This is a genomic window from Pseudoduganella sp. R-34 (assembly GCF_049904655.1).
Taxonomy (GTDB): Bacteria; Pseudomonadota; Gammaproteobacteria; order Burkholderiales; family Burkholderiaceae_D; genus Rugamonas.
The window spans coordinates 56307-108880 of the sequence record NZ_CP184573.1; the positions used below are offsets into that span (position 1 = coordinate 56307).

77 protein-coding genes and 1 pseudogene (2 of these 78 cut by a window edge) are annotated in these 52574 nt (G+C 56.4%); 22 read left to right on the forward strand and 56 right to left on the reverse strand.

The genetic code is table 11. From position 1 onward, the window contains the following. On the forward strand, window positions 1-1114 hold the 3' portion of the coding sequence (locus tag ACN9MW_RS31370) for a tyrosine-type recombinase/integrase (RefSeq protein WP_426172587.1). It extends 164 nt beyond the left edge of the window; only the last 1114 of its 1278 coding nucleotides appear in the window; its start codon lies beyond the left edge, outside the window; it ends in the stop codon at window positions 1112-1114. 239 nt (window positions 1115-1353) lie between these two features. Further along, window positions 1354-3048, forward strand: a complete 1695-nt coding sequence (locus ACN9MW_RS31375) for a hypothetical protein (protein WP_426172588.1) — start codon at window positions 1354-1356, stop codon at window positions 3046-3048. 90 nt (window positions 3049-3138) lie between these two features. Here ACN9MW_RS31375 and ACN9MW_RS31380 read toward each other — a convergent pair whose 3' ends face one another. The 9 genes from ACN9MW_RS31380 to ACN9MW_RS31420 all read right to left on the reverse strand — a co-directional run bounded on the left by ACN9MW_RS31380 (window position 3139) and on the right by ACN9MW_RS31420 (window position 9094). Further along, on the reverse strand, window positions 3139-4017 hold the full coding sequence (locus tag ACN9MW_RS31380; RefSeq protein ID WP_426172589.1) for a hypothetical protein: 879 nt from the start codon (window positions 4015-4017) through the stop codon (window positions 3139-3141). Continuing rightward, window positions 3996-5090, reverse strand: coding sequence for a type IV toxin-antitoxin system AbiEi family antitoxin (locus ACN9MW_RS31385; RefSeq protein ID WP_426172590.1), 1095 nt, complete (start codon window positions 5088-5090; stop codon window positions 3996-3998). Before ACN9MW_RS31385 ends, ACN9MW_RS31380 begins: the two co-directional genes overlap by 22 nt. A gap of 580 nt (window positions 5091-5670) precedes the next feature. Then, window positions 5671-6225, reverse strand: a complete 555-nt coding sequence (locus tag ACN9MW_RS31390; protein ID WP_426172591.1) for a hypothetical protein — start codon at window positions 6223-6225, stop codon at window positions 5671-5673. 5 nt (window positions 6226-6230) lie between these two features. Then, entirely contained in the window at window positions 6231-6473 is a 243-nt protein-coding gene (locus tag ACN9MW_RS31395; RefSeq protein WP_426172592.1) for a hypothetical protein, read from the reverse strand. Between the two features lie 106 nt (window positions 6474-6579). Further along, window positions 6580-7212 (reverse strand): uracil-DNA glycosylase, encoded by a 633-nt coding sequence (locus ACN9MW_RS31400; RefSeq protein WP_426172593.1) that lies wholly within the window; start codon window positions 7210-7212, stop codon window positions 6580-6582. Between the two features lie 3 nt (window positions 7213-7215). Further along, window positions 7216-7722: a GNAT family N-acetyltransferase gene (locus tag ACN9MW_RS31405; RefSeq protein WP_426172594.1), complete on the reverse strand. Its 507-nt coding sequence runs from the start codon at window positions 7720-7722 to the stop codon at window positions 7216-7218. Between the two features lie 51 nt (window positions 7723-7773). Next, window positions 7774-8349, reverse strand: coding sequence for a hypothetical protein (locus ACN9MW_RS31410; protein WP_426172595.1), 576 nt, complete (start codon window positions 8347-8349; stop codon window positions 7774-7776). 183 nt (window positions 8350-8532) lie between these two features. Then, on the reverse strand, window positions 8533-8778 hold the full coding sequence (locus ACN9MW_RS31415) for a hypothetical protein (protein ID WP_426172596.1): 246 nt from the start codon (window positions 8776-8778) through the stop codon (window positions 8533-8535). Window positions 8779-8785: 7 nt separating this feature from the next. Further along, window positions 8786-9094: a hypothetical protein gene (locus ACN9MW_RS31420; RefSeq protein ID WP_426172597.1), complete on the reverse strand. Its 309-nt coding sequence runs from the start codon at window positions 9092-9094 to the stop codon at window positions 8786-8788. 295 nt (window positions 9095-9389) lie between these two features. Here ACN9MW_RS31420 and ACN9MW_RS31425 point away from each other — a divergent pair, with 295 nt between their 5' ends. Then, window positions 9390-9674 (forward strand): hypothetical protein, encoded by a 285-nt coding sequence (locus tag ACN9MW_RS31425; protein WP_426172598.1) that lies wholly within the window; start codon window positions 9390-9392, stop codon window positions 9672-9674. 371 nt (window positions 9675-10045) lie between these two features. On the opposite strand, the gene ACN9MW_RS31430 is transcribed toward ACN9MW_RS31425, so the two are convergent. The 33 genes from ACN9MW_RS31430 to ACN9MW_RS31590 form a co-directional block, all read right to left on the reverse strand. Continuing rightward, a complete protein-coding gene (locus ACN9MW_RS31430) occupies window positions 10046-10288 on the reverse strand; it encodes a hypothetical protein (protein ID WP_426172599.1) in 243 nt (80 codons plus the stop codon). A gap of 17 nt (window positions 10289-10305) precedes the next feature. After that, window positions 10306-10734, reverse strand: a complete 429-nt coding sequence (locus ACN9MW_RS31435; protein WP_426172600.1) for a hypothetical protein — start codon at window positions 10732-10734, stop codon at window positions 10306-10308. Between the two features lie 15 nt (window positions 10735-10749). Next, window positions 10750-11193 (reverse strand): helix-turn-helix domain-containing protein, encoded by a 444-nt coding sequence (locus ACN9MW_RS31440; RefSeq protein WP_426172602.1) that lies wholly within the window; start codon window positions 11191-11193, stop codon window positions 10750-10752. 433 nt (window positions 11194-11626) lie between these two features. Next, on the reverse strand, window positions 11627-11983 hold the full coding sequence (locus ACN9MW_RS31445) for a hypothetical protein (RefSeq protein ID WP_426172603.1): 357 nt from the start codon (window positions 11981-11983) through the stop codon (window positions 11627-11629). A 63-nt stretch (window positions 11984-12046) separates the two neighbouring features. Next, window positions 12047-12451 carry a hypothetical protein gene (locus tag ACN9MW_RS31450; RefSeq protein WP_426172604.1) on the reverse strand — a complete coding sequence of 135 codons (405 nt, stop codon included), beginning with the start codon at window positions 12449-12451 and terminating at the stop codon, window positions 12047-12049. Window positions 12452-12579: 128 nt separating this feature from the next. Further along, window positions 12580-12915: a hypothetical protein gene (locus tag ACN9MW_RS31455; protein WP_426172605.1), complete on the reverse strand. Its 336-nt coding sequence runs from the start codon at window positions 12913-12915 to the stop codon at window positions 12580-12582. A gap of 17 nt (window positions 12916-12932) precedes the next feature. Continuing rightward, complete coding sequence (locus tag ACN9MW_RS31460; RefSeq protein ID WP_426172606.1) at window positions 12933-13172, reverse strand: hypothetical protein; 240 nt, start codon at window positions 13170-13172, stop codon at window positions 12933-12935. A 99-nt stretch (window positions 13173-13271) separates the two neighbouring features. Beyond that, the gene (locus ACN9MW_RS31465; RefSeq protein ID WP_426172607.1) at window positions 13272-13739 is read right to left on the reverse strand and encodes a hypothetical protein; all 468 of its coding nucleotides are present in this window, start codon (window positions 13737-13739) and stop codon (window positions 13272-13274) included. Window positions 13740-13807: 68 nt separating this feature from the next. Further along, window positions 13808-14446, reverse strand: a complete 639-nt coding sequence (locus ACN9MW_RS31470; RefSeq protein WP_426172608.1) for a hypothetical protein — start codon at window positions 14444-14446, stop codon at window positions 13808-13810. Window positions 14447-14655: 209 nt separating this feature from the next. After that, window positions 14656-15072, reverse strand: a complete 417-nt coding sequence (locus ACN9MW_RS31475) for a hypothetical protein (protein ID WP_426172609.1) — start codon at window positions 15070-15072, stop codon at window positions 14656-14658. Window positions 15073-15176: 104 nt separating this feature from the next. Then, window positions 15177-15419: a hypothetical protein gene (locus ACN9MW_RS31480; RefSeq protein WP_426172610.1), complete on the reverse strand. Its 243-nt coding sequence runs from the start codon at window positions 15417-15419 to the stop codon at window positions 15177-15179. Window positions 15420-15540: 121 nt separating this feature from the next. Continuing rightward, complete coding sequence (locus ACN9MW_RS31485; protein WP_426172611.1) at window positions 15541-15924, reverse strand: hypothetical protein; 384 nt, start codon at window positions 15922-15924, stop codon at window positions 15541-15543. Between the two features lie 498 nt (window positions 15925-16422). Continuing rightward, the gene (locus ACN9MW_RS31490; RefSeq protein WP_426172612.1) at window positions 16423-16617 is read right to left on the reverse strand and encodes a hypothetical protein; all 195 of its coding nucleotides are present in this window, start codon (window positions 16615-16617) and stop codon (window positions 16423-16425) included. Window positions 16618-16724: 107 nt separating this feature from the next. Continuing rightward, window positions 16725-17117, reverse strand: a complete 393-nt coding sequence (locus ACN9MW_RS31495) for a hypothetical protein (protein WP_426172613.1) — start codon at window positions 17115-17117, stop codon at window positions 16725-16727. 6 nt (window positions 17118-17123) lie between these two features. Continuing rightward, the gene (locus tag ACN9MW_RS31500) at window positions 17124-17399 is read right to left on the reverse strand and encodes a hypothetical protein (protein WP_426172614.1); all 276 of its coding nucleotides are present in this window, start codon (window positions 17397-17399) and stop codon (window positions 17124-17126) included. Between the two features lie 12 nt (window positions 17400-17411). After that, window positions 17412-17897 carry a hypothetical protein gene (locus tag ACN9MW_RS31505; RefSeq protein ID WP_426172615.1) on the reverse strand — a complete coding sequence of 162 codons (486 nt, stop codon included), beginning with the start codon at window positions 17895-17897 and terminating at the stop codon, window positions 17412-17414. 11 nt (window positions 17898-17908) lie between these two features. Further along, window positions 17909-18049 carry a hypothetical protein gene (locus ACN9MW_RS31510; RefSeq protein ID WP_426172616.1) on the reverse strand — a complete coding sequence of 47 codons (141 nt, stop codon included), beginning with the start codon at window positions 18047-18049 and terminating at the stop codon, window positions 17909-17911. A gap of 11 nt (window positions 18050-18060) precedes the next feature. Next, the gene (locus tag ACN9MW_RS31515; RefSeq protein ID WP_426172617.1) at window positions 18061-18240 is read right to left on the reverse strand and encodes a hypothetical protein; all 180 of its coding nucleotides are present in this window, start codon (window positions 18238-18240) and stop codon (window positions 18061-18063) included. A gap of 275 nt (window positions 18241-18515) precedes the next feature. Then, the gene (locus ACN9MW_RS31520; protein ID WP_426172618.1) at window positions 18516-18707 is read right to left on the reverse strand and encodes a hypothetical protein; all 192 of its coding nucleotides are present in this window, start codon (window positions 18705-18707) and stop codon (window positions 18516-18518) included. A 322-nt stretch (window positions 18708-19029) separates the two neighbouring features. Continuing rightward, the gene (locus ACN9MW_RS31525; protein WP_426172619.1) at window positions 19030-19362 is read right to left on the reverse strand and encodes a hypothetical protein; all 333 of its coding nucleotides are present in this window, start codon (window positions 19360-19362) and stop codon (window positions 19030-19032) included. A 22-nt stretch (window positions 19363-19384) separates the two neighbouring features. Beyond that, window positions 19385-19564, reverse strand: a complete 180-nt coding sequence (locus ACN9MW_RS31530; RefSeq protein WP_426172620.1) for a hypothetical protein — start codon at window positions 19562-19564, stop codon at window positions 19385-19387. A 14-nt stretch (window positions 19565-19578) separates the two neighbouring features. Beyond that, window positions 19579-19803, reverse strand: coding sequence for a hypothetical protein (locus tag ACN9MW_RS31535; RefSeq protein WP_426172621.1), 225 nt, complete (start codon window positions 19801-19803; stop codon window positions 19579-19581). A 209-nt stretch (window positions 19804-20012) separates the two neighbouring features. Next, on the reverse strand, window positions 20013-20216 hold the full coding sequence (locus ACN9MW_RS31540; RefSeq protein WP_426172622.1) for a hypothetical protein: 204 nt from the start codon (window positions 20214-20216) through the stop codon (window positions 20013-20015). 12 nt (window positions 20217-20228) lie between these two features. Then, window positions 20229-20540: a hypothetical protein gene (locus ACN9MW_RS31545; RefSeq protein WP_426172623.1), complete on the reverse strand. Its 312-nt coding sequence runs from the start codon at window positions 20538-20540 to the stop codon at window positions 20229-20231. A gap of 62 nt (window positions 20541-20602) precedes the next feature. Continuing rightward, on the reverse strand, window positions 20603-21121 hold the full coding sequence (locus ACN9MW_RS31550; RefSeq protein WP_426172624.1) for a hypothetical protein: 519 nt from the start codon (window positions 21119-21121) through the stop codon (window positions 20603-20605). Window positions 21122-21137: 16 nt separating this feature from the next. Beyond that, window positions 21138-21470 (reverse strand): hypothetical protein, encoded by a 333-nt coding sequence (locus ACN9MW_RS31555; RefSeq protein WP_426172625.1) that lies wholly within the window; start codon window positions 21468-21470, stop codon window positions 21138-21140. Window positions 21471-21484: 14 nt separating this feature from the next. Continuing rightward, window positions 21485-21673 carry a hypothetical protein gene (locus tag ACN9MW_RS31560; RefSeq protein ID WP_426172626.1) on the reverse strand — a complete coding sequence of 63 codons (189 nt, stop codon included), beginning with the start codon at window positions 21671-21673 and terminating at the stop codon, window positions 21485-21487. 16 nt (window positions 21674-21689) lie between these two features. Then, window positions 21690-21917, reverse strand: a complete 228-nt coding sequence (locus tag ACN9MW_RS31565) for a hypothetical protein (protein ID WP_426172627.1) — start codon at window positions 21915-21917, stop codon at window positions 21690-21692. An 11-nt stretch (window positions 21918-21928) separates the two neighbouring features. Further along, window positions 21929-22069: a hypothetical protein gene (locus ACN9MW_RS31570; protein ID WP_426172628.1), complete on the reverse strand. Its 141-nt coding sequence runs from the start codon at window positions 22067-22069 to the stop codon at window positions 21929-21931. 17 nt (window positions 22070-22086) lie between these two features. After that, the gene (locus ACN9MW_RS31575) at window positions 22087-22377 is read right to left on the reverse strand and encodes a hypothetical protein (RefSeq protein WP_426172629.1); all 291 of its coding nucleotides are present in this window, start codon (window positions 22375-22377) and stop codon (window positions 22087-22089) included. Window positions 22378-22392: 15 nt separating this feature from the next. Further along, the gene (locus ACN9MW_RS31580; protein WP_426172630.1) at window positions 22393-22581 is read right to left on the reverse strand and encodes a hypothetical protein; all 189 of its coding nucleotides are present in this window, start codon (window positions 22579-22581) and stop codon (window positions 22393-22395) included. A 70-nt stretch (window positions 22582-22651) separates the two neighbouring features. Then, window positions 22652-22906, reverse strand: coding sequence for a hypothetical protein (locus ACN9MW_RS31585; protein ID WP_426172631.1), 255 nt, complete (start codon window positions 22904-22906; stop codon window positions 22652-22654). Window positions 22907-22934: 28 nt separating this feature from the next. Beyond that, window positions 22935-23678, reverse strand: a complete 744-nt coding sequence (locus tag ACN9MW_RS31590; protein WP_426172632.1) for a tyrosine-type recombinase/integrase — start codon at window positions 23676-23678, stop codon at window positions 22935-22937. A 157-nt stretch (window positions 23679-23835) separates the two neighbouring features. On the opposite strand from ACN9MW_RS31590, the gene ACN9MW_RS31595 reads away from it, so the two are divergent. The 3 genes from ACN9MW_RS31595 to ACN9MW_RS31605 all read left to right on the forward strand — a co-directional run bounded on the left by ACN9MW_RS31595 (window position 23836) and on the right by ACN9MW_RS31605 (window position 25742). Next, a complete protein-coding gene (locus ACN9MW_RS31595) occupies window positions 23836-24732 on the forward strand; it encodes a TraB/GumN family protein (protein WP_426172633.1) in 897 nt (298 codons plus the stop codon). Window positions 24733-24887: 155 nt separating this feature from the next. Further along, window positions 24888-25073 carry a DUF3606 domain-containing protein gene (locus ACN9MW_RS31600; protein ID WP_426172634.1) on the forward strand — a complete coding sequence of 62 codons (186 nt, stop codon included), beginning with the start codon at window positions 24888-24890 and terminating at the stop codon, window positions 25071-25073. A gap of 18 nt (window positions 25074-25091) precedes the next feature. After that, window positions 25092-25742 carry a hypothetical protein gene (locus tag ACN9MW_RS31605; RefSeq protein ID WP_426172635.1) on the forward strand — a complete coding sequence of 217 codons (651 nt, stop codon included), beginning with the start codon at window positions 25092-25094 and terminating at the stop codon, window positions 25740-25742. Window positions 25743-26129: 387 nt separating this feature from the next. Here the strand turns inward: ACN9MW_RS31605 and ACN9MW_RS31610 are convergent, their stop codons facing one another. The 9 genes from ACN9MW_RS31610 to ACN9MW_RS31650 all read right to left on the reverse strand — a co-directional run bounded on the left by ACN9MW_RS31610 (window position 26130) and on the right by ACN9MW_RS31650 (window position 35345). Next, a complete protein-coding gene (locus ACN9MW_RS31610; RefSeq protein WP_426172636.1) occupies window positions 26130-26603 on the reverse strand; it encodes a hypothetical protein in 474 nt (157 codons plus the stop codon). Between the two features lie 195 nt (window positions 26604-26798). Next, the gene (locus tag ACN9MW_RS31615; RefSeq protein ID WP_426172637.1) at window positions 26799-28571 is read right to left on the reverse strand and encodes a DUF4942 domain-containing protein; all 1773 of its coding nucleotides are present in this window, start codon (window positions 28569-28571) and stop codon (window positions 26799-26801) included. A gap of 148 nt (window positions 28572-28719) precedes the next feature. Further along, window positions 28720-29646: a DUF7221 family queuine tRNA-ribosyltransferase-like protein gene (locus ACN9MW_RS31620; protein ID WP_426172373.1), complete on the reverse strand. Its 927-nt coding sequence runs from the start codon at window positions 29644-29646 to the stop codon at window positions 28720-28722. 149 nt (window positions 29647-29795) lie between these two features. Then, window positions 29796-30002, reverse strand: coding sequence for a hypothetical protein (locus ACN9MW_RS31625; RefSeq protein ID WP_426172375.1), 207 nt, complete (start codon window positions 30000-30002; stop codon window positions 29796-29798). Between the two features lie 506 nt (window positions 30003-30508). After that, window positions 30509-32380: a phosphoadenosine phosphosulfate reductase family protein gene (locus ACN9MW_RS31630; RefSeq protein WP_426172377.1), complete on the reverse strand. Its 1872-nt coding sequence runs from the start codon at window positions 32378-32380 to the stop codon at window positions 30509-30511. Window positions 32381-32586: 206 nt separating this feature from the next. Beyond that, on the reverse strand, window positions 32587-32808 hold the full coding sequence (locus tag ACN9MW_RS31635) for a hypothetical protein (protein WP_426172379.1): 222 nt from the start codon (window positions 32806-32808) through the stop codon (window positions 32587-32589). A gap of 45 nt (window positions 32809-32853) precedes the next feature. Beyond that, entirely contained in the window at window positions 32854-33576 is a 723-nt protein-coding gene (locus tag ACN9MW_RS31640) for a hypothetical protein (protein WP_426172380.1), read from the reverse strand. Window positions 33577-34036: 460 nt separating this feature from the next. Beyond that, the gene (locus tag ACN9MW_RS31645; protein ID WP_426172382.1) at window positions 34037-34486 is read right to left on the reverse strand and encodes a hypothetical protein; all 450 of its coding nucleotides are present in this window, start codon (window positions 34484-34486) and stop codon (window positions 34037-34039) included. A 475-nt stretch (window positions 34487-34961) separates the two neighbouring features. Continuing rightward, entirely contained in the window at window positions 34962-35345 is a 384-nt protein-coding gene (locus tag ACN9MW_RS31650) for a hypothetical protein (protein WP_426172383.1), read from the reverse strand. A gap of 503 nt (window positions 35346-35848) precedes the next feature. On the opposite strand from ACN9MW_RS31650, the gene ACN9MW_RS31655 reads away from it, so the two are divergent. The 4 genes from ACN9MW_RS31655 to ACN9MW_RS31670 all read left to right on the forward strand — a co-directional run bounded on the left by ACN9MW_RS31655 (window position 35849) and on the right by ACN9MW_RS31670 (window position 37707). Continuing rightward, the gene (locus ACN9MW_RS31655) at window positions 35849-36385 is read left to right on the forward strand and encodes a DsbC family protein (protein WP_426172385.1); all 537 of its coding nucleotides are present in this window, start codon (window positions 35849-35851) and stop codon (window positions 36383-36385) included. A 110-nt stretch (window positions 36386-36495) separates the two neighbouring features. Then, on the forward strand, window positions 36496-36822 hold the full coding sequence (locus ACN9MW_RS31660; RefSeq protein WP_426172387.1) for a hypothetical protein: 327 nt from the start codon (window positions 36496-36498) through the stop codon (window positions 36820-36822). A 67-nt stretch (window positions 36823-36889) separates the two neighbouring features. Beyond that, the gene (locus tag ACN9MW_RS31665) at window positions 36890-37399 is read left to right on the forward strand and encodes a TraR/DksA family transcriptional regulator (protein WP_426172388.1); all 510 of its coding nucleotides are present in this window, start codon (window positions 36890-36892) and stop codon (window positions 37397-37399) included. A 20-nt stretch (window positions 37400-37419) separates the two neighbouring features. Then, window positions 37420-37707 (forward strand): helix-turn-helix domain-containing protein, encoded by a 288-nt coding sequence (locus tag ACN9MW_RS31670; protein ID WP_426172390.1) that lies wholly within the window; start codon window positions 37420-37422, stop codon window positions 37705-37707. A 70-nt stretch (window positions 37708-37777) separates the two neighbouring features. Here the strand turns inward: ACN9MW_RS31670 and ACN9MW_RS31675 are convergent, their stop codons facing one another. Both ACN9MW_RS31675 and ACN9MW_RS31680 read right to left on the reverse strand, forming a co-directional pair. Next, complete coding sequence (locus tag ACN9MW_RS31675; RefSeq protein WP_426172391.1) at window positions 37778-37999, reverse strand: hypothetical protein; 222 nt, start codon at window positions 37997-37999, stop codon at window positions 37778-37780. A 188-nt stretch (window positions 38000-38187) separates the two neighbouring features. Then, window positions 38188-38589, reverse strand: a complete 402-nt coding sequence (locus ACN9MW_RS31680) for a hypothetical protein (RefSeq protein WP_426172393.1) — start codon at window positions 38587-38589, stop codon at window positions 38188-38190. Window positions 38590-38817: 228 nt separating this feature from the next. Here ACN9MW_RS31680 and ACN9MW_RS31685 point away from each other — a divergent pair, with 228 nt between their 5' ends. Both ACN9MW_RS31685 and ACN9MW_RS31690 read left to right on the forward strand, forming a co-directional pair. Further along, window positions 38818-39516, forward strand: a complete 699-nt coding sequence (locus ACN9MW_RS31685; protein WP_426172394.1) for a hypothetical protein — start codon at window positions 38818-38820, stop codon at window positions 39514-39516. Between the two features lie 133 nt (window positions 39517-39649). Then, complete coding sequence (locus ACN9MW_RS31690) at window positions 39650-40180, forward strand: hypothetical protein (protein ID WP_426172395.1); 531 nt, start codon at window positions 39650-39652, stop codon at window positions 40178-40180. Between the two features lie 78 nt (window positions 40181-40258). Here the strand turns inward: ACN9MW_RS31690 and ACN9MW_RS31695 are convergent, their stop codons facing one another. Together ACN9MW_RS31695 and rnc are read right to left on the reverse strand one after the other, a co-directional pair. Next, entirely contained in the window at window positions 40259-40840 is a 582-nt protein-coding gene (locus ACN9MW_RS31695) for a YcbK family protein (RefSeq protein WP_426172397.1), read from the reverse strand. Beyond that, window positions 40825-41481, reverse strand: coding sequence for a ribonuclease III (gene rnc / locus ACN9MW_RS31700; protein ID WP_426172399.1), 657 nt, complete (start codon window positions 41479-41481; stop codon window positions 40825-40827). Before rnc ends, ACN9MW_RS31695 begins: the two co-directional genes overlap by 16 nt. A 187-nt stretch (window positions 41482-41668) precedes the next feature. Here rnc and ACN9MW_RS31705 point away from each other — a divergent pair, with 187 nt between their 5' ends. The 10 genes and pseudogenes from ACN9MW_RS31705 (at window position 41669) to ACN9MW_RS31750 (ending at window position 48962) form a co-directional block, all read left to right on the forward strand. Further along, the gene (locus ACN9MW_RS31705; protein WP_426172400.1) at window positions 41669-42355 is read left to right on the forward strand and encodes an EAL domain-containing protein; all 687 of its coding nucleotides are present in this window, start codon (window positions 41669-41671) and stop codon (window positions 42353-42355) included. Window positions 42356-42366: 11 nt separating this feature from the next. Next, window positions 42367-43608, forward strand: a complete 1242-nt coding sequence (locus ACN9MW_RS31710; RefSeq protein WP_426172402.1) for a DUF1173 family protein — start codon at window positions 42367-42369, stop codon at window positions 43606-43608. 95 nt (window positions 43609-43703) lie between these two features. Beyond that, window positions 43704-43844 carry a hypothetical protein gene (locus ACN9MW_RS31715; RefSeq protein WP_426172404.1) on the forward strand — a complete coding sequence of 47 codons (141 nt, stop codon included), beginning with the start codon at window positions 43704-43706 and terminating at the stop codon, window positions 43842-43844. Between the two features lie 3 nt (window positions 43845-43847). Next, on the forward strand, window positions 43848-44180 hold the full coding sequence (locus ACN9MW_RS31720) for a hypothetical protein (protein WP_426172406.1): 333 nt from the start codon (window positions 43848-43850) through the stop codon (window positions 44178-44180). Window positions 44181-44216: 36 nt separating this feature from the next. Further along, window positions 44217-45137: pseudogene (locus ACN9MW_RS31725) on the forward strand (recombination-associated protein RdgC); the annotation flags it as partial. Window positions 45138-45203: 66 nt separating this feature from the next. Beyond that, a complete protein-coding gene (locus ACN9MW_RS31730; RefSeq protein WP_426172639.1) occupies window positions 45204-45416 on the forward strand; it encodes a DNA translocase FtsK in 213 nt (70 codons plus the stop codon). Next, window positions 45413-46471, forward strand: coding sequence for a phage Gp37/Gp68 family protein (locus tag ACN9MW_RS31735; RefSeq protein ID WP_426172408.1), 1059 nt, complete (start codon window positions 45413-45415; stop codon window positions 46469-46471). The genes ACN9MW_RS31730 and ACN9MW_RS31735 overlap by 4 nt, the downstream gene beginning before the upstream one ends. Continuing rightward, window positions 46464-46754 carry a hypothetical protein gene (locus ACN9MW_RS31740; RefSeq protein ID WP_426172409.1) on the forward strand — a complete coding sequence of 97 codons (291 nt, stop codon included), beginning with the start codon at window positions 46464-46466 and terminating at the stop codon, window positions 46752-46754. Before ACN9MW_RS31735 ends, ACN9MW_RS31740 begins: the two co-directional genes overlap by 8 nt. 43 nt (window positions 46755-46797) lie before the next feature. Continuing rightward, complete coding sequence (locus ACN9MW_RS31745) at window positions 46798-47190, forward strand: hypothetical protein (RefSeq protein WP_426172411.1); 393 nt, start codon at window positions 46798-46800, stop codon at window positions 47188-47190. After that, window positions 47187-48962: an SNF2-related protein gene (locus ACN9MW_RS31750; protein ID WP_426172413.1), complete on the forward strand. Its 1776-nt coding sequence runs from the start codon at window positions 47187-47189 to the stop codon at window positions 48960-48962. Before ACN9MW_RS31745 ends, ACN9MW_RS31750 begins: the two co-directional genes overlap by 4 nt. 38 nt (window positions 48963-49000) lie before the next feature. Here the strand turns inward: ACN9MW_RS31750 and dsr1 are convergent, their stop codons facing one another. Then, window positions 49001-52574 carry the 3' portion of an anti-phage defense-associated sirtuin Dsr1 gene (dsr1, locus tag ACN9MW_RS31755; protein WP_426172415.1) on the reverse strand. The gene runs 257 nt beyond the window's last position, so the window shows 3574 of its 3831 coding nt (coding positions 258-3831); the start codon falls outside the window, past its right edge; its stop codon occupies window positions 49001-49003.

The window sequence follows — 52574 nt, forward strand, 5'->3', positions numbered from 1 at the left end:
AACCTATCGGTACCACCTGGCCAAGCTGCGCTGGTATTGCGACAACCAACTGGGCCGCACGCCGTCGACGTGGAGCGCGCAGGACGTGAAGGCATTCAAGACGTTTCTGGCCGAATTACCGCCGGCGGCCGTCACGACGCCCGGCGCGCAGTCAGGGGACGATGGATACACCCCGTTTCGCAAGCAACCCAGCGCCAGCAGCCAGGCCGACATTCTGCGTTTCCTGCACGCGCTATTTAAGGCGCTGCATGGGAGCGGCTACATCCGCCTGAACCCGATGGTGCTCATGAAAACCGGTAAGCCACGGCGCATCGACACCACGCGGGCCATCGACCTCGACCTGTATGAGTATGTGCTGGCGGTGCTGGACGCGGCGCCGCGAACGCGCCCGACGGAACGGCTGCGGCTCTTGCGTGACCGGTTTATCTTCATCTGCTTGCGCGAGACCGGCCTGCGCGCCTCCGAGCTGGTCGGTGCGACCATGCTGGCCATGCAGCCGTTGTCCGATCCCAAGGTGCGCCGTACCTACTGGGTGCTGAAAGTTGAGGCCGACACCGCCAAGGGCGGCAAAGAACGCACGATCCCCGTGTCGACCGTGCTGCTCGACGCGCTGATTGCCTATCGCCGCGCCTTCGGGCTGGCGCCACTACCGGACGACGCGGAACGGAGAAAAGCGGGACCGCCGTATGGACTGGTGCTGTCGGTCCGCACCCATCCGCTGGTCCTGAGCCATGGTGGCGAGATCAAATACGCGGCAGACCGGCGCTACTTTAAGGCCTGGCGCTCGGTGACTACCCGCATGGGACTGCACGAGATTATCAAGGAGCGCATCGCACAGGCGGTGGCGCAGCTGAAAGTGGACGGTGACCACGCCGTCGCCAGCCAGTTGTCGCGCGTGTCGGCGCACTGGATGCGCCATACCTTTGCCAAGGCCGCCCTGCTGGCTGGCCAGGACATGCGCATGGTCGCGACCGCATTGGGGCACGCCAGTGTGACCACCACCATGATCTATACCGAACAGGATGCGCTGGACCAGATCCGCAGCTGGGAGGCGGAACAACCGGGCAAGGTGGCACAAGTGGCCCAAGAGGTTCTCGAGGCACGTCAGGCGTAAGCATCAGTCGGACGCAGTTAGCAACATGCCGGGCGCGCCCCCCCCTGTTCGGAGGCATCGGCGCCCTGCTAGCAGGACACGCCATACCCGGGATCATGCGCACGTTGGCCGATGCCGGCGTGGCCTGGCTTTCGGTCCATCCCGTTCGACACAATCGAGCGCTTGGTTTCGGCCACCATGTATTGAGTGCAGTGGCGAAACCCGCCATACTGTGGCGACACTTCCTCCTGGAGCCGCGCATGTCCGACAGATCGTTCGAACAGATTGCCCGCGTTTTTGAGAACTGCCTTGCGCAGGATGACTTTGAGACCGGCGGCAGTGATCCTGCGGACAGTCTCTGCCCGTCAATGCTTGATTTCATTCGGACTATGGCCGCCGGCAATGCCGCCATGCGCAAGATCGGCCAGGACGACCTGGTCAAGTTCCCGGAACTGACCGATCTCGACCAAACTTTCGGCCATTTCCTCGGGATGACGATTCAAACGGAACGTGGCGAGATGCTCAGTTTGACCGAGATCATCGAGATGGAGTTTTGCGCGGCGCAGATTCCCGGACTAGCGCGCACCGTCGCCGGAGCGACGACCGATGCCACGACCAAACAAGAACTCTTGGACGAATTTGGTGCCCAGGATTGGCGAGAGTGGCTGAAAGCGCTGACAACTCCCGCTGCCAGCGACAAACTGTCGGCGCAGCTGATGGCGATGCTGGTCGATGCCTATGCTGATCGCACCTTGTTGTCGTTCTTTATCCAATCACGCGTACCCGGTGAATTTTCCTTATGGCATCCAGATTCCTACACGGGCATCGGCAAACAACTGGAAGTTGCGCAGATCGACAGTGACGGCCACCTGGTGACGGTGCATGTGTCGCGCTACACAGAAGTCGAAGACGTCGGTGTGACAGCCTACGAGTGGAATGCGCAGCTGGTGACCAAGGCAACTGGCAGCTTGGACGCCGCCGCCTGTGGCATGGCTTACGTATTTGAACGCACGGATGGAGTGCCTCACGCGGATCGCGTTGATTTGATTACCGTGGCCGACTCTGTCGCCGATAGCGATGTGTTGCAGGTGAAGTCGTTTCTCGATCAGCACGAGGATGCGCCGCGCATCCTGGCACAGAGTGACCTCTGTTTTGTGTGGTTATGGGAGCGACGTGAAGGTGCTCCCAATGGCGTAGGTGCGATCTGTATGCGCGCTGCGTTGGCGAACCTACAGCGGCGCTTCAAATGGCTCCGTACCGCGATTTTTGATGCCCGGCCCGCACAGTTTGTCAACTGGAGCGTTGCGAAGGATCCGCCCATGGTCGCTGTCGAAAAGCAGCAGGCCATCGATAGTCTTGTCTCCTATATTGAAGGTCTTGGCATCGAGCAGTTCGAGGTCAAGCACATCTTCAACTGTGCCCAGGACGATCCCTCCGAAGCGATGCGCGCGATCGGGCAGGAAGTGCTGGAGCATCTTTCCGAAGAAAGTTTTGACGACGATTCTACGAGCTTCCCCTCAACGAACTTCCTCGACGATCCCGCGCCATTAATCACGTTCTTCGATCAAGTTGGGATACCCGAACTGGCAGAGGCCTTGGAGGAAGAAGTCGCTTCGGAAGCTGATGTCCACGCAGCGTTGCACTACCAATTTCTGGAGCAGCGCATCCACTACCTGCCATGCCCATTATCGGTACTGTCTGCCTCGGAGTTCTTCTCTTACGATGCGCGGATGGATATTGATACCGCCATCGACAACTGTCCGGAATTTGAACAATTCATCGATGATCTTCCTGAAGGCATCCACGCGACCGCCGCGATGGAAATCGAGGATCAACACGGTGTACCGGGCTGGTACTGCGTTGTTGAATGCCCGACAGTGTTTGGCCTAGTCAGCGGATATTTCACACTTATACCAAAACCTCGCCCGACCAGTATCGCCGCGTTCCTGGTATAGCGTTGTTTCATTAGAATGGAGCGAAGCTTCCACGCACGGTCAGCAAGTCATTAGCGACACTCTTGATACGGACGCTTCGCGAAGGGGAAGCTATTCCCTCAATCCCAGTGCCCGCATGAGTGTATCGACCTGGCCGAAGGCATCTTGCTGCCACTGATCTTCCGTACGGTCATCCAAGATGCGGGATTCGCTCACGAAGTGCCTGACGCAAATAGGACCATGGGCGTTCAATTCGGAGAATTTTTCGTTGATCACCTTAAATCCTGCGATGCCGCTTTCCATCGCAAGGATGGGCATGCATGCTGCGGCCAAGTTGTCGATGCCACCTTCGTAACCTCGCACGCAAAAATAGATATCGTACGCATCCTTTTGCTTATACCTGCCTCCCATGGCGTGGCCCTTCATGGCAAGCAGCGCAGGGATCGAGCACACTGCAATCTCGACCTTGTTGATGGCGCCGTTGGGCATGGTCCCCTTGACAGCAATGAGCTCGGAAAACTGCAGTGCGAGGTCGGCGCCGTCGGCACGTTGCACGGCGAAGTCCGTCAGGAGCGGAGGGTCGTTCTTAATCACCTTCGCGTCGCGGGGCATCAGGAAGTCAATGACGACTTCGATTTCTCCCTCACCTTCTGCGGCGGGCACGCAGCGGCGCAGTTGAAATTTCCTGCCATGTTCGCTTTGCGAGTATCCGTGCCCCAATAGCGACTCGATAAGCGTGGCATACTCGCCGTCCCCCAGGGCTTCGGCGTGTAGGGCGACATCGAGGTCCATGGTACCGACGTGATACATGTCCTCGTTCTCGATGAGCAACCAGGGCACAGAACCGCCGACAATGGCGTACTTTCCCTTGTACGACCCCAAAATTTGACCCACTTCGACCAGCACACTTTTGACGGCGGCGGTCGTGCGGTCGTCATATTCGTCTGCGGTCTGCGGCTCGGTGTGTTTCACTTTGTCAATGGTTGCCATAAGTCGATCCGCTCTTTCAAAAATTCTGCCGCCTCTTTGCCGCGCTCGCCTGCAAGTAGCAGGTCGAGATAGGTTTGAATAGGACTGGTGCAGAAGACACCGGGTGCCAGCGCCACGGCATCGAAAAATACCCCGTGATCGCCAGGGATAGTGATTTCCACGTTGGCGCCGCTAGTGACCGGCCGAAGCTTCAGTGTTTCGATGACGTTTTCTAATCCCGTTGCGTCGGCGTAGAAATACGTGGTGTTGCTCCGGCCGTACGGCGCCAGCCAGTTTGCGGCCGAAAATGACGCAAGGACAACGTTGCCGTCGCTGCCCGATTGATACGCCAGCAAGGTATGTCGCAGCGCATCTTCGAGCGCTTTCCCGTGCAACGTGGTATGGAATGAGCGTACGACCCCGTCGACACCGCGATAGGCGTCAGCCCATGCTTCGATCAGCTTGTTGGGGTCGGAAAGGAACACCCCACCTTCCCCGCGCTCAGCAAACTCACGTTCATTGAGAGCTCGTATGACGTTGCTGATTTGGCCAAGGCTCACGGATGTTTCGGCTGCGAGGTCGGCAACCTTCCAGGGTTTCCCCACACTTCGCAGCAAGGCCCGTATCACCAGTGCCGCTTTGGGCGTGAACAATGATCTCAGTTCGCGCGCCGCAGCTTTCGGTACGTCCGCGCTCGCCAACTCGATGTAGATTTGTTCGAAGGCCAATCGTGCGTTGCCCACGAAGTCGAGGTAATTTCCTGCAAACGATTCGATGAACTCCCGTGACTTCGGGTGCAGGTAAGGCGCGATGAACACCGGCACTCTGGATTGGCCGGCTGCGGCCCACGTCATCAAATCGAAGTACGCTTCACGTGCGTACTTCGGCTGCCCATGTAATTTGACGACGCAACCGACTTCAATGACGCGCTTGGACGCCAAGCCATGTAGTTCAAAGACCAGGTCGACCGGTTCGACGTTTCGCAAGTCGACGTTGACCAGCTTTGCTTTCAGGCCAGGAATGCGACGGAGCAGGCGAGACATATGGTCCCCGGCTTCACGCTCGATTTTCACTGTATTTTCGGTTTTCAGCATGTGTTGAAAATAGCATTTTCAGTGAAATTTGCAAGAACAATTTCACTGAAATGGCCATTTTCAGCGTGCGCTGAAAAGCATGTAATTGGTGAAAAATTGCCTTTTGGCACTACTTGAAGAGCCAGGCGATGTCGACGGACGTAAAAAGAAGGGGAATACTCCCCTTCTTTCTTACTTCAACAATCGAATCACACAGAATATCGGACCGAAATAGACCGGAATGAGCCGCCCGTGGAGAAACCATGGATTCCAAGCAACTCAAGCAGTTGGCTGGGCGCGTGCGCGCCCTCCTGCAAGACATGTCAATCGACGTCACCCATAGCCAGGCGCTCGACCTGAGCTTGTCCCTGGTGGGTTGCCGCAATTGGCCGGAGGTCAATGCCTTTCCGCTGCAAGTTCAACGACACCTTCTGGACCTGTCGGCCACAGCGCGTTTGGCCAATCGCCTGAAACGCACCTATCGCGTGGAGCGCAGCGCAGCAGACCTGCTGCAGCTGCTGTTGCCGCCGGCTGAGGTGGACGGAGTGAGCGTACTTTGCGATTCCTGTCCAGGGCCAATAACGCGAAGTAGCGCAACTTTCTACTGGTCTTTCATGCCGATCCGGGATCGAGCACCCATGGTGACATCAATGCCGTCGGCCATGCGGTCGACGAACGTAGGTAGCGCATCTGCCGCAGACTTCAGTAATGCCGCCGGCGGGGTCGGTACGGTTAAGTCAACGAGCGGCCTGCCCGATGGCGCGCGCCGCGCTTCGTTCTCGATCGCAGTTCGCTCCTTCTCTTGAGCGTATCCTACGTGGGTTAGCGCGCTCTGCAGATCGTCGAATGCCTTCTGGGCCGCTTTTGCGTAAGTATCCTGTTTGCCTTGGTAGACGGCGTGAAGATAACGCGCCTCATCAAAGATTAGATCCCCAGCGTCAGTCTGCAGTAGTCCGCGTGCCCAATGCGCCTTGGCATTGCGCTGCGCGGCGGCAGCAATGGCGTCGATCACGCGTGTCCTGATCGGGCTATCTTGCGGCGCCATGTTGAAAATGTCGAGCAGGAATCGTACAGGGACTTCCGTTTTGACTTGGTCCAATGGCGAGTGTCCTTGCATCAGATTCGATAGAGCCTGGCCGTTATCGTCGGTCGCCATTGCTGCTATTCCTTGGCGAGTACGAAATTGGACAGATCGCTCCGCAAACTTTCCAGGCGCTCGAACTCTTCGTTAAGCAGGCGTCTGTCGTGCAATGCAGCAGTATGCTTGTGCCAGGCCTGAAGGACGTCTTTAGCTATGGCATCGCGCAGCAAGATCTCGTGCACGGGAATGGCTTCGCTATGGGCGTACAAGGCACGCAGTATGTCCTCGGTCGCCACGGTGACTTGAATGTAGGTCTGATTCACAAGATGTCAGTGTAAGTTTCGTTGAATTCCGGATTTTACGCCGCTAAGACGGAAGGCGGGCCATCTTGAAGAACCATTGTGACCATCCTAGTTGTTTGGCGACGGCTTACGGCGCCGCTGCGGCCTCGGCCCACTGGTGCGGTATGCGATTCCAAAGCGTTGGATTGGGGCCTTTGACCAATGGCCCTGGATGCGCCGAGCGGAAGATGCGCAAGTTGCGCTGCCGGAGGACTGCTTCGGCCCTTCGTGCCTTGTTCCCAACCAGAACCACCGTAGTGACGTGCGGCAGGAGGTTCAGCAGGTGCAGTAGTTCTTCAATGCCGGCGCGGACCTCGCCGGCGCCGATAGCGCGCTGGCCGTTCCAGCCGGGAATCGTGTTCCATAGCACCGTCCTTGTGCGCTCGATGCGTGCCTTCCGCATAAAGTGATACACGGCTTCTGCCGTGGGGTCATCATTGTCGCGCGAGATGAATCCCGATCCTTTTCGCTTATGTTGGGGCGATGTCATGGGGCCAGGTTTCTCGAGCAAGAACAGCAAGTCGGCCATCACGCCACCATCGAGCGGATCAAAGTCGGGAAATTCCCAGCCTGGGTATTGACCGCGCAATTGCGCGACATACGTGCTCAGGGGGGCAATATGCGACGCTTGCAGCAGTTCGCGTCGCGCCGCAACGTTATCGGCATCGCGGAGCGTTCGAGGAGCGTCCGCGGACGACAGCAATTGGTCAAGACTATCCAACAGTTATTCTCCTTCGGGTTCAGGGAACGGCACTACACGTTCGAATGCGAATGGACGGTGCGCATAGCGGATGAGCATGACATCGTGATTGGTCATGCCAAGCCGGATCGCGGATTCTTCTTCACTGGCGAGATGGGCCCAGAAGGCACAAGCGTCACGGGTTATGGATACCGGCACCTGGTGTTTGCATTGCGAGTGCTTCAGCGCTTGCGACAGCAGCTCGCGGGCAATGCCTTGGCGTTGATATCCTGCATCTACCGTGAGATCGAACACATAGCAACAGGAAAGGGGCAAAAATGTCTCTGCAACCACTCCTCCGACCTCAAAGCCTCGTTCCACGGAAATGGCCTTAATGATGAACCGGCCCTCGGTTCCTGGCAGTATTTTGTAACCTACCCTCGCCGCTTCCGGTCTGCCCCTTCTTTTACTGAAGCGCTTCGATAACGTCCACGATGGCGGAAATAGAGAAAACATCGGCAACTCGCCTCCAAGGGGATGAAGCTGGTGCACGGGGAGCTTCCGCGCGCCGGTGGTCCTCCAGATGTATTGTCCGGAGCGCTGTTAGGAAGATTTGTAGTAGTCAGCCAAGAATGCATCTGGATCCGCAGGCCAGGCAAACCCATCGCGCTCAAGCGCAGCGCGAAGGGTCACGTTGGGTCCCGCACCGCAAAGCTCGGCAACTTCCTTCCAGGAAGTCCAGGCCGCCACAGGCTCGATCGATGAACCGGCTTTCCGGTATACGGCGAAGGTGCCTCCAGGCAGCGCGTGTAAGTAGTAACCTCGTACTGCGGCAACCACCATGAGCGAGCGGACCATCGGATCTTGAATGCTTGACGGAGGTGTCGCAGCTGGGCGCTCCTCGGTAACCCCCGCGTGACTGACCGCCGTTTCGCCATTGTCCAACGGCTGCCGTTCGCTTCGCCACTGTTCCAGCATGTGCGCCATCCACACCGGGCCGATGCGATCGACTGCATAGGCAATCGAGTCGCCCGATGCCAGTTCCCGCATGCGGCCTGACGCCACGGCGACGTACAGGCGCTCACCAGTCGATAGCACGCCGACGCGAGCGTAGTTTCCGGCATGCGCCTCGCGGGCTATTTCGTCCAGATGTTGAAGGTGCTTGTTGTGGCTAGTCATCGCTTAGTCCTTTGCATTCCCGATTTTAGGGAATCAGTTACCAGCTTCAACGCCGCTAGCGCTTCCATGGGACTTGCTGACACCCCGTCTGAACGCATTACGACAACGGTATATTTTTCGGGAAAATTAACTCCCGTTGTGCGCACTTCTCCTGGCAGCTGCAGGTCAAATTTCATTAAAACCTCATTCTCGATTTCGATGGCGCCAAAGTACCAGTCCACGCAGCAGACCCATGGCTGTCGTGATAACGACAGCATTGACGAACGCGGCAAATACGGCAGTCCGAGGCATTGACTCACGGTCCAGGATGGCAAACGCGAGGCAGGCAATGAACGCGGCCTCGGCCCATTGCGATATCGCGGCCAGCACCTCGGCCAAGTGCGATTTCGGGGCCAGGACGATATTCATCCCTTTGCGCAAACTCAGCATTGCGCCTTCATTCCGTTGGTTTGCCCTGGCTGTCGCTGACGCGGAACTTCTGGCGGCGATCCCCCATCAGATAGCGAAGGTCCCGAATCGTCAGGCCCGATACTTCATGCATTCGTATGAGCATCGACGCACCCACGGGCAGGCGGCGGTGTCGAATTTTGCTGATCACTGGGGGCGCCACCTCCAGCGCGCGCGACAACGCAGCGTCATTCTTCAACCGCAATTGTTGAATCAATGCGTCAAGCAATCGATTTGGGTCGTACACCAACTCCTCGTTTGCTTGTTGGTGCTCGTTTGCGGAAACAGCGTCTAACATGACTTCCTTCTACTCGAATAGCGCGAACGCGCTGAAATGACTGCGCCCTCCGGCGTTTCGTTAATTTTATTGTATTTTGGACACAACGCTCAATGAATTCTCGCCTTCGAAGATCGACATCGAGCGCCGCGGCTCAGCGGCTATTCGCGCCTTTCAACCCAGTCATCAATACGATGCCCATTCCGATCGCAGCGGGTACCCACACCAACGCTGCTAATACGGCACCGGCCCACACTGGTAGAGAATGATGCACGGCGATTGTCGCAAGCAATGGTAGGCCGATAGCGAATACTCCGTGCGTGCATTCACTGAAAGCAGTGAACAGACCCAGAACGCCCAGACAGTAATTCTCCAAAAATGCTTCGATGGTTCGCAGCACCTGCTTCCCTTTCAAACGTTTGATCTCACAAAAATCGTGCGTGCGTCCTGCTCGACCTTCACGTCGGTGACAAAAGATTGCCTCGGTGTTGGCGACAATATCGCTGTCCAGGCAAAGCTTCGTGTTTGCAGCGGCGGTGCTTCTGCACCAGGATCTCCGCGCAACGGTTCACAGTTTCAAGATGGAGGAAACGGTACGTAACATAGTCCGACTTGGACTGCAGGTCCTTTTCAAAGACCGCCCGTGTGAAGCACTCCCAATTCGCGTTGGGGGGACGTTGGCCCTGCATGGCAAGCGTTCCGCCGTCTGCGCATCTCGCGAGCCATCCATCTTGTTCAATGGATAAGCGATCTCGGCAAAGCACGCCAGGAACGTTCAAAACCTTTTCTCCGCCTGGTGCCCCCACAAAGAGACACTCCGCTACACCTTGCATATAATTCCTCTGACGCTTTCTCTTCTATTTCTGACCCAGCATGCCCTGACCGCAGCGCCGGCACTTCGACAAGGGACATTCGAGCGACGGTAGACAAGCGGCTGAGCGCGCGGTCGACCTGGGGCTTCACAAAGGGTGATCACTCGAGGGTAAAGGTGGTTTGTGGTCCGTCGATTTTCACATACCGCCAGACTTTGAGGCCGAGCGCCTTCGCAACGCGCTTTGCCGTGTCCTTGTTTCCGAAACCTGGCACGATGCGTAAGTCCAGGTGGTCGATCAGTTCAAATTGCCCTTCCTGGAGGTCGAGGATGTCATCCGGATACTTCAATCGAACCACATACCACCGTACATGGAGATCCGTAGTCGCCAACAAATACGCCATCTCTTACTTCCGTCGAGTCACGATTGGCGCCAGAACGCGCGAAACTCCTGCCCTGCCACCTCCATGAAATGTTCCTGGTCACGGTACTTTGCACCGCGGTCCAGTCCGGGCAATACCTCTTGAAGAATGAATTCACTCGTCATTCCCATCACCTGCGCGTCACCGTCCCCCAAATCTGACTTAGCGGCATAGAACAGACGCTTTGCTTCGTCTGGTGTATCGGAGAGATCGTAAAAATCCTCTTCGCCGCCGTCGTCAAACAACTCACCGCCCTCATAGCTGACGTTGACGTAGTCGGGTTCGTCAACATCGACACTGATGATGTAGAGCCCAAGATGCCGATATGGCGCGGTGAAATGGATCCCGATGAGGTCGGTACCAGGAGTGCTACGTGCGGCAATGACGGCCTCATCGAAGGTGAAAAACTGGACTGCGCGGCTGTTCATGCTTTTCCTAAGAGGTTAGTTGGTAGACGATGCTTTCAGACGTTCGGCAATTGCACGGCGGCCGACACCGCGTAGCGCGAAGATCGCTTGCTGGAATTTTGCCCGCGGGACGGCCGTGCCGTCCTCCCACTTGCGCACTGACTGATCCGATGAACCAATCAGCATACCCATTTCTGCTCGGGAGAGGCCTAAGTGGGTCCGCATAGTGGCAAATCCTTTGGCGGTAAAGCGCATTCGCGCCGGCTTCGACGCCTCGGTCGCAGCCGGCGCGACACCACGTCGGGTCACCTTGTTAAGCGCTTTGAGCTCGCGTTTGAGCACGCCAACCTCATCACGCAGTGCGGCGACCTGGTTCTTCAACTGTGCGACTGATTTCCTGTGTGGCTCCAGTTGCACGCGCAGTTCCTTACGTGCGAGCCGCGTGATTTCGGATTTTAGGATGCTTGCGATATCGGTCATTTATTCCCCTCGTTTTTGAACATGCAATTTTCCGCAATTTCGACAATGCTTGGAGTGCATCCAACGTCGGCGGGAGCACGATGTATTCTTTCTCCCAGCTGCCATTGTTAGAAACAAGCAAGCAAGTGACGGGCGCCGCTTGGGCGCGAACTCATTTACTTTAATATTCCGTAGAGAATAGCCGCCGCGCCCGTTGCCGTACCGAGGAACCGTGCTAATCGCGCAGGAATGGTGTCGGTGAGGGGCCCTCCTCCACCTGGAGTCAGGCCGGCGTCGGCTACGCCCGCAGTGGCAACCCATTCCAGACGCGAAAGCGGTATGTGGACAGTCGTGAAAGCGGCTGGAGCAGCCGCAACTAATACCCCACCGATGATCGGGCTGAGCCAAAGGCGGTAGCGATCCATGTGGTCCGTCACTAACCTTTCCATCCAATCTACTTTTTGGCCCAGGCTGGCGCCGGCGCGCTAGTTTGCCACGGCTTTTCGGCTGCATAATCGTCGACATCGTCCATGTGGAGACCCGTGTAGTCAAACTCGTAGTTTGGGCAAATCGCGCGTACGTAGAGATACGCCAAGAAGCCCTCGTCCCGCCGATCACACAGCCAGTCGGCCCAATGGACTGCCAGAATGTGTGAGGAGTACTCCCCAAATGCTATGACCAAGGCGAGATCCGACCAGGCTACCAACTCCTGAAAGTTTGCGCGAAGACGGCGAACATCGGCGATATCCTGCGCACTGGCATAGTAGCCTTCTGCCGGCTCGAATCCATCTGGAACGAACTGAAACGTCATTGCTGCTTTCCCCTAATCAGTTGCCCGGATCGATGTCGGCTTGCGGACAGAATCATATTCGAATTAGCTTGTTACACGAGCACGTAGGTTAGCTTGGCGCTTGATCATCAGGTTGGCCAGATACGCGAGCGTGCCGAAATCGCCGCCCTCCTCGTACTTATTCAAAAGACACAAATCAATACCGCGCCCTGGATATTCGACGGAGTTTGAGTGCACTTGGTCAATCAGCGACCTGATAATGAGCGGCAGTCCGTGGTTCTGCATTTGCCGAAACTGTCGCTGGAACTCTATCATCTGTCGCGCCTGATATGCCGCGGTCCGATGATCACCGTTGGCCAGGTAACGCTCCAGCAAGTTGACGTCCATATTTCGTCCTCGATAGTCGATTGCATCACTGTCGACGCGGCGCACGAGGTGCTGCAGCTCCGCAGGCAAAGTACCGGTAAAGATTATGGGCGTGATATTCATTCTGAGCGTTTCCAAGCGATCGCGGCTGCACTTCATTACATTTAGCTTTTCAGTTATTGGGTTTCTAAGACTATCCTTATAAACCGTTTATACGGTATTTTCCTTAGTTCTGTGCACACTTTCTTTGATCAGTACGTGAGGTTGACATCACCAGAATCACTCGGCTTGCACACCTCATCAAGATTTGGTGAAACACCGCCTGCTGTGGCGGCCGTGTTGCGCACGAAATGCTCCACCAATCCGGCCTTCGCCTGCGAAGCTTCAATGCCATTGTTTATGATTTGTCCGGCGCGCGCCAGGTCCTCGGCACTTTCGGCGATCACCAACGCATAAACAGTTCCAGCACCGGTATCGGTAAAACCAACCTGCGCCCTGAACGCGATGGCTTGCATGTGCTTCCCTTCCGGGAGTGCGAGACAGAGGGCTCTCATCGCCTCTTCAAACTTCGAATCGTTCGTATCCATGGAATTTTTCGAGACCGTCAGGTCGCAGCCTTCGCTTTCCGTTTTCTGGCCACCACACGAACAACGATGGCCGCGACGAGGAAGGACCCCACCCACCAAAAAGTGCTATCCGCTATCGCCACACGCTGAGCTTCCAGACTTACAGGGTGCGGACCGATCACAGCTTGCCCCGTCGCCGTCGCATAGCTGATAAGCCCTGACACGAGACAGAAGATTGCAGCCAAAAGCAATCCGGTTGACGTCTTCATCAAAATCATAACCCGGTCCTAGTTCTAGTCTTCAGCGGCTTCCGGCCGATACGGGGCGCCGGTGGGCACCAGGTTGAGTTCCTTATAAACCGTTTATACGGTATTTTCCTAGATGTCGTTAAGCGTCAATGCTGGATGTTCGGCATCCACGCAATTTTCGTTCCAGTATACTTTTTCGAAACCAGACAGCATCTTAACGTCTACCGCCTTAGCCTTCTCGGCGCTATCCTCGATTTGGACGGCGCGGGTGTCGAACGTCTCTCCGTAGCTGCCATTTGTAGTGAAGCTCACTGAAACGAAGCGGGTCCCGCCAGTGTAGCCACCAAAGCCATTCTTCCCATTCACAATCCCGCATATCGCAATGTCTTCGCCGCCATTCGTGTTCGGTTTGCGAACAATGAACGAGGAGCGAATTATCATTGAATCGGGGTCTTTCATCATGCCCCTCAACGCCTTCTTCGCATTCTCCTCGGCCCAACCGACCGGTCCGACCGCCTTGTTCCTGATGTAGATGCCACCAACCAGCACTACTGGGATGGCAAAGAGCACGATGACAAGCCATTTCAGAATTTTCATTCGCCACTTCCTCCCTTCGCGCGTGGATCTTTGCCACTTGCGCGTATTCGCGCATATTTCTAGATGAACTAAGTTGCTGCATTCGTAGTGAATGGTCCATCGGCCACAGCACGTATCATTCTCGGCGGTGTACCGTCGCTAGGTGCGTCGACAATCCATACTCCATTAAACTCGGGCGCACGTATGATTGTCCGGTGCTTCTTCAAGAGAGCCCGAATTTTCATGATTGCGTCGGGAAGACCCTTCGCAAAATTGTCCCACCCTTTGTCATCGCCCCAGGGGTTGTCAGCATGAAGATATTTCCCTAACCGCTTGTATAGCGATTCAAAATTGTTCTGCTTCATGTACCCGTCCACAGGTCGATCGAAGTGCCAGCTATTAGGTCCTACTCTGGTTTCCGGAAGTAACGGGTCAGGGTAAAAATCTGGATTAACTTCTTTCAACGACAAAAAGATGGAATTCGCTTGCCAGTCGGCGCCGTAGTGTGCCGGCTTACTGGCACTCTTTCGGAACGCGGCGTACATTTGTTTGTTGGGCGCGATGGCCGCGAACGCAACCGCTTCCATTGCCTTTCGAAGCTGTAGCGCTGCGGACTCCAGTTCGCATCGATGTCCGAGCGCTGTGTATCCAGCAAGGTACTTCTCGCTAGCGGCAAGTCTTTCAAGCGACTCTTGCATCAAATCGAGATAGATCTTCGGTTCGTCCACGATTTTCCTTCAGTTGCGCCCGAGAGCGGTATCGAGCGCGTGTTGCGTTTCGCGCTGGGCATCAGCCAGCGGACCGATAACTAAGCATCCGTACCCTGCGCGCTCACTAAGCTCGCTGGCGCGCTGAATTGCCCTTAACGCGTCTTTGATCGCATCGTTTGCTGCCTGTTCGTACGGCGTAGGTTTTCCGTAAGACATTGCGTTCCCCTTTACGTACGCGGTGCCTCAGTCTGGTCGGTACGGCAGTACCGTGCGTTCGCAGGCTTGGCGCAGGAATACGCTGGCGATAGCGGACGCTCGGATGTGCAAAGCTCCCCACGATCCAAGCCGGTGACCCGATCATCGGCACCGAAAATCACCTCAACGCGATAGCAGCCAGGATTATCCCAAGTCAAGACATGGTCAATTTCTTTGGATCTATCATAGTTTTGTTTCGAAAGATTTTGAGGCGCAATCACGTTCGACGGAGTGCCAAGCAGCGCAATTACATTGGCTCGCTGCATGCCCGTCGTCACCTCGGCTGCCTTGCGGGATAACGGAGTCCTGGTGTCCTTTGCCGCAGCCGCAGCTGCGGCCTCGTCCTGTTGGCGGGCAATCGCGGCCGATTGAGCTTTCAGATCGTCCATCGTTGTTCCCGGCTTAAAACCATTCGGATCAGACGGCTTGCCACAAGCTGTGAGCAACAAAGTCACAGCAATGTAGCGGCTCAGTCCCGTCCTGCAAACCCGCATTATTCTTGCCACTGTATTTCCTTTTGGTTCGGAATCCAGGGCTTAAGGCGGCCGGTGAGCGCCCAGCGAACAGCATAGAACGTCACCATTACAGCCATTGGACCAACTACTGCAAACAATAGCGCAAGCGGTCGCTCCTCCGGTAGCGGATTGGCAATGGCCACCGCAACACAGAAAAGAAAACCACAGACTGCAGCAAGACAGCAAAACCTGAAGACAACAGCCTCAATCTTTTTTATCATTCTCGACTTCCTTTACGTCGTTGCAATCAACCACGGCCATAAATCTTGTTCTTCGTGTGCGAGAGGCGGACAGTGCCCGACCCTGAAGTTCATGGGAGCTGTTATCCTTGAACGCTCCGAGTCAGAGCATCGGTTCGGCCTTGCGACAAGTCCCTTTCCCGGCATGAATGGTGCCCTTAGGACCGTCGATATACATCGCATACTGCCCCGTTACCCTATTGATCTCTTCTCGCATCGTCAGCGTTGTTCCATTACGTTCCGCAGTCCACTGCCATTCATACTTCTGCTCGCTAGTATTCAATGGTAGCCCGCGCTCATTGGAGCCGATCTTGATGCTGGTGCCGCCATCCGTGATCGAATAGATGCCGTCTATAGCATCAGTTTCCTTCGGTTCCTTTACCATAGCCGGATACACTTTGCAAGTGACATAGATATCCGCTGCTTGGGCACTCATAGAAGCAGCAGCGCCGAGCATGGCGCAAATTGGGATATATTTCTTCATCATGTTCCTTGACGATCAACAGCGCCCTTGACTCGCGTCGTTTGGAGTGCAGTTTGGCGTGGACGTTGGTCTAGGGAGCGACGGCAGCTCGGGATAAATTGGAATCGGGGGCAATGCCCATCCATCGGGCCTGCTCGCCGATAACCAACCATACTTCCCATTCTCACAACTCCCGTGTTGGTTCGCACTTGTCGCCCAACATTGAACTCCGCCTGGAGATGTGGTGCAGGGTTTTTCTGCAATTACCTGCTTTATCCACGAGGGTTTATAACATGTCCCCTTCTTCACGGCTCTTGCTTTCGCCGCTGCCGTTGCAGCTTGCATTGCAGCCTCTTGCGTTGGCGCTGTTGCTGCGTGCCACTCGCCAGCGAACACTGGCAAGCTAAGTGTTAATGCGCAAACAGCAGCCATGATGATTTTTTGGTTCATATGCTCCTCACATTTCTTCTTCACGCTGGCGGCCGGCCAACTGCGGGCGCCTGCAAGGCGCGCTTTCCTTGGTCAGGTCTGCTCACTCACGACATGCGCCGCGCGCAGCTTGTCGCCCTGCACCGTCAAGAATTCGAAGATGCGGTCTGCAGCAGCTTCATGCCCAGCTTGTTGAACCAGGTTCCAAGCAAGCCGCAGATCTGCATGCAGTTGATCGCTGATTACCGGACCGCTGCTCGCTGCAGTAACTTGATTACTTTGATTCATGCCATTTGTCCTCCGCGCGTTGGTGCTTTACTCGTCATGCTGTTCTCCAATTTCATCGGCAGCCTGCCGGTGCGGTGGCACCAGGCGGCGCCGGATTTTCCTCGACCTTATTCCATATTGCCGCGTTCAGAGTTCAGCTGCTTCTGGATTGAGTTCAGAATTGCGCTCGCTTCTCGACTAAGTGTGAAAACGATGAACTTTGAATCGTTTCGCACTGACACTGACTGGAAGACAGAAAATGTCACCACCACGCCATCAACAAGTTGGATTTGCTTACGGATATGCGCAACTTTCCCTAGATACTCTTTGAGTGCTGCTAAGAGAACCTGGTTGGGGCCGCGTACCCCCAATGCTTGGATTGCATCGATGATTGGTACGAGAGTTTCTTCGCCACGTGCGGCAACGTGGCTCGATTTGATAATCGCCGCAACCAATCTCCGTTCCTTTTCTGGAAGACGTAGATCCTCAACAAATATCTCTACTGCTCTGTGCAAAGTCATAATTTCCTACCAGTGAGCACGGATGTGCCTCCGAACCAGCCATTTTGACGGGCATTCGGGTTTGATGAAAAATACTCGCTGCTGCCTTGCTGTGCTCTGGGCAAGGAAACCGAGTTCCTTTGCTTTGATGAATGCGGTCACCGAAAGGCGTTCAAGTAGCGCCTGGCCCACAACCATGACGAGAAAGGCGCCGATCGCCCAACCTGTTGGAGCAAAAAGCAACATGACGGTGGTGGGAGGGGCGGCAAATAGCGCCATTTCTGAGAGTCGATACTGGTTCATGTCCGTTTTCCTTTACACGGCGTGCCCGCTTTTGAAACCCTCAGCACGCCACATTATTTCCCAGAACCGATCTCCTGTATTCGCCGGTAGGAACGGTGTGACGCTAGCAAGCTGGACAGGTTTGAGGCACGCGACCACCTGTTCGATAAGCACGACGTCAGAATCGTCAAGTCGAGCCGCCGAGTGCGCCCAGCGCGGTATTCCGGGCATACGTCCCCACAAGCGGAACGGGATTTTGCAAGTAATGATGGACGCACCAAAAACTGGCAAAAGCCATGCCCACCAACCAATCGCGGTGAAGCTCAGACCTACCGCCAAGGCCGACAGTCCGCCCAGTACGTGCAGATGGAGTTCCTTGCCATTTCGCTCAAACCAGTCGGGTGGGTATTTGTCGGCCAAGCGGCCTGCGATCCCCTTCAAGGTTCGATAGCTATCATCGGCGATATAGACGCCATGTTCAGCGCGCTCGCCGGGGGTCATGTTATGTACGGATGTCATGCCGTTTCCGCTTACTTAAAGATCGCCACCAAAACGGCTCCTACGGCAACCGCGCCGAAAATAAACTCGCGATGGGTCAACCCGAACAGGGTAGAGGCCGGGTGAACTGGCTTCATCGTTTTCAACAGCTCTTGGTATTGTTGCTTGTTCATTGTGTTTACCTTCACTTGCAGCTAATCCAGAGACCATAAAGGTTCAACGCAAGCAGGGTCGCGCCAATCACCTGCGTGGACAGGTTGGGTCCAGCGTAGGCCAAGTACGCGCCAGCGGCAATCCCGACCGAATAGGCTGGTCGCGTAAATTTGGACTGGCCCTTCACAAATTCTTCGAATTCTGTTTTCACGATTTTCCTTAGTTGTGAGTCGTTGAGTTGTCTACGGCGATTTCTGGCTTACGACCTACAACACGAGCATCACCGTGCTCACCAATGGCCACCATATCACCAGGCCGCGCGCCGGTGGTGTCGATCTTCTTGGAGATTGCGGACCTACGTCCTTCTCTCGTCGCGCCAAAAGCAAACCCGCTACTCCCTCGGGCCTGCAGCTGAAGTTGACCTTGGTGACGCCGCCGCCCAAAAATGCGATCAAAAATGGAACTGAGTCTGCCCACGATTTTACTTTACCGGATCAGGTTCAAAAGCTTGGCCTCGTGGCCTGGCTCGACACGCACGCCACCATCGAACAATGCGTCAGGCGACAGGCGGGCATAGTCTTCGTCGCCCGTGATTGCAACCACCGCACATGTCCGACCCGTTTTCTCTTCGATCAATTCGGCCAATTTCTTGGCGAGTGATTGGATTTCGCGATTCATGAGTTCTTCCTCACTGGCCGACACCGCGCCGACCTTCTCGATGCACCAGGCCGCGTCGTGCGCGGCCGTGGGTGCTGCATGGTGGCGATTTTCCCTATTACTCGGTTACGGCTTGAAGGTCATTAGCTGCAAATTCCCTCGCGATGGTCTTGCCTTTTGGAGTGGCCCAGCGACAGACGATCATGTTCTTCCATTGACCGGAATGCCAGTGGCGCTGTTAGATGAAATGCCGCCTTCTCCGACGACCTCCATGGTTTGGTGCGTCCCCTTCTTGCGGACTTTGGCACCCTTTGCGAATTTTTCCAAAGCGTTTTCCTTGACCTCAGTTTGTAACGCGGACGGTCCCGCGAAGTGGTTTGAGCGAGCTAACCTGACATGCCCCGGACTCTATGTCCTCCACGAGCCAATCGAGCGCAGCGACGCAATCGGTGGCTAGAGTAACCCAGCCCGACTGCTGGTTGTCGCTGTGGGCGTTCCAAAAGCTGTTTGCGTCATTTATCGTAATCGCAACGCCAGCGCGCGCAAAATGTTCAACAATCTCTGCGCAGTCGACCGGGAACGAAACGACGTCAAAGCTACCGTAGGCTTCAACGACTGCACGTAGCCAGGCCTCCGCATCGGCTGAGCTTTTGATAATCGTGTTCTGCTCAAACATCCTGATTTCCCTGCGCGTTAGGTTACCCGTACCAGCGTTCAAAACCTAGCAATGCAGACGCACCAAAAATCGCCCACACAACCAACCGGGCTGCACGCACGTGCCCAGATACGCTTACGCCAGCGCGCACGCGACGGACCACATACATTGACATGGCTGTCGCCACAATCCACGCGATGATCGCTGGGATGAAGTTCTGCATGATTTTCCCAGCTATTATCGGACGCGGGTGCTGTTCCACTTCAACGCCGACCGCGTAAGCATCACTACGCCGCTCAAGGCGACGATCCAAAACATAGGACCGTAGGGGACGGGCGTAGCGAACGGGGCATCATCCGGCAGCGGAACGTAGGTCGGGGCTTTATAGGCTCCGCCGATGGCCAGCGCGAGGCCGATCAGGGTTTCGAACAAATGGAACCGCAGAAAATCGAGCAGTTGCATGATGGTTTCCTAAGCTATTTGTAATTCGACGGAAGGTCGGCCTAAGCTAGAACCCAGACCATTTCATAAAGGTCGTGGCTCGCGTGATACCTGGTACCTAGAAAACCGCACCGTTCGTGCGCGACGGGTGCCGTTCCCTTCGGGCGGGGATAGGCACTCAAAGGTGTGCCCGTCAGTTTGTTTACACAATGGACAGGCCACGATTTTCTTTAGAACTGGTTGTGTTGTATTTGGGCCAGATGTATGCGCTGGGCCGCTTCTTCGACTAGAGCCGTGAGCTCAAATATCTGCGCTTTCTCGGTGATGCCACGCTGCGTGCAATAGCACGCCAAGGCATCACTGCAAGCCGCGCTAACGTAGTCGGGCAGCTCAATATGACTTTGTAACGGTGGAACTGCTGCTAATTTCAACATGTTCAGTTTCCTTTACGAAGGCTGGCGAACAATATATATGCCGTTTTGCCTCATGACGCCATATTCGATAAAGCCATCCCCTTGCGTCCAAAGAGCTTCTCCATTCTGTCCATAGAATCGCACTTTGGTTCGTTGCCACTCACCAGGCCGCAATTTGGAAGCCCCGACAATGTCAGCTTCCTGCACATGCCCGTCTACTCGTTTGGCACGAACGTGTTCAGGGTGATGGATGATCTTTTCCCAAAACAGAGCAACAGCGTAGAAGGCAAACAGTACCCCAAAAACGATCAACACGGCTTGCAAAGGGTGCATCCGATATTCCATAGCTTATCCTTGGCGCGGCGGCCGGCCAACATGCGGGCGCCATGTGGCGCGTTTTCCTTGGCTCAGATGTTCGTTACCTTTGCCACACATGCTGAGCAGATGTGTAATGATTGATCGTATACTTCATCCAGGCAGATGGACCGGTCAGCGGACGACGGCCTGCACCGCTCCATACACAACGGACGGTCGTAGTTACCATCAAACCCACCGAGTACTTCCTCCGCGATGTGAGTAACATGGTCAACCTTAAGCAGAGACAAATGCCGATCCTCAAATCGCGATGTCGAAATGAGGCGATTAGGAGTTGCGAGGCCGAACGTTGGCTCACCGAAGGTTTCCCCGTTCTGGTCGAATTCCCGCCCATAGGCAAACGAGATCTTACCCACGAAGAGCAGCTTGCTTGCTGCAGGTACTGCCTTCTCCAAGTCGCGGAAGTTCTCGTCTTTATCCCAGATGTTCCACATTACCTCTGTGCTACTGAATAGCGGTGGGAAGGAATGGCCCGAAGTGCTGTCGTGAACAAAGTAAAGTGGTGCTTCGAGTACACGCGGATTTTCGACGCGTCCTAAGATTCTGCTCATTTGCTGTTTTTTTCCTTTAAGCGCTTTGAACAATCTGCGCATACTCAGCGCAGTCCAATTGTTCCAGGTAAATGGCTCGAACTTCGGCTATGGACTCCCCAGGAGCGCCGACTTCGCGCAGCTTCTGGATCGCACCTGCGTAATTGTTCGCTTGCGCCAATTTCTGTTCACGGTCATATTTCTGGCCGATGCAATTCTCGTCTACATGCGCCGGGCGAAATACGGTTTTGTAAGCACCAACACGCGAGCCATCCTTGATCTGCTTCTCGGCCAAACGGAATACGTCGCCGGCCGCCATCAGGTCACCGCAGACGGCACAGTGTTTAGCTTTATCGAGCAACTTCTGCATGGCGTTTTACTTGGTCAGATGTTCCACTTGGTGCGCAGAAGCTCGATGCGCAGACCCTTGCGGCGGCGTTCGTCGGCTGCTGCGGCGCCCAGGTCGATTGGCTTGCCGGCCAGCTGCGCGGCGGCCACGGTCGCATCGTAGTTCTCGGCCTGGCGAACCAGGTCAATCAGTTCTCGCAGATCAGGTTGCAGTTCGTGCAGCATGTTCGTTCTCCTTGAGTTATCCGACCAGCTGCCAGCCGGTGGCGCCGCGGTGCATTTCGCTTACCGACACTTTGACGGGGGTGTCTACCGACACAGTGCCATCTTCGCGGCAGCGTTGCATGAATGCGTTGCCGGCAGTGACAACCTTCACTTTGCACAGGCGCTGACCATTGCGGCGGTCCAGATCCTTCCACACTTGGCCAGCCTGCACAACGATACCCTCACACGTAATGTCTTGACGCATTCGTTTTCCGCTTACTTAAAGATCGCCACCAAAACGGCGCCCACGGCAACCGCGCCGAAAATAAACTCGCGATGGGTCAACCCGAACAGGTTAGAGGCCGGGTGAACTGGCTTCATCGTTTTCAACAGCTCTTGGTATTGTTGCTTGTTCATCGTGATTTCCTTGATGTTTAGTGAGCCTGGCCGGCGACTGGCTCCATGACACGGGCCAGCTGATAGGCCCACTTCGCGCCGTAGTCGATCGATCCCATGGCGTAGCGTTCTGCTGCGGTCACTTCATCCATGGTCGGGGAATGCAGGCCGCGCATCTGCGCCTGTTGGGTGCATTCGCGGAACACCGCTTCGCGTTCCGCCTTTACCCATTCTTCGACCTTGCGGCCTTTACGTTTTGCCGCTTCGCCTTGGAATGCCAGGTAGATGCTCTTTGCCGGTTCGAAACGCGGTTCGAAAATGTCACGCATGATTGATGTTCTTGGTCAGATGTTCCACTTGGTACGCAGCTGCTCGATGCGCAGGCTCTTGCGGCGGCGTTCGTCAGCTGCGCCGGCACCCAGTTCGATCGGCTTGCCGGCCAGCTGCGCGGCGGCCATGGTCGCATCGTAGTTCTCGGCCTGGCGCGTCAGGTCAATCAGTTCTCGCAGATCAGGTTGCAGTTCGTGCAGCATGTTCGTTTTCCTGGTTTAGTAATCAATAGTTCATCGACTTGGTCGATAATATATCCCCGGTGGGGATATGTCACGCTTTATTTGCAGCCCGCATCGACATCTTTTCAATTTTGGCTTTCAGCTTCTCGTGGGCCAGAATTTCGCGCACCAGGTTCCATACCGTTTCAGGCATTGGCCGGTGGTCATTGGACGATTCCGGCAGCAGCCATTTGTCCAGCGTTCGGCGAGCGCAGCCCAAGCGGACCGCGAAGGAGTCTCGCGTCATACCTAGCTCCGCCATCGCCGACTGTAAGAATTCGTTTTGTGACATTTGACCAATATTCATATATATCCCTTGTGGGGATATTACACTATTACAGCGCCTCAGCGAACATCGCCTCCAACTTTTCTTGTGACACTTCGATATATGGGGCGACATGATCGATTTCTGAGTGGCCTAGAAGCAGCTGCAGCGTCTCGATGCTCTGGCCCTGCTCCAATAGCCGTGAGGCCATCGTTCGCCGGCCAGAATGACTGGAGCCTTTCAGCCCGGCGCTCTTATAGCACTTGGTGACATGCGCCTGCAGGCTGTCGCAAGCCAGGTAGTCAACCCGTTCCCCCGCAAAGCTCAAGCGCCGCTTTGTGTTCAGCTGAAATTTGTAGCCCTTATGGGTCAGGATCAGCTTGCTGTCCGGCCGAAGGCCTCGGTACCGGCCTGGCGCGTCGGACATGCGAAGTCGGTGCGCGACACGATGTTCCAGGTAGCGATCCAACGCCGCTAAGGTCTGCTTGTGGGTCAGGTAGATGCAGCGTTGCCGGCAGCCCTTCGTAATCGCGGCGCGCAGCGATACTTCGGCCCGTACTACTCCAGATACAAACAGCACGTCCTGGACCTCGATCTGGGCAATCTCAGACACTCGCATGCCGCAGGTGATCCCAAGCAGCAGGACCAGGCAATCGCGCTCTGGATGGCGACTGGTGGCATCGGTGACGCGGAGAAGGTGCCGGATTTGTCCCGGCGTGAGTATTGCGGCTTGAGCCATGTGAACCTCTGAATAGTGTGGATTGGTGATGAATTCAGAGGGAGAACCGAGCAGGCTCTTTTTCAAGCATACCATGGCTTGTTTCCTGCGGTCCTCGGAAAAGCCCCCCGCCGCACCGGCGGGCAGCGCGCGCCTGCCTGACAGTATGGAAGTAGCGAAGGCAAGGCAGGCCATGCGCCGGTCGCGCGCCGCCGCCGTACAATGACCGCATCTGACATTCAAGGAGATCCCCATGTTGACCCGATCGCGCCGTGCCTGGTGGTTGTGTGTGCTGCTGGCCTACAGCGGTGCGCGCGCCGCGGAGGGCGTCCCCGTCTTGCGCGTGACGGCGCCCAACGGCCAAACGAGCGTGCTGATGGCGACCATGCATATCGGTCACCCTGCGCTGCGCCAACCTGCGCCATCGTTCCTACGTGGAGCCCGCGCCCTGGTGATCGAACACCTCATGGACGACGCCATCGAAGAACGCGCCATGGCACCCGATGCCATGGACAGTCTGAAGGCTGACCAGCCGCCCCAAGCCGCGTGGAGCAAGGCGCTGTCCGAGGCGCAAAAAGCCGAGCTATTCGAACGCGCCAAATGCTTCTCCGTGCGCCCCATGCGGCGCGACGTTTTTGATTATTTGTTCGGACTGCGCAGTCCACGATTCATGTCCATGCTCGCCTCCTATCCCTGTATTCCGATGCGTTCGCGGGACACCCTGGTCATGCAGTCCGCCAACGCACAACAGATTCCGCTCATCCCGCTCGAGTCCGCCGCAGACATCGCCCAGCGCCGCAGCGCGATCCCCGATCGGATCTACGCGGAGTGGCTGTACCGCGCATTATCGATCGACACGGTTGCCTATTATGGGCAGCTTGCCGACCTGCTCAATCGCGGCGACTACGCTGCGGTGCTGAGCGAGACGACAAACATGGCCGCCGATCCGGCCGACAACGCGCTGTACAAGCGCATCATGCTCGATGAGCGCAACCATGCCTGGATCGCGCCGCTGCGCGCCGAGCTCGATGCCGGCAACGTCGTGGTACTGGTGGGCGCCGCGCATTTGCCGGGACCGGACGGCCTGGTGGCACTGCTGCAGGCTGCCGGCTACAGGCTAGACCCCATCCAGGTGCCGTCGGCGCCCTAAGACGGTGCCGTCGGCCGGCTTACTTGTTGGGCTAGTCGCAGCGGCACTCCTGCGAAGTCTGCGGCGGTAAGGTGCAGCCAGCGCTTGCGCGTGCGCCGGCGCACCGACCAGGTCGCAGCATCGGTGCACACTGCCTAAGCAAAGGAGGATGCACCATGGCTGATGATCTCAACAACCGCGGCGCGCAGGATCGAGCACGCATAAACATCCACGAGCCGCATGAAGTGCGCTACTGGACCGAGGCGCTCAACGTCGATGAAGCCCAGCTGCGCGCCCTGGTGGCAGAAGTAGGGCCCAGCGCGGAAGCGGTCCGCAATAGGCTGCTTTCCAACAAGGGATAACGTCGGCGGCCCTCAACCATGCTCCCGTTCGAAAAGCTGCGCCCGACACTGCTCAGCGAGCGCTGCACGGCGCCGGCGGATGAAGAAGGCTGGCTCGGAGAATGGAAGTTGGATGGATATCGTGTTCTGGCCAGTTGGGGAAGTCGTGATTGCGAGCTGCGTACTAAGAACGGTGTTGACTGCACAGCGTGGTTTCCCGAAGTCGCACGAGCACTGGCCGCTGCAGACTGCGGTGCCATGATCACCGACGGAGAAATGTGCGTGTTAGATCCTCTGGGCCGTGCTGACTTCGACGCCTTGCACGCCCGCGCCAGGCGGCGGCGTTTCACTGCGGGCGATCCCGCTGTCACCTACTGCGTGTTCGACTTGCTCTTGGACGCCGGCCGCAACATCATGGACTTGCCGCTGATCAAACGCAAGGCCAGGTTGGCCCGGCTCTTGGAAGCGCAGCGCATCCCTCATACTCTGTACGTCCAGCACGTCAGCCAGAAGGACGTCCCGCAGCCTGTCGCATGGTTGTATGCCCAGGCGTTGACGCTGCAGCAGGAGGGCGTGGTGGGGAAGCGTGCCGATTCGCCTTACCAGCCTGGCAAGCGCACAGATGATTGGTTCAAGCTGAAGCGGCCTGGCGCCACGCCACACGGTCGTTTTGCTCGCGGAGATCGCTGAACTCAAGCGTCAATCGCTCCCATCGCCCAACCTGCTCGAACTTCGTTAGTTGGTTCATTAAACATTCCTTTTTGCCCCTGCTATTAGTTTCGCGGAGCTACCCTTGCGGGTAGCGTCGTCACCCGCAAGGTTAGCTATAGTGCAGCGAATGCCGCTTTAGTTCTTGGCATGAGGGTCGATGCCATGTACATAGATCGCAGACTGGCGTGTATACGATGCCGCTCCCAAGCTCAGTACCTTCAGCACCTCGGGGGTAGGCTGACACTGCAAGGCCGCCGGTTGCCGACAGTTGGATCCAGACGGCGAAGATCGCCACGTTTACCCAGCCAGTTGAAGAGGGCCGGCATGCCGGCCTAATTTTCTGGAGCGATACGAAAGGCAGAGCTGTCAGCCGGCAACTACCTCCTCCTGTTGATGGTCGTGACGGAATTGCCGATCAAGCTGCACGCGAATGTATCGAATATCTTCGCTATGCCAACTCGCTCCCAAATATCCACTGTACGGTGCCGACGTGAGGAACAGGCGGCACGGGATTTTGAAGTAGACTGCACGCCCTGGTCCGGGGTAATTGTGATGAAATATCCAGAATGCACCTGGCAAGAATGTTTCAGTTGCATCGAGCTGGTCTAGCGGCGTGGCCGGATGAGACGCACCTCCAAATTGCGCTTCTCCGGATTCGGACAGATAGAACGAACCTGAGGGTGAAGTTTGTAAGGCGTCTCCCCAATGCTCACTGAACCGCTCGATTTCACCTGTAGGGAAGCGCACAAAGTCTCCGATAAGAGGCTGCTTGCAACGTGCGCGGGGTAGTTGGCGTTGCTTTACGATTGCTTGATCTTGGGCGTCAAAATCGAATGCCATTTTCGCTACTCCTTCTTAAGTTTTTCCGCATAGCGGGCTAGAGAAAGGAGTTGAGCTAATGCTCTTACGAAGCGCGCAGCTCGTAAAGGCAGGAAAGAAAGTCAAAGTTTGGGAGGGCCGCAAAGCGCTTACGGTTGGCGACCAGCCGAACACGGCAGAGAAAAATACAACCCCGGCCGTAGCCAGGGTTGGTGATTAAGCCGCCAGCAGCAGGAGCAGCTGATCGGAGTTTGTCGTGGTGGAGTCCTTCAAGAGCATCTCCGGATCCATGTCATGCTTGCGAAGGACATTCGTTGTCGCGTCGAAGAGCAAATTCATTGCTGCGGTTTGAGTTTCCTCGTCCTTCGATTCCAATGCGCCGAATGGGCCGTAATACCCGAAGTGGTTGCGATATCGTCCACTGGAAGTGGCCGCTTTCACTTCAGCGCGAATCTCCTTGTCCAGTTTTTCGGCCTGGTCATACTGCTTCCAGAACACATCGCTGGCCTGCTTGTCTTCCGGAGGGAGCCATTGACGACGACGGCCAACAAGGCGGTTCAAACGATCGACAATCACCTTGTCTTTGGCGAAGAAGTGGATTGTCCCTGCACCAGGATAGTAACGGACCTCGAAATACGAACTGGCGATACGAGCGCCGTGATACAGGTCTTTGTAATGAGCTTTGAAGATGTCGACCAACCCAATCTCAGGCTGTTGCTTCCCATCGAGCATCGCGAAGACTTTGTCGAAGTCCGCCAGCATCCGTTCAGATTCCCATCCAATCGAACTGTAGAACCCATCGCGGCTATGGCCAGGTATGATAAAGCGATTCGTTCGCATGCGCTGACCGCACGTTCGGTGTTTGTCGTTGCTTTTCCATCCTTTGAAATAAACAGTATTGTCAGTATGGTAGCGAGTCACTCGGTCGAAAACATCGCATGCCATGTCGATCATGACTTCGCTCTGCTTCTCGACCAGGCCGCAAAGGAAACCGTATACGTTCGAGACCGTGAACTCAAGTTGCTTGATGTTTGCGAACTCACTCTCAAGCCGCTGTTGGGCGGCAGAGGACAATCGGCTTGTAACCTTGGTGGATCGAAGTACGCAAGACCAAGCTCGGTCTTTAAGGTCGTTGTAGCGGCCAAGTACCGCCTTTCGAACATAGTCGACAGTCGAGTCACCGTCATCGTGTGCTTTGCCAGATTCGTCCGCCATTTCTGCGAGGGTTTTGCCAAGCAGTCGGGTATAGTAGGTCGCCCTTGCTTCCGAATACACAGCGTCCTTTGCAGCTTGAACCGCCGCGTTAAAGGCGACGACAGTGTTCTCGATGGTGGAATTGGGAATCGCAAGCTCTCGCGGAGCCTGATAGCCGCCGGCAAGGCCTGCGCCAGTCGCTTGGTCCTTGGCGAGACTTCCAAGCATTTCACCGAGGATGTCAGTCTGTAAATTCGCTTCCTTGCGAAGGTAGACTAGCGCGACGTCAACGTCAGTCTGACGTTCAGCGTCGATGCCAGCAAACGCGCCTTCGATGAATTCGACTTCGCCGTGACGCTCTATCAGACGAACAAGCATCTGACGTTGCGCTGAATACGGGTTGCGGATCGTCTCTGCATTGATGATCGCTACGACCTCGCCGTCCCATAGAATTTCCCAAGCCTTTAAGACGTGGTCAGCTCCATGCATAAACGGGGGATTCATGATGATGTGACTCAGCCAATTACCGCCGGTGTACTGCATGAAGTCAACGCCGACAACGCTGTAACCGGATTCGCGGAGCACTGGATGCATGCTTGGGTCGATTTCGCAACAGTCGACAGGGATTGAATCGTTGCGATAGTACGAACGCGTGGAGCTGAGAAACGGGGCTGGTTTGATCAGATCGCCCTTACCGGCTGACGGATCCATGACGCGAACGAAGTTTCGGTTCTTGAACTTGCCCCAGGCACGTTGGGCCAAAGCTGGTGGTGTTGGATAGAACTGATAGTCCATGTGGTACTCCTCCTAAGTTTTTCCGCAGAGCGGATGATGAAAATCGGAGGGCTGGCTGTGCAGCTTCCTGCACCCGAGGTGTAGGAAACGTGGTGATTACTGAAGGAAAGCAGAGGCCAGTGGCCCCTGCTCGATATTCCTATCGTTCTCAGATCAACCTGAATTGATCACCAGCTGCTGGCGCAGCCTTCAGCAAGGCGGAAGTCATCCACCTGGTCATTTCGGCGGTTCGATTTGCGATCGAGTTTGGTTGGCCTGCCCGGTGCGCGTTCATTCGAGCAGAAAAGTCGTAGGCCATACTGTCGGTGCTCTCTACATGGCTCAGCATCTTGATGGTCGATAGACACGTCCCCTTCACGCCGAACAAATGCAGCTTGGAAGACGAAGGTAGGTGTGGTTCAATGCCTGCAAGTACGGACAGTAGGCCGTGCTTGGGGTGGTTGACTTCTCGACGGCATACAGAACCCACGCCAATCAGCGTCGGCGTTTGTAGCCACGGTGTCCAGCGCTCAAGAACCGACATCGTCAATTCCAGACTCCGCTGATAGTCAGAAGTAGTCCAACCTTGGATGACCGGGATTGGCGTCGGCACCAAATTCCGCGCAACGGTGCTGCTACAGGTCCTGGCCAGCTGGTTTTGCCACTCGTACGCGATTCTAAGACACCCTTCGAGGAGCGTTGCCGTCGCATCGATGCGGAAATCGACCTCCGCCTGACTTGTTGCAATCTCATTTTCGACACAAAGATCAGGAGCGCTGAACCAGGTCGGAGACAATTCAGACGCGAGGAGCATGTAGTCCGAGTACGACCAGGGGTAGATGCCCGCCATCCCTGGCTGGGCGCCTTTTTCTTTCCAGAGCCGCATGGCGGTGAATCCGGCGCTGTCCAGTGCGAAGTCCGTCTCGAACAGGTCTGAGGCTTCGGGGATTCGAAACTTGCCGCTCTTGGGGTTCCAGAAGGCCTGGGCACTCACCATGGTTGCGTACTCCTTCTCGAATGCATGGAACGGAAGTTTTCCTGTTGGTTCTGGAATGCCTACTCGAACAAGAAGTCCGCTGTCTGACTGTGTTTGCATTGAATGATCCTCCTAGTTTTTCCGCAGGGCGGATGATGGAAACTGGAGGCAGTGGGGAACTGCTTACTGCACCTGAAGTGCAGAAAGCTGTGAAGGGAAAAGATAGTTGCAAGTGGCGACCAAATGGCCGCCACCCGCGAACAAGTTCATTACTGCACCACCGCGAAGCGTGGATTGGTGATCGTAGCCACCAGCCCGGCGTATGCCTGGTCCACAATGCGTTGTGCACGCATAGAGGTCCGGGCAGACACGGTACGGCCGGAGGCCTTCATCGCTTCGAGCCAGTCGACTTCGGTGTCTGGTACGCCGCAATCGAGCATGTAGTGGCGTTCTTGAACGATAGTGATGTCGAACATTTCAACCTCCTCAAAGTAGTTGGACAGGACCGTCCCAGATGCGCACTGTGGAGTAACGCATATGGGACAGCCCTGCCCGCAGACCTGTAGGAGGGAAAGTCGACCCTGGTGAAGAACCAGGTTGAGAAGCACGTCGTTGTGTCGATGCCGAAGACATCGAACTCGGTGAGCGTGAATTGTGACCTCGCCTCAAGTCCAGTGCCAACGAGAGAAGGCGGACCGAATGAAGAAGCGGGAATGGTTGACTACGTCAGCAAGCCAGGGAAGCATTCGCCGCGGCGAATACTCTTGTTGACGGTTACAGGAGGAGCACTTAGCTGCCGAAGAGTCGGCAGGGAAAATCTCGGAGACTGGCTCGTCAATTTGACATTGACGAACGAGGGGTAATCACAATTCTGCCGCAATCGCGACGTTTGAATCTTACCATATGACCGATCACTTGCGGCAAGAGGAAAAGTTGCACCCAGGGTTAGCTGGGTGCGTGGAATGGTGCCTAATGTGTTATGTTAGAACACCAAGCTTTGCTGCGCTTGCGCCTCGACCTGGTCAAACAGTGGTAGACAGGAATTGCTCTTGTTTTTTGCTACTAACAGGGCATCGTGGGCGCTGTTGCTGATGGAGTGCTTGATCAGGTATTCATCTAGTTCTGCAGGGCTGAAGTTAAGGCGATCCGCTAGGTGCGCGAAGTACTGCCCTCGCTTGGCCATGTGGTTGTAAATTCCAGCCTTACCTTTGGGGAGCTTCACGAACGCTTTGTTCAACCAGAAGCGACTGGACTCAAGCCCGGTGGATCGCTGAGCGTCGAGGTATAGGTGCTTGAACTCGCAGTTCACCATGAGGTTCGCGTCGACCGGATCGACCGACAGAACATCGCTCTCCTCAAAATAGCAAACGCGATCGCCTTCCGGCGTGACGGCGTATGAACTAGGCCGGCCTGGGTTGAGGTACGAGTTCCAGATTTCCGATTCGTAGCTGCGAAGTCCGTCGGTTGGCACGGAAGCATCAAAGTTGCCGACTTTGAACCAACCGTGCAAAGGGATCGCACCCTTCTGGACTGGGTCTATGACGCTCGGGATTGCATGACGCCGGCCCAGCTCATGGACTTCATACCATGCACTGAGGGCAGGAAACGCATGTGTGCAGTAGTGATGCATGCCCAGCTGGAAGTCGATCGCCACAAGCTGCTGTGAGTTGATCATCTCAAACTGAACGTCGCATAGCTCTCGATTGGTCACGTTGTCTTCGATTATGCCGGCGTGCAGGTCCTCAGTATGGCGTTCGGCCCTCTCAATTTCGAGGGCGTCAAGCGTCAGGAGCATTCGAAGCAGTGACATCCGGTGCTCGTAAGAGTAGGTGTCCGCCTGTACGCGCAAATACCCAGCCGGACTGATCGTCCTGCCGACTAGTTCGCGAAGTGATAGATCCCATTGCGTCGCGATCAAGTAATTTCTGAACCTGTTCAAGCCTTCGAGATGCACGTGCTTTGGTTCCTTGACCAGTGACTCCATTGACTTGTCCTGCTCACCGGACATTAGACATAGCGAACAACCGAAGCGGCTGCCACAACTTTTGCGCTGCCCCTCCTCACCGAGGATCACACCACACATACCATCGTTCGCCTCCCGGTACAGGTCGTGCATCCGATTGATCGTCCTGGCGCTGACTGGCGAGGGAAATGGGAAGGCCGCTTCGTCCGTGAACTGGGAAAGCATCCACCATACATCGTCCGTCTGCCAATCGGCAATTGGACTGTAGGTCAGGTCACCGGTTGCGCCGCGAAGTACTTCGGTCGCGGATTCCCCTCGTTCGAGCATCTTGGCAGATCGAACGCTGCTTTCGGAGCGGCGGGTACCCAGGATTGTCACGGGCTCTTTAAAGCCGTCCCTGATGGCGTTGGCTTCCAACTCTTTCTTCAATTTGATCTGCGGAAGAACCTTCCAACTCGTACTGCAAGAACGTTGGCTTTTCCCGTCCTTCACGGAGTTTTGATTGGTTCGGGCCAACGTGCCGCGGCCGATGGTGGATACGACAAACTGAGAGGCCAGTGATGGCTGCGCTATTTTGACTACGACATCCAGTTCGTGCCGCTCGCAATATTCAGATACGTCGTCCAGAAAGCGAAGCAGGTGCTGAAACATCGCTGGGTTCTCGACGGTGGTGTTTGCAGTCGTCACGTAGTGCTGTGCCTGCACGATGCCTGCTTGCCTAGCTCGTCGAATCGCTTCGAGCCCGACGATGGTGGTTACCGTACTATCCTTCCCTCCACTGACCGCAAATACAAGGGGATGGGAAGCCACAATGAGGTTGTAGATTGCCTGCACGCCACGCTCCATCCAGGTGGTGAGATGTGACGGGCCTGCGAATTTGATTGATTGCATGGAAGCTCCATAGGTTTGATCTGCGACGCAGAAGCGCCACTTGATTTCGAGTTGGATTCGACAGGAAGTCCTGTCTTCGCTATTCCCAGTGTTGGGAGGTGAAATCGATCAAGTTGATGCGGGACGCGCATCAGCTGGAACCATCAGGGGAAACGGAACTGCGGCGCCCGGTCTTCCGGGACGCCGCAATTGGTCTTGCTGCCGCATCAGCTGGAACTCTGTTCCTGATGCGCGCGTTCGATTTGCGCGAGGTGAGATGCGGTTTTGCCGAGGCGACGGCTCATTTCGTTGGCGGCATCGAGTTGACTGAATACGATGTCTGCGACGAACGGATTCGCGGTCGACAGGATCGCTTTCAGATCTTCGATCAATGATTCGCAACTTCTTACCGCCTTCTGTACTAATTCAACGTCGGTCATGTCCGGCATCGATTCTCCTTTGGTCTTTGATGTGGGTTGTTAAATTCGGCAAGGTCAGGCACCCCTCGAAATGGTAACTGTGCCGATCCGCCATGCACCTGGTTCAATTGGCTGCGCGTTCCAGAGAGCTTCAAGCGTCAGCTTCGCTTGTCGCTCAAGCGTCCCCATAAGGTGCAGGACGATCGTCTTGTCGTGGTCGGGCCCTTTTGCATACTCGCTGGCAAATTCTTCGAGATGACGGCCCGCCCAGTCCTCGACAACAAAGTCTCTGGACATTTCATGACATGCTTTAAGAAGATCTGGTCGCACCTCGAACAGGTGTTGATCGATGATGGTTGACCGAGGTGCTGCGTTAATTCGCTCCTGCGCAATCAAGTCGCCACGATAGCTAACCATTATTGCTGGCTTGCCGTCAATTTGCAGTTTGCCTGCGGAGAGCAGATCGGAAAAGATGTCCCGCCTCGTCGCTTGAAGGGCCAGCTCCGACAATGTTCGTGCGGAGTTTGAACTTGTTGAGGATGGTGTAACGAAGTCGCTCCAGAACGCCTTTCTTGGACTGCCGTGGTTGCCTGTGGTTTCAATCGTGACGCCGTTTGAGTCGGAGTCGAACAGGCGCCGGCTGGGGATTAGTTCGCCACCGACGTGTCGGCAGATGACTTCTGCCAGATCGTCCATAAAGGCTTGTTGTGTGAAGTCGCTTGGAAGGTTTATTGCGCCGGTTCCGAGCAGTACGTTTACTGCATTGCCCAGGTTCGCTGCGCTAACGTGATTTCCCATTATTTTCTCCTTGAACCGGAAAATCTCCCTTCCGGGTAGATCTCCCAGAGGGTTGTGGTGCAGAGCGGATGAAGGTGCCAGAAACTGGCGGATGAATTCACTTACCTGACAGTGAAGTCAGATAAAGGAAGGTGACGAAAGGAGAATGTCTGGTCAACCCAGTGCGCGAGGCGATGGGCGATTCTGAAGCTGTTGGGATCGCTGCGATCAGAGAATGCCGAAGTCCGACGATTCAAATCGTAACACAACCCTGCTCGAGCGGGTCTTGGCAGTGACAGTATTCACCGACGAGTCCCGTGTTCTCCTGCATCGGGCTGAGTGAGCCAGGCGATCATGTCACTGAAAAGGAGTGCCCTGTACCACTTTCATGGACAGGGCATGTTCTTTTCTGCGAGGTGTCTTCAGGTGTCGAAAGACTGGCAGGACTGTAGCCAAGCGGGCGGCAGGGTGTTTGTGTAGCTTAGAACAGAGCCATTTGCTTGCGTTCCAGCGACCAACCCATGTAGTCGAACGCTTTGAGAAGATTCGCGTTGCGTTCCTTGTGGGCGATCTCGCGAAGTCCATCGAGCACGTCGTCTGCGTCGCCCATTTCTACCAGCGTATCGAACTGACGCTCGCCAAAGTCGAAGACTGTGAAAAATTGGTAACCAGGGTGGTACACACCCGCTTCAAACAGTCGGCGTGCGCAATCAATACGGTCCTTGAGGCCTTCGGGTTTGCTGATCCGCTTCGAGTAGTAGAAAAGCCACGTTCCTAATTCGAAGTAGTTTTGGGCCGCGATGCGTTCCTCAATCTCTTCATAGCTGTCCATAGTGTGCCCCTTCCTGGTTGCGGCTGCGCGCAGGTCTCGTGCATCGTTCCGCAGCTGGGCTAGTTCGGCGTTTGAGAGTGGAGCGATTGGTTTTGTCATGATGATTTCCCTAAAAAAGGACGCCAACCGGAAAGGGAGGCGTCGCGAGGTTATATGCATCGCCATAGATCAAGCCGACAAAGATACTGCCAACATGTCTTGCAACACGGCTGTGGCGCCAGGATCGGAGCCGTCTGTCAGCGGAAGCTGTACTTTGAAATTAGGACTGGTGTTTGCATGCCTCTTTCGGTAGGGGCATTGTCAAGTCGTCTTTGTAGTTGTTCAAACGCTGGGTTGCGCTGGTGTTGTAGTTGCGTGCCCGGTAGGCAAACCCTGCCTCCCGATCGAGTCGGTCCATGCGTTGTTCGGGCGTTTCGTTTTTTGGAGGGCGGGTGGTTCGAAACATGGTGTGTGCTCCTAGAAGGAAGAGACACCATCCCAAAGGGAGCAGTGTCCCTTGTGGGTGAAGGCGGATTTAATCCGTCAGTTGAGGCGGTACGGGTGGTCGAGCACGAGGTCGGACGTATGGAGAGGCTTAGCGCTGCAGGGAAGCGGTAGCCGCTTTCCGTTGTTCAACCGTCGAGAGGTGCTGTTCAAGACACCATTGTGGATGCCAGCCGGCGACCTGGGTCGAATTGGCAAAGCACGTGGTAACGCCGCGCGGGTTGCTGTGGCTCTTCTTGATTTCGCCAATCTGCTCCGCACGCAGATAGATGCGGTCGCATTTGGTCCAACCATCCGAATGGAGTTGGCGCGGACCAATGACCGTGCTGACAACGTTCGGCTCCTCATGGTCCAGCCGTTCGCCGCCCAGGGCTTTCTGCAAGCTTTCGCTTACTTTAAGCGCCAACCGGCCGAAGTACCCTCGCACGGACAGCTGCCTGCGAATTTTCTCAGGCCTGTGGAAGAAGCTGGTCATGCCAGCGCCCCTTCAGCCTCGCAGCCAGGTTCTGGGCAGCAGGATTGCATTACGGCGCCGACATGGGCGTCGGGTTGTTGTTCGTGTTGACAGGTTTGCATGGAAGTCCTCCTAAGTTGTTCCGCAACGCGGATAGAAAAGAGGAACGAGCGAAAGCTCTTACGTGGCCTGAGGCAGCGTAAAAGGTCTATGGAATAGTCGGAGTGCGTTTGGCGCGGGGCCAGGTCGGAGGATGCCGAATAATCGACGAGATCAGTGTATCACGATGCTGCAGGCACTGCCAATATCGCCCTCGACTGATGATTAAAAATGCGGCACGCGTGACTTCCCCTCTCAGAACCGCACGTCGGCTGTGCTTATCCACAGCCTTATCCAGCGAAATCGTGGATAACATCGAGAGCAAGTCCGGTCGGAAATGGTCGCTCACTGCAGGCCGGACGAAGCGGCCGATGGCATATCATCGTGTCCATACTCCCCGTTTCGGAAGACCGGCACTAAAAACGATGCATACCATTTCCAAACTTGCACATCGCTTCGCGATCCCCCTGGTCTCGATTGCGACCGCTGGCGTGCTGGCGTTTATGTTCTTTCCCAAGCGGGAAGTCCAAATTGACGTATCGAAGCTCCGTGTTACGGATGCAATTGTTGCGACCAGCAGCATGGGGGAACTTGGCCGGCCGCTGTATTTGTTCGAAAGCGCTGATTGCGGCTTCTGCCGACAGATCCATCCGGAATTGCTCAAGCTCAAGAATGTGGAGCTGAAGACGTTCGTCCTTCCAGGTCACTCACCTGAATCGCAGCTGGCGGCGCATGCAGCTTGGTGCAGCTCAGACCGGGCCAAGGCATGGGCATTGGTGATGACAGGCCATCCGACACTGACGTCGGCGCCCGACTGCGACTTCGCCGCGGTCGAGAGAAATTTGAGTGCAGCTCGCGCGCTGGGGCTGACGTCGACGCCGTCCCTTGTCCGCGCCGACGGGCGGGTGCTTTCCGGCTACCACACGGCTGAAGACATCGAGGCCTGGCTGCAAATCGAGTAGGCCCCGCGAAAAGCAAATCATTGGTCATGCTCGCGGTGAATTGCCGACTTGCGCAGCCAAATTCGCTTGTTACTTTCTCCTCACCTTTAACCCTATGTGAGGAGAGAAAATTGCCCTATCAAGATGTGTTCCCGAAGTTCGGGGAGTTGGACCTGGTGCTGCCACCAGGCTTCAGTGACGTGTCGCATTCGACGCACGCCATGCCAACCTTCAACATGGTTCTCCCCAACGGCAACGTGCTCCGCCTGCAGATCGACTTCGAAGACAAAGCCCTGAGCAAGTTCCCGAACCAGCCTCGCTTCTGTCTGTCGGTGTTCAGCGCCGGCGGGATCCGCATGCACGACGACATCCAGAACAACAGCTGGATTGAAACCACGATCATCGTGCGCGGGCTGCAGGAGTTTCATACTGTGCACAGTTCGAACCGCGAACCGTAATTTCCCGGTTGTGCGGTGGGATTGGCGATTTCGCCGCACTTTTTTAAAGCATTCCACCTGAATTCCCATGTTGCAGATCGCAACATTGGTAGCACTTGTTTCCCCCGGAAGGACGTACATGCTAACAGCGCAATTGGAACAAACGAAAACCAAGGCCCGTCGCAAAGGGCCGGAGGCGATGACGGAGGCGCAGCTCCTGGCAATGCCTGAAGCGGACTACATGAATGACGCGCAACTGGGCTTCTTCCGCCTCAAGCTGCGCGCGATGCTCGCGGACATTGGCGAACATGCAAAGAACAACATCCACAGCGCGACGCAGGTGGAGGTGACCGCCGATCCGTCGGACCGGGCCACTGCAGAGGAGGAGAAGTCGCAAGCGCTGCGCTCCGCGCGGCGCGACGCAGACAAGCGCACGCGGCTCGAGGCGGCGCTGGAGAGTATCACTTCCGGTGACTATGGCTGGTGCGCCGAAACTGGTGAGGCAATCGGTATCGAGCGGCTCCTGGCCCAGCCCACGGCGACGCTGTCCATCGAAGCGCAAAGCCGGCGTGAGCTTCAAGCCAAGTATCGTAACTGACCCTGCACGACCGCGTAGACATGAACGCTATCACCGACAAAATTCCGAATTTCACACAGGCTACGCTGCTCGATGCGGTGATTGCGCGGCTCGGCCTGAAGAATGACCTGGCATTGTCCAAGCATCTGGAAATCAGCTCGCCAACCATCAGCAAGATCCGCAATGGTCGGTGTCCAGTCACCGCCGCGGTGCTGATCATCCTGCACGAGGCTTCGGGTTTCAGCATCAAGGAGCTCCGATTCCTCATGGGCGATATGCGTCCACACACTGGAAAATCGGCGGGCCCCGCCCATCCTTTGCGCGCGTAGGCGCCCTGAAAGTACCAGAAATACACGTGACATGCGGCGCCAGCGATTAGGCGCCGCATGTTCGTGATTCTCAGTTCAACTTCATCGATCGCATGATCTCTACAGGTGAAGCGCTTGCCAGCATGCCGGCCATCGCCTTCGTGTAGATCCTCTCAACGCGAGTACGGTTCTCGTTCGTGTGCAGTTCCAGGGAACCGTCCATCTGCGACAACCATTCAACGTCGGCCGCGCCAACACCTGCGCGGGTCATCCAATCAAAAGGGTTCTGAGAAGGGTTTTGTGTGGTCGACATATGTAATTCCTTAAGAGGTGAAGGACAAGGCTGTCCCCCCATGACTCTCGCGAGAAAGCCATGAGGGGACAGCCAGGCCCCTCCCCCTTTTGGGGAATCCATAGTCGAAGCACTGCAGGCAAAGGCGCTGAACGCCCTCCCCGCAATTTTCATTTGCTCTGGCGCCGAGAGTGCCCGACGCCAAGTTCTTAGGTTGTCACCAGTTCCCAGGTATCCACTTCAGGCTTCGGACCGATAGTTCGCAATGCGAACAGACCGGTCGCAACCAAGGGAGCTGCGACATAGCAAACAGCCAGGCCAATGGCTTGCATGTTTCCACCAGCAGACGGCAGCTGGAGCTGTACACCGGCGATGGCGTAGTGCGTGATGGAATCAATTGGTTGAGCTTGGAGAAGCGCTAAGTATGCTTCAAAAGCATTGCCGCCCTGTTTGAGCAGTTCGGACTGGTGTTGGCATTCGGTCAGGACGCCGGCCATGGTCACGGCGATACCGATGATCAGTATCACCAGGATGGCATGACCGACGTGCACGGATGCGATTTTCGTAACGATGCCTTGGCTGCCGGCTTGATGAGATTGGATTGCATGCATGGTTCACTCCTGATTTTTGCCGCGAAAGCGACGAACGAAAAAAGGAGTAGCGCAGTACGCTGTCTTATGGTGACCAGAAGACAACGAGGAATTTGGAGAGCTGGGATCCTGTGAGTGCTTTCGGGAGCGTGCAGGACCTGTTGCAGATAACTTTGCCGAAGACCGACGCCGGAATACTAGCATAGGACTTTCGGGGAAGGAAACAGTACGGGTAAATGTTGGTGAAAAATGTCGCCATTCACGCCCGTTGGCGTAAAGGCTAGCGCTATTCTCGACAGCTATTTGGTGCACATCGAACACACACATATGAACGCTCCCTTCCCATCGACCGTAGCCGGAACCAACTCGTCGGCCGCCGACGGCTCCAAGCAGCTGACTGCCGCTCCTGGCAACACCGTCATTACCGGGGATGGACTGGCCCTCAAGAATGTCGATAAGATCGGGGCGCTCAACACGAACATCGACAGCCAGGTCGTCGCGCGGTTCCTGTCATGGCAGGTGAGCCGAGAGGTCCGCCGGGACTACCACCTGGTCACCTCAAAGCTGTTTAAACGCTCCCGCGACAAGGTGTTCAGGGCCCAGGCCAAGAGCTTGCTCGTCGAAATGGTAGTTCAGGGCGAGTTCTTGAAAGAATCGGCTCTGGAATATCCGGCGCCACCATCTGATCTCGTCGTGCCGATGGAAGTTCCGTTGCGAGTCGTTTCACCGGAAGCAGGCCTGCTCTATCGAGCGTTCTCTGAGGCCGATGCACCAATCGCAGCGCTAAACCACGCCAGCAAGACCGGCGTGATCAGCAAGGAGCACATGGAGCAGCTGGTCAAGCCCTTCCTCGACGCCTACAAGGACTTCAAGTCGTTCGTTATGGGACAGCAGCAGCTCTCGACCAAGACGGCAGCCGAACTGGGTGCCGAGGGCGGCATTTCGTAACGGCTCCCGGGCGCGGACTTGCGTGCACCGCTTTGCCCGTTACATTCAAGCAGCTCCGAAGTCGGGGTGATGTTGTGGCATAGTCATTGACTGGCCAATCTCTTAGAACCAACGCTGCTTTTAATGAATACCGATGTCTGTTGAACAAAATACTGACCGCGAACTGTTACCCGATGGCCGAGTCGTAAAAGGTGCGACGAAGATTGAATCCATTGTGACCCGCTATGAAGAGCGCGTGCAATTCACTCCAGTGAGCGCGACATGCGGTCGCATGTTTCGACGGGACTTCAACTATTTGACCGCGAAGATGTTCCTCCTCAAACGGAGGGCCGATAAGAGCGCAAAAGCAGCGTGGTTGCTCGCGGAGTTGGAACATGAGGTCAACTATCTGGTGGAGTCAACCGTTCGCCTTCCGGCGCCGGTTGCGCAGGAATATGCCCCTATTGAGTTTCGCTTGATCTCTCCGCAGGCCAGGCAGCTGTTCGACGTCATGGTGACCTTTGACAAAGCCATGGCCAAGGTTACTGAAAAGGATGGATTGGAAGCGGCAGAACAGCACTGCGCAGACTTTTTCAAGTACTACGGCCGTTTGAAGGATTGTCTCTTCGGAAGACGCGACCCGCGCGACAATGACACTCGCAACGAAGGGCAGACAGAGAAGTAACTAAGTTACTGATACTTCAGTGGAATTTCGAAAGCGCTACCGGATTTTAGCGCGCCCTTTCTCCGGATTTGCCGCCACCTACCCCCGCCAGAACCGGACTCGGCCGCAGTCGACGTGGGTGAATTCCTTCCCAGGATAGAAACCGACACCTCCCCCTGAAAGGTACAGGCCAAAGCGCGTGACGCTCTCGGTGCTGACACCCTCAATGCGCAGGTCCAGCGCCTTACCCTTGGTATGAAGGCTGTTGCGAACACCACCCTCTGTTGCGTTGGTCAAGGGATGCCGATAACCGGAATTGATGATCAGTGGGCGCGCCAGGCCGAAGCCCTGAAGCCAGCCGTAGATTCCCCGGGCGATGTCGAGGGCAACCACATCGTACTGGACTGCGAGACCGCGGTGCGTGTCGCGAAGGAGCCGGCAGATCGCATAGTAACCTTCCGGGACGACCTGCCCATTTGCCCAATACACCGCCCTGAGTTCTTCGCCTGTCGCTGGCCGGCGCAGCCACAGCTCACGTGGTTGGTCCCAAAAGCTTTGCGCGATGGCGGACTCTGGCAGTGCCAGTTGCGACAGCGCCGCCGCGGCTGCACCAAGAAGCCGGCGCCGGCCTGGCGACAGTAGATCGCCTTCAGCAGCTGGAAGGATCAGCGGAGCTGGCATCGCTGAATAGCTTTGCTTGCTGCGTCCGCTTCGGCGCGCTTTTTCGTAGGGCCTTCGCCGCTGGTCTCGATACCCAGTTCGCGGATCTTACAGGTGGCCTTGACCAGGTCACCTGCGGAGCGATTGGGTGCATCGATCATTGTGTAAGTTGGCAGGCCGATCCCTTTCCCCTGCAAGAGTTCCTGTAGCGCGGTTTTTGGGTCTTTCTTGAACTCCATGTCGCCACGGTTCATTGAGTCGATGAGCAGCAGTCGAACCACGGAGGTCACCGCATTCATTCCCCCATCCATGTAGATTGCGCCGAACAGCGCCTCTACCGCGTCCGCGATCATTGATGGCTGTGCGGTCTTCGAACCGTCCTGGTGATCGACTCGCATATGCTGATCGATGCCGAGCCGGCTTCCAATCTTGACCAAGGTTTCTTCGCGAACGAGCGCGGCCCTGGAGCGGGACAGAATACCTTCAGGCAGACCGGGAAACTTCTCGAACAGGAACAGGGCAGCGATCATGTTCAGGAGTGCGTCACCGATGAACTCCATGCGCTCATTGTTGATTGGACCACAGCTGCGGTGGGTTAGCGCCTGTGCGAGTAGGCGCTGTTCGGTGAATGTGTAGCCAAGGCGTGTTTGAAGTGCTATCAAAATCCTCTCCTCTGTATCCGCTGGAGAATAGCAATTACCACTGAGTCAACTCACCGGAAAACGCCTAGAAAATGGGCAAGAATCACGGCCAAATCTCGCGCTGATTCAAAAATGGCCCTTATACCCCGCTTGCTACAGTGTGTCGGTCAAAAGCAACTACTTCGCCTCGTTCACGGGACACCGCGCTATGCAGACCAAACACAATTTCAACGGCCGCCTCTCGATCCCTTCGATTAGTCCAGGGACCGCAGCGCTTCCATTCGAAATGCAGCCGATCATGCGCCTGGCCGATGAAGTAGTGCATGGGTACGAACTGCTCTATCGCGGCGCCCGGCCGGTCAGCTGGTCGGATGTCGACCGCTCCGTGCTCGCCTACTTTGCGAGCCGCGCGCAATCTAACCCGGTGCTCTACGTCAATCTGTCGAATGAGACGATTCTGACGACAGCTGACGAAGTATTCCATGAGGCGGCGCAGAAGAATAAGCTGGTCTTCGAGCTCAGTGAGTCATTCGTCGACGTCGGCAAGTTTGATGCGCTGGCGGATAAGGTCAACACTCTTTCTGCTGCCGGCGTGCGCTTCGCGATCGATGACTTTGGTAGCGGGCTCGACGGAATGAAACGGCTGTACGCGTTCAACCGTATCGAGTCAGTGAAAATCGATGGCGGCCTGCTCGCGACGACCATGTCCCGCCCCGACGCTGAATCTGCCCTGAAGGCCCTAGTGGCAAACTGGCGGTCCAGCGCGATCATCACAGTTGCTGAATGCGTCGAAAACGATGAAATGCTATCGTTTGCGAGGGGGCTGGGCGTTGACCTGGTGCAGGGATGGCACGTCGACGCCCTCCTGGCCCCTTCGGCGCTACTTACCGCGTAACGGGGGCTGTCTTGCCGATCCGCTTCCATATTCGCGTCGGGAACACCGACTTCAAGCCGTCCGAGCAGTCCAACATTAACCAGAAATGGGTTACCGCTCTTGCCGGCGCGCACCTTCAAGACCAGACGCATTGCTTATGTGGTCCCAATCCAGTTCCGCTGAGCGTCAAGCACTACGGCCGTGACACCCCGAGCAGTCACTATGGGGTGGCGCGCTGGCCAGACACCGGCTTAGACCATGACCCAGAGTGCGACTTCTTCAACGAAGAGACTGACAGCGGCGCCAGTGCCGGCACCAAGCCAGCATTTGACGAACTTGGCGAAGGGCGCATTCGGGCTCACTTGGCGATGGGACTGGGCCTGGCAGTGGCCAATGACAAAAATATGCCGGAGCGCGCAGCCGGCGGCAAGCAAGGTGTGCAGGCCTCAAGGAACCGTGCGTCCGAAGTCACACTACTCCAACGTTTGTGGCGCCACTCGTCTTTGAACTGCCTCGATGGCTATCCGCGCAATTGGTTCGGCGCCATGCTGAAGGCACTGAAAGGCGCTGACCGCATCGTCGTCAATCGCGCTGGAACTACGATGGCCGACTTCCTCCTGGTCGGTACCCAGCAATCCGCCCGAATCGCAGCCACACACAACCAGAAAGTTCTGGCCCGCGCTGGTAGCGAGCCATCCCGGTTGTTCGTGCTCGGCCGGCTCAAGCAGTACAGCGCCGAGAAAACGCAGTGCCTGCTGCCATTGCATGAAGGCTTCGGGTTGCCAAAGATCCTGGTCCAAACTTCACAACTTGCGGGCCTGGTATCTCAGCGTCCCTTCATGGTCAACCTGCTATCCGGCACCGCTGGCTCCGTAGTCGTGCTGGCGTGCATCGAGCCAGCTGGTAACGATTGGTGGAAGGTTGTGTCGATGGGCGGCATCACGACGACTACCAACATGGTTCCGGTCGATTCGAGTTACGAAACTGAGTTCGAAGAGCACCTCGTCTCCCTGGCACGGAAGTTCGTTAAACCAATTGCCATCAACGAGATTGACCAGGATGGAAATCGTCCCGACTTCATCTTGCTCGACACGCAGCCGCGCACTCGTTGCGAGGTCTGGGGAATGCAGACTGAGGAGTATTTGGCAGGCAAAGCGGATCGTATCGCTGAGTATGCGAAACGGGGACAGCGGCTGGTGTCATGGAGCGCCAATCCAAGGGAGCCATTTCCTGCTTTACCAGCTGCGAACGTTCAAGGTCATTCCAAAACCTAAGCCACTGACTTGCCTTGGCGATGGTCGTTGATAGGATGGTCTTACTGGTTCACGTGAGCCAGAAAACCGTATCACGATCTTGAAAGGAATTTGAAATGTCTACTACTTGGATGCTGCTGTTTGCTGCAATCGCGATGTTCTCCTGCGGCGCAGGTTTCGCGGTGAACTCGAACAACGACGATGACGACTGGGACGCCAGCGAGATGAATAAGGAAGGCATGAACTACAAGGAGTAACAGGTGTCCCCTTTCAGGGCGGTGGCGACGATCGTTGGCCGCCCACAAAGTCTTCTTCTCCGTTTCATCCTGACCGATGAAATCGATAAGCAGATTTTACTTCGAACGTTGGAGGTTCTCATGAAGCTTGCCGCTCAACTCTGCCCTGCCCTCGCGTTTTTTGTGCTCGGCAGGTATGGAGCTGGTTTGCTCGCAATGCTGCTGCAATTCAGTATTGTTGGCTGGATTCCGGCGTCTGAATGGGCGCTGCGCTCGATTGAGGACGTCTTCGACCAAGAGCGTCTTCAGCGTGAGTTGAATCGCCGGTACCAAAATCGCACCGCCCGCCGTATCTAATTCCCTTCCTCGAGACATCCAAGGAGTTTCCTCTCAATGTGGTTCAAAAATCTTCAGGTCTATCGCCTTCCAAAGGACTGGTCCATGACCGCCGAACAGCTCAACGAGCTGCTCAAGTCGAACGCCTTCACGGCTTCCGGAAGCAACGAACTGATTCGCCAAGGGTGGGACAAGCCCCGGCCAAATGGTGACCTGGTGCACGTCGTCAACAAGCAGATGTTGATCATGATGGGTACCGAAAAGAAACTGTTACCGGCGACGGTTGTGAACCAGGTTGCGAAGGCTCGCGCCGCCGAGATGGAAGAACAACAGGGCTTTGCCCCTGGTAAGAAGGCGATGAAGGAGCTCAAGGAACGCGTTTTCGACGAGCTGCTGCCGCGCGCTTTTGCCATCCGAAGCAACACGTTCTGCTGGATCGACCCGGTCAATGGCTGGCTGGTGGTCGATGCGGCCAGCCCGGCCAAGGCCGACGACATCATCACGATGCTGCTGAAGGCCGTCGACCGCATGCCGATCGAAAGCCTGCGCGTGCAGCGTTCCCCCGTCGGCGTGATGACCGCATGGCTGCAGGATGACGAAGCGCCAGCCGGCTTCACCGTCGACATGGACACCGAACTGCGCGCCACCGGCGAGAGCAAGGCGGCCGTGCGTTACGTGCGCCATACGCTGGAGCCGGAAGAAGTGCGCCGCCACATCGCGGCCGGCAAACAGTGCACCCGCCTAGCCATGACCTGGGACAGCAAGATCAGTTTCGTGCTGACCGAAGCGCTGGCCATCAAGGGCATCAAGCCGCTGGACGTGATGAAGGAGAACAACGCCGTCACCCGCAACGACGACGAGCGGTTTGATGGCGACTTCATGTTGATGACCGGCGAGCTGGCCAAGCTCCTTCAGGATGTCGTCGTTGCGCTGGGCGGCGAAACTTCGGCTGCGGACGGCAACGCCACTAACTCGGCCTCGCGCGCGAGTGTGTCGATGGCCAGAGCCGATGCTTCGATTGGGCGACCGGCGGAGACTCAGGATATGTCCGCATCAGGAGACGATCCCCTGTACGAACAGGCACGACAGATCGTGCTTGCACATAAGACAGCTTCGGTGTCGCTGGTCCAGCGCCAGCTGGGTATCGGTTACAACCGTGCTGCAAACCTCCTCGAGCAAATGGAGGTTCAGGGCGTAGTCGGCGCCGCGAACTCTGTTGGAAAACGAGAGCTTGTCTGCCGCGGGATGGCAACATGAGCGCGAACAGCAAGATTGAGTGGACGCAGCATACTTACAATCCATGGTGGGGCTGTGCCAAAGTCTCACCTGGATGCGATCATTGCTACGCCGAGCGTGATGCCAAGCGCCACGCGTCTTCGCGCATCCTGTGGGGTGTCGACGCGGAACGCCGCGAGTTCTCCGAAAAACATTGGAACGAGCCACTTAAATGGGATGCGCACGCGGCAAAGGCTGGCCTGCGGCATCGCGTGTTTTGCGCCAGCATGGCCGACGTGTTCGACAAGAACGCGCCTGCCGGCGCACGCGAGCGCCTTTGGGGCTTGATCAAGGCCACGCCTAACCTGGATTGGCTGATCCTGACCAAGCGCATCGGGAACGCGGCGAGCATGCTGCCTGCCGACTGGGACGATGGGTACGAAAACGTGTGGCTTGGCATTTCGATCGTAAATCAGGAGGAGGCGGATCGGGATATTCCGAATCTCCTGCGCACTCCGGCTTATCTGCGGTGGCTCAGCATGGAGCCGTTGCTTGGCCCTGTCGACATCTTGCGATATCTCAATGCACGTGGTGTGCACTGCCAGGAGGTGTGCCCCGACACCCGTTATGTCAATGACGAGGAAGTATCGACCTACGTTGCGAACTTGGAGACCATTCCTCTATGCCCTCGTTGCGGGGAGTCTGCATCGTGGACCGGATATGACCCATGCATAGATTGGGTGGTTGCCGGCGGCGAAAGCGGGCCGATGTCCCGACCGATGCATCCTCAGTGGCCTTTGGATATCCGTGATCAGTGTGTCGCTGCTGACAAGCCTTTCGTGTTCAAGCAATGGGGCGAGTGGGAAGCGGCCGAACTTGGGCCGCCTCCGGGTTTGAAGCCCGCTGAGGCTGACCGTTATCATCTGGTAGCGAGGTCTGGGCACACCGGAATCGTTGCCCAACTCGTTGGGGCGGAATGGATGCGTCGAGTGGGTAAGAAGGCCTCCGGGCGGCTGCTGGCTGGGCGGCTCCATGACGACTATCCGGATTTCCACGTCTCTCATTTGCCTGATGATAGGGGGACGAGTGGTGGGTGACGCCGAACAGCACCAAGCATCTGATGGCGGTAGCGCTGCAGCGAGCGAAGCGCAGACGCCGGCGCAGTTGCTGCAACGCCAGTATCGAGTGCTACTACATGCGCTGCAGACCGGGCACCCGGTCATTTACCAGCAGCGCCAGCGCTTCATTCACACGTTGTCGTTTCATTCGTCCGGCGGCGGAGTCGAAGCCGACGTTTACTTAGCCGGCCAGCCAGATACGATCCCGCCCATGGAGATCACGCTCGATCCTAACTATCGTAAGGACTACGCATTCAAATAGTCCTCTATCTACGCTCACCCGAACTCGAACCGAGGCCGCAACCATGACTGTTGACGAACGTATCAATTCTGATGAAACCCGCCTGAAGAATATCGCGCAGCTGCTCCCGCGCTACGCATATCGAATGGCGGACGAGAAGTTGTTCCAGGACGGGTTGTCGGAAGTGCTGAACTTGTCGGGTATCGCGCACCAGCGCGAATACGTCGCCGGGCCGCGCGACCGCTTCGACTTCTTCGTCGACGGCGGCATTGTCCTCGAGGCGAAAGTCAAAGGTTCGTTGCCGGCCGCATTGAATCAAATCGATCGCTACGCAGCCAGGGAGGATGTGAAGGCCGTGGTTTTGGTGACCACCAAGTATTGGGGCGCGGCGTCCTCTGTGCGCCAGCTGCGCGGCAAGCCGGTCTATGTCGTCAAGGTTCGGGGAGCGGCGTTTTGACCGCAAATTCTTACGGGAAAGTCGAGTATTGTGCGCCCTACTGGCAGATCAGCGGTGAACCGTTCGTTAAAACACGCCTGCGGCGCCACTTCCCCAGCGTTCCCCAAGGCCCAAGCGAGCTGATTTCGATCAGCGCGACGCCCGAGAACTCACGCGACCTGCAGTGGTTCCTTGATCGATTCCCGATGGATGTCGCCAGGCGCGACTTATTGGAGTCATTGGCGCAGCAGCATGTCGATACGGAGATGCGCCTGGCCGAGCTCATAAATGGCTATATCGCGCCCGGGCAGTTTGAGATGGCTGAACCGCCGCGGGATTACCAGGCCTTCGCATCACAGATGCTCGAGATCAAGGGCGGCCTGCTGCTGGCAGATGACCTTGGTCTCGGGAAAACCGTATCGGCCATCTGTTCGGCGGTGAAGCCGGCCAACATGCCCGTCTTGATCGTGTGCCCTGCCCACCTTCCCCGGCAATGGAAGAAGATGTTTAAGCGCTTCGCGCCGCACCTTACGATTCACGTCCTCAAGAAAGGAACGCCATACGACTTAATTCCCCGCACCAGGGGCGCGCAGCGCGAGTTGATTCCGTCGTCCATTCCAGATGTAATCATCACTTCGTACCACAAGCTCAGGGGATGGGCGGAGATGTTGAAGGGTCTGGTGCGCTACGTGGTGTACGACGAATGCCAGCAGCTGCGCAACCCGGAGTCCGACATCTACGCGGCGAGCAAGCTGGTTGGCGAAGGCGCTGCCCTTCGAATGGGGCTGAGCGCCACCCCGATCTACAACTACGGAGGCGAATTCTTCTACGTCATCGATGTGCTGTTGCCTGGCGCGCTGGGCACGCACAGCGAGTTCCTGACTGGGTGGTGCAAGTCGGGTCCCAATGGCAAGCCCATGCTCAAGGATTCCAAGGAGTTCGGCGCCTTTCTGCGGCGAGAAGGCATTATGCTGCGGCGGACTCGCAAGGACGTTGGTCGAGAACTTCCTGCGCTGTCGAAGATCATCCATGAGATCGACGCCGACGAAGAAGCGTTCAACGAGCTGCAGGGAGATGCGATTGAGTTGGCCAAGATTGTCCTCAAGCACAACGAACATTTCCGCGGCGAGAAGATGCTGGCCGCCGGCGAGTTCGACGCCATGATGCGTCAAGCTACAGGTATTGCCAAGGCGCCGTATGTCGCGGAATTCGTTCGAATGCTTCTCGACAGTGGGGAGCCGATCATCCTCTTCGGCTGGCATCGTGCTGTCTATTCCATATGGATGGAAAAACTAAAAGACTTTAATCCGGTCCTGTATACGGGAAGCGAATCGGAAAAGGAGAAGGACGAGTCTATTGCGGCATTCCTCTCTGGCCAATCGAAACTGCTGATTATGTCTCTGCGGTCCGGCGCCGGCGTCGACGGGCTGCAAGGATTTTGCAGCACAGGCGTTTTTGGTGAACTTGACTGGGCCAACGGCGTACAGGAGCAGTGCATGGGGCGCTTTCATCGTGATGGCCAGGAGGAGCCCTGCTTCGCATACTTCCTCATGTCAGAAACCGGGACCGACCCGATCATGGCGGAAATCCTGGGCCTCAAACGTGAGCAAATTGAGCCGGTCCGAAACCCAGACCTGGCGCTTGTCGAACCGATCGACACGGGAGCAACGAATATCCAGCGCCTGGCACGCGACTATCTCTCGCGCCGGGGCGCTCCATTGGTTGACGAGCAGGTGGATCTCGTCGTCGACAGCATCCAAATGAAATCGGACGAACTGGTGGACCTGCTCTAGTGTATCCAATCGTCTCCGCGCCAACGGCACTGAATATGTTAGCCGGCACGCTTACGGCTATACTCTCGGAGTCTCCGATAGCTCGCATCGTCGGCAAGCTTCGGGGTGGCATTCACAATGTCCTCCAAACACTGCGCCAACTCCTGATACGCCCATTCCTTTTCAGTGATTACTGCTTTTAAAAGCTGCAACGTCTCTTTCGGATACCGACTGCTTAGGTCGGATTCCTTTAACATGCGCAGCAGATAATGAGGATGGTCCATAGGTTTCAGCCACCCCTTCACAGCCGCCAAGGCGTCTGGAAATGCGTTGCCCGCCGCGATCGCCATGCGGGCCAATGAGTCCGAAATACGTGTGCTGGCCAGTTCTCGAGACTTCGGCCAGACTTGCACGAAAAACGGCTTGGCTCGATTCCGCCAATAATCCTCCCTCTGTTCCCCTGCGCTTTCCATGGCCTGAGCGAGGGCTTGTGCGGAATGCTCCAGCCCTGCTTGTGGCATGGCGCCGATTGCCTTCCTGAAGTCCTCCAACGTAAATCCTTCGGTCGGGCCTAATGCAGCATATGTGAGGAATGCAGCGAATTGCTGGCTGTGCTCTCCAAGATCGCCATAGCGCGTCGCGGTTTCGAGAAACTCCCGTTTAAACGCGGAGAGTAGAGGCTGATACAAGCGCGGAGACCACAAGAATCCCTCCCACACAGCCTTTGATTCCACAGGATTGGCCCAGTCAAAGAGTGGCAGCAGTTTTTGCTCGGTCCAGTTGGCGTCCACTCGGAAGAACGCAATAAGGTTCGCGCCCATCAGTACCCTGCCGTGGCGGAACCGAACCACGTTCACGTCGCACATCGCGGTGAACAGTGGCGCTAAATCGTCTGGGAGCAGGTCGTTGTCGTTAGGCTGACGCCTGAACCACAGATTGATTAGGGCTTGCGTGATATGGCCTACCGGGTGGTTGATGGCGGATCCCACAGGATCATAAGTTTGGACCCCATTGCGTGTAACGTGCGCGCCTTCGCCGGGCTCGAGGGGCAGGCCCAGGATCCGGGTGCATAGGTCCAGCAAGATTTCTGTGTGTAGGTGGCTTGATTTTGATGCCGCTTCAATCCACCAGGTGAAGGCTTGAATAACCTCGGTGATGACGGAATCTGGCATGGTGCGCACAAGCGGTGCGGCAAATCGCCACGAACGCAGGAGCATCCCCTCCTCGGCCCATACTTGAAGTGCTTCTCGCCAACGGACTGTCGGCCAAACATCGTCATGGGCCAAATCACAAAGTGCGGCAAGGCTGTGAAAGAAGCGTGTCCTGCATACCTCGCGCCAAGTGTCTTCGTAAAATGGTCGTTTATCTGGCACCGGCATTGGGAGCCATTGGACAAGCTCGCGCCGCATTTTAGGCGCAACAGCAATGTCACGGCTGGCTTCATAGTCCGGGTCACCGGTACCGCTCATCCAACTCGAAAATTCATCACGCTGGTTATCGGCTAGTCTCCACTTCGGGTTGGCTTCGGACAGTTCAGCGAAGCGCACCGCGGCCGCCGCGCCCAAAGCGAGACCTGAGCTGCGAAGTATCGCAAGGTTCAGCCAGACGTCGCGCGCTACGATGTCTTGCCACCGCTCAAGCTCCAGGTCTTCCTGATACATTTCGCGTGGCGGGCCTTCGAGAATAGCCTCTTCCAAGCGTCCTTTTGCAGCACCTGTTAAGTGCTTTCCTTGCAATACAAAGAGGCGCGATACTTCCCGTCCAGTGTGCGGAGTCCAGAGCCACCATGCGTCGTTGGTCAAGAGCCAAGTAACCCATTCATCGGGCGGGATGCAGCTTTCTTGGCTGGCAGCGAAAAGCGCTAGCCGCTTAAACGTCGGGTAAGGTAGTGCGAACCAGGTGCGGGCGATTAACGCAGCACGTTGAACGTCGCTCTTATGGATCGGAATCCATGCCTCTCGCAATAGTTCGATCAAGCTTACCCAGTCCTTGAATCCGCGGTTCTGCCAATGCGGGGTGATGGATGGCAAATGCCAGTACGATCTATCATCGAGGTCGTCGGCTTCTCCCAACTCGCGCAATAGGTCAAGGGCATCTCGTAGCAGTTGTTGGATGTCCTCCAACAAGAGCGGCAAAGCCGATACCCAATGTTCCTCAGTAGATTGGCAAAGCGTGGAATGCACATCATCTGCAGCCAAAACCATTTCCGCGTCCACGATCTGACTGATACGCTCGATGGCGTCTTCGCTGAGTTGATCTTCAGCCCAGCGATACGGTCGCTTCAAGGCGATCTGTGGTGCCAATAGCTCGCGCAGCTGCAGCCGAAGAGTGGTGGTCAGGCCTTCGCGCTTTAGACGTAACTTCCACCGATAGAGGTCCACGTCGCGCCAGTTCGACTTCACCCGGCCACTTAGCAGCAAGCGCCATAAAGTGCGCATCAAAGGACTTGGAATCGCCATTGGCGCGTGAAGTCGAATCTCGTCTAGCGCAGCCACATTGCCTTCACGCTCCAGCGAAGCGATGTGATCGAGTTGATATTCGACCATAAAGGGCCATCGATCCTGCATTTGCCCGCCCCGCTCGGCGATCCAAATAAGTAACCGGACGTCATTCAAGTGACGCGCTAGCCAGCGTGCCAAGTACGCCATGACGTCGTCCCACTGACTACTTTCAACTCTGCCTGAGGCTAATACCATAAATGGTGCGCGATCATAGGGGGCGGGACGACGGACCATGCTGAAGGTAAGCTTCGGATCAACATCTTGTCGGGCCGGCACGCCAAAACGTACGAGATCGCTGTGAACAAATCTATCTTTGGCGAAGGCTTCCAACAGCCAATCCAATGAGGGGGTGGGATTGAATTCGGCAAAGCGTTTAGCAGGTAGGCCGGACTTGTCGGATAGCGCCCACAACATCCTGCCGACGAAGTCATCCGATTTTGTGCTGTCCTGTGGCTTGGCTAGCGCATGTTTGACGACGATCGCTTCCTTCCCCTCGACGCCGTCGCGGTACGTTTCTCCCCAGGCATGGAGCGTTTGGTGCAAGACCGCATAAGGATAACTGCCCGCCTGCGGGTTAAAGAGAATAGGTTTAACTCCTTTTGCCTCCCATTCTTTCTTCTCTTGTGATTCTTGTCCCGGATTGCACTCGCCAAAAGCCCATGCTTGGGGAGTGAGTTCCCCCAGTAATCGGTCAGCCGCTAAGGCATCCATCATGTATCGCAGCACGGGATCGTTGATTCCGTAACCTACGAAGCAGACTACATAGTTGCGGAACAATTCGCTTACGAAACGCGCAGCCCACCGCTCCGTGAGATAGGCTAGGCCGAAGTCGCCACTGGTGACAATTAGGCGGTTGAGATCCGTGTCTTCAATCTTTTGGGCCAATAGACCGTGCAAGAAGACGAGGCCATCCCAACGGCTAGCCTTCGGTACTGGCAGCATCGGCGCCGCATACTCATGAAAGGCTTGCCCTGTGCGCCTTCCAGCGGCATGAAATACCCGGTCGAAGTTCGTTGTGACTAAACGTAGTACGCCTTCTCGGCTGCGACCGAGGCGCAACAGTGCTGCGTGCGTATCGATAGCGCCTTTGCGACGGAGCTTTGGCTGTAGAGCGTTTGCGAGCGCCTGGCGA

Coding starts and splice junctions, on each gene's coding strand:
- ACN9MW_RS31375 (WP_426172588.1), top strand. CDS start 1,354: ATGTCCGACAGATCGTTCGAACAGATTGCCCGCGTTTTTGAGAACTGC.
- ACN9MW_RS31380 (WP_426172589.1), bottom strand. CDS start 4,017: ATGGCAACCATTGACAAAGTGAAACACACCGAGCCGCAGACCGCAGAC.
- ACN9MW_RS31385 (WP_426172590.1), bottom strand. CDS start 5,090: ATGCTGAAAACCGAAAATACAGTGAAAATCGAGCGTGAAGCCGGGGAC.
- ACN9MW_RS31390 (WP_426172591.1), bottom strand. CDS start 6,225: ATGGCGACCGACGATAACGGCCAGGCTCTATCGAATCTGATGCAAGGA.
- ACN9MW_RS31410 (WP_426172595.1), bottom strand. CDS start 8,349: ATGACTAGCCACAACAAGCACCTTCAACATCTGGACGAAATAGCCCGC.
- ACN9MW_RS31415 (WP_426172596.1), bottom strand. CDS start 8,778: ATGCTGAGTTTGCGCAAAGGGATGAATATCGTCCTGGCCCCGAAATCG.
- ACN9MW_RS31420 (WP_426172597.1), bottom strand. CDS start 9,094: ATGTTAGACGCTGTTTCCGCAAACGAGCACCAACAAGCAAACGAGGAG.
- ACN9MW_RS31430 (WP_426172599.1), bottom strand. CDS start 10,288: ATGGCGTATTTGTTGGCGACTACGGATCTCCATGTACGGTGGTATGTG.
- ACN9MW_RS31435 (WP_426172600.1), bottom strand. CDS start 10,734: ATGAACAGCCGCGCAGTCCAGTTTTTCACCTTCGATGAGGCCGTCATT.
- ACN9MW_RS31440 (WP_426172602.1), bottom strand. CDS start 11,193: ATGACCGATATCGCAAGCATCCTAAAATCCGAAATCACGCGGCTCGCA.
- ACN9MW_RS31445 (WP_426172603.1), bottom strand. CDS start 11,983: ATGACGTTTCAGTTCGTTCCAGATGGATTCGAGCCGGCAGAAGGCTAC.
- ACN9MW_RS31450 (WP_426172604.1), bottom strand. CDS start 12,451: ATGAATATCACGCCCATAATCTTTACCGGTACTTTGCCTGCGGAGCTG.
- ACN9MW_RS31455 (WP_426172605.1), bottom strand. CDS start 12,915: ATGGATACGAACGATTCGAAGTTTGAAGAGGCGATGAGAGCCCTCTGT.
- ACN9MW_RS31460 (WP_426172606.1), bottom strand. CDS start 13,172: ATGATTTTGATGAAGACGTCAACCGGATTGCTTTTGGCTGCAATCTTC.
- ACN9MW_RS31465 (WP_426172607.1), bottom strand. CDS start 13,739: ATGAAAATTCTGAAATGGCTTGTCATCGTGCTCTTTGCCATCCCAGTA.
- ACN9MW_RS31475 (WP_426172609.1), bottom strand. CDS start 15,072: ATGGACGATCTGAAAGCTCAATCGGCCGCGATTGCCCGCCAACAGGAC.
- ACN9MW_RS31480 (WP_426172610.1), bottom strand. CDS start 15,419: ATGATAAAAAAGATTGAGGCTGTTGTCTTCAGGTTTTGCTGTCTTGCT.
- ACN9MW_RS31485 (WP_426172611.1), bottom strand. CDS start 15,924: ATGATGAAGAAATATATCCCAATTTGCGCCATGCTCGGCGCTGCTGCT.
- ACN9MW_RS31490 (WP_426172612.1), bottom strand. CDS start 16,617: ATGAATCAAAGTAATCAAGTTACTGCAGCGAGCAGCGGTCCGGTAATC.
- ACN9MW_RS31495 (WP_426172613.1), bottom strand. CDS start 17,117: ATGACTTTGCACAGAGCAGTAGAGATATTTGTTGAGGATCTACGTCTT.
- ACN9MW_RS31500 (WP_426172614.1), bottom strand. CDS start 17,399: ATGAACCAGTATCGACTCTCAGAAATGGCGCTATTTGCCGCCCCTCCC.
- ACN9MW_RS31505 (WP_426172615.1), bottom strand. CDS start 17,897: ATGACATCCGTACATAACATGACCCCCGGCGAGCGCGCTGAACATGGC.
- ACN9MW_RS31510 (WP_426172616.1), bottom strand. CDS start 18,049: ATGAACAAGCAACAATACCAAGAGCTGTTGAAAACGATGAAGCCAGTT.
- ACN9MW_RS31520 (WP_426172618.1), bottom strand. CDS start 18,707: ATGAATCGCGAAATCCAATCACTCGCCAAGAAATTGGCCGAATTGATC.
- ACN9MW_RS31525 (WP_426172619.1), bottom strand. CDS start 19,362: ATGTTTGAGCAGAACACGATTATCAAAAGCTCAGCCGATGCGGAGGCC.
- ACN9MW_RS31530 (WP_426172620.1), bottom strand. CDS start 19,564: ATGCAGAACTTCATCCCAGCGATCATCGCGTGGATTGTGGCGACAGCC.
- ACN9MW_RS31535 (WP_426172621.1), bottom strand. CDS start 19,803: ATGCAACTGCTCGATTTTCTGCGGTTCCATTTGTTCGAAACCCTGATC.
- ACN9MW_RS31540 (WP_426172622.1), bottom strand. CDS start 20,216: ATGTTGAAATTAGCAGCAGTTCCACCGTTACAAAGTCATATTGAGCTG.
- ACN9MW_RS31545 (WP_426172623.1), bottom strand. CDS start 20,540: ATGGAATATCGGATGCACCCTTTGCAAGCCGTGTTGATCGTTTTTGGG.
- ACN9MW_RS31550 (WP_426172624.1), bottom strand. CDS start 21,121: ATGAGCAGAATCTTAGGACGCGTCGAAAATCCGCGTGTACTCGAAGCA.
- ACN9MW_RS31555 (WP_426172625.1), bottom strand. CDS start 21,470: ATGCAGAAGTTGCTCGATAAAGCTAAACACTGTGCCGTCTGCGGTGAC.
- ACN9MW_RS31560 (WP_426172626.1), bottom strand. CDS start 21,673: ATGCTGCACGAACTGCAACCTGATCTGCGAGAACTGATTGACCTGGTT.
- ACN9MW_RS31565 (WP_426172627.1), bottom strand. CDS start 21,917: ATGCGTCAAGACATTACGTGTGAGGGTATCGTTGTGCAGGCTGGCCAA.
- ACN9MW_RS31570 (WP_426172628.1), bottom strand. CDS start 22,069: ATGAACAAGCAACAATACCAAGAGCTGTTGAAAACGATGAAGCCAGTT.
- ACN9MW_RS31575 (WP_426172629.1), bottom strand. CDS start 22,377: ATGCGTGACATTTTCGAACCGCGTTTCGAACCGGCAAAGAGCATCTAC.
- ACN9MW_RS31580 (WP_426172630.1), bottom strand. CDS start 22,581: ATGCTGCACGAACTGCAACCTGATCTGCGAGAACTGATTGACCTGACG.
- ACN9MW_RS31585 (WP_426172631.1), bottom strand. CDS start 22,906: ATGAATATTGGTCAAATGTCACAAAACGAATTCTTACAGTCGGCGATG.
- ACN9MW_RS31590 (WP_426172632.1), bottom strand. CDS start 23,678: ATGGTATGCTTGAAAAAGAGCCTGCTCGGTTCTCCCTCTGAATTCATC.
- ACN9MW_RS31595 (WP_426172633.1), top strand. CDS start 23,836: ATGTTGACCCGATCGCGCCGTGCCTGGTGGTTGTGTGTGCTGCTGGCC.
- ACN9MW_RS31600 (WP_426172634.1), top strand. CDS start 24,888: ATGGCTGATGATCTCAACAACCGCGGCGCGCAGGATCGAGCACGCATA.
- ACN9MW_RS31605 (WP_426172635.1), top strand. CDS start 25,092: ATGCTCCCGTTCGAAAAGCTGCGCCCGACACTGCTCAGCGAGCGCTGC.
- ACN9MW_RS31610 (WP_426172636.1), bottom strand. CDS start 26,603: ATGGCATTCGATTTTGACGCCCAAGATCAAGCAATCGTAAAGCAACGC.
- ACN9MW_RS31615 (WP_426172637.1), bottom strand. CDS start 28,571: ATGGACTATCAGTTCTATCCAACACCACCAGCTTTGGCCCAACGTGCC.
- ACN9MW_RS31620 (WP_426172373.1), bottom strand. CDS start 29,646: ATGCAAACACAGTCAGACAGCGGACTTCTTGTTCGAGTAGGCATTCCA.
- ACN9MW_RS31625 (WP_426172375.1), bottom strand. CDS start 30,002: ATGTTCGACATCACTATCGTTCAAGAACGCCACTACATGCTCGATTGC.
- ACN9MW_RS31630 (WP_426172377.1), bottom strand. CDS start 32,380: ATGCAATCAATCAAATTCGCAGGCCCGTCACATCTCACCACCTGGATG.
- ACN9MW_RS31635 (WP_426172379.1), bottom strand. CDS start 32,808: ATGCCGGACATGACCGACGTTGAATTAGTACAGAAGGCGGTAAGAAGT.
- ACN9MW_RS31640 (WP_426172380.1), bottom strand. CDS start 33,576: ATGGGAAATCACGTTAGCGCAGCGAACCTGGGCAATGCAGTAAACGTA.
- ACN9MW_RS31645 (WP_426172382.1), bottom strand. CDS start 34,486: ATGACAAAACCAATCGCTCCACTCTCAAACGCCGAACTAGCCCAGCTG.
- ACN9MW_RS31650 (WP_426172383.1), bottom strand. CDS start 35,345: ATGACCAGCTTCTTCCACAGGCCTGAGAAAATTCGCAGGCAGCTGTCC.
- ACN9MW_RS31655 (WP_426172385.1), top strand. CDS start 35,849: ATGCATACCATTTCCAAACTTGCACATCGCTTCGCGATCCCCCTGGTC.
- ACN9MW_RS31665 (WP_426172388.1), top strand. CDS start 36,890: ATGTTGCAGATCGCAACATTGGTAGCACTTGTTTCCCCCGGAAGGACG.
- ACN9MW_RS31670 (WP_426172390.1), top strand. CDS start 37,420: ATGAACGCTATCACCGACAAAATTCCGAATTTCACACAGGCTACGCTG.
- ACN9MW_RS31675 (WP_426172391.1), bottom strand. CDS start 37,999: ATGTCGACCACACAAAACCCTTCTCAGAACCCTTTTGATTGGATGACC.
- ACN9MW_RS31680 (WP_426172393.1), bottom strand. CDS start 38,589: ATGCATGCAATCCAATCTCATCAAGCCGGCAGCCAAGGCATCGTTACG.
- ACN9MW_RS31685 (WP_426172394.1), top strand. CDS start 38,818: ATGTCGCCATTCACGCCCGTTGGCGTAAAGGCTAGCGCTATTCTCGAC.
- ACN9MW_RS31690 (WP_426172395.1), top strand. CDS start 39,650: ATGTCTGTTGAACAAAATACTGACCGCGAACTGTTACCCGATGGCCGA.
- ACN9MW_RS31695 (WP_426172397.1), bottom strand. CDS start 40,840: ATGCCAGCTCCGCTGATCCTTCCAGCTGCTGAAGGCGATCTACTGTCG.
- ACN9MW_RS31705 (WP_426172400.1), top strand. CDS start 41,669: ATGCAGACCAAACACAATTTCAACGGCCGCCTCTCGATCCCTTCGATT.
- ACN9MW_RS31715 (WP_426172404.1), top strand. CDS start 43,704: ATGTCTACTACTTGGATGCTGCTGTTTGCTGCAATCGCGATGTTCTCC.
- ACN9MW_RS31730 (WP_426172639.1), top strand. CDS start 45,204: ATGTCCGCATCAGGAGACGATCCCCTGTACGAACAGGCACGACAGATC.
- ACN9MW_RS31735 (WP_426172408.1), top strand. CDS start 45,413: ATGAGCGCGAACAGCAAGATTGAGTGGACGCAGCATACTTACAATCCA.
- ACN9MW_RS31745 (WP_426172411.1), top strand. CDS start 46,798: ATGACTGTTGACGAACGTATCAATTCTGATGAAACCCGCCTGAAGAAT.